This window comes from Amycolatopsis sp. NPDC048633, assembly GCF_040650695.1.
Lineage (GTDB): Bacteria > Actinomycetota > Actinomycetes > Mycobacteriales > Pseudonocardiaceae > Amycolatopsis.
In genome coordinates this window covers 55,803-112,898 of record NZ_JBEZHS010000023.1, presented here as the reverse complement: position 1 = coordinate 112,898, position 57,096 = coordinate 55,803, and the positions used below count along the sequence as shown (strand labels likewise).

General features: G+C 69.6%; 50 protein-coding genes (2 of these 50 running past the window's edge). 27 read left to right on the top strand and 23 right to left on the bottom strand.

The genetic code is table 11. The features are described from left to right. From AB0C38_RS32755 to AB0C38_RS32745, 3 genes are all read left to right on the top strand, one after another. Positions 1-704: the 3' portion of a sensor histidine kinase gene (locus AB0C38_RS32755; protein ID WP_360680997.1), read on the top strand. 361 nt of this gene lie to the left of the window's left edge; 704 of the gene's 1,065 nt are visible here — the last part of the coding sequence; its start codon lies beyond the left edge, outside the window; it ends in the stop codon at positions 702-704. Positions 705-711: 7 nt separating this feature from the next. Further along, a complete protein-coding gene (locus AB0C38_RS32750; protein WP_360680996.1) occupies positions 712-1,377 on the top strand; it encodes a response regulator transcription factor in 666 nt (221 codons plus the stop codon). A 113-nt stretch (positions 1,378-1,490) separates the two neighbouring features. Beyond that, positions 1,491-3,542 carry an MMPL family transporter gene (locus AB0C38_RS32745; protein WP_360680994.1) on the top strand — a complete coding sequence of 684 codons (2,052 nt, stop codon included), beginning with the start codon at positions 1,491-1,493 and terminating at the stop codon, positions 3,540-3,542. Here the strand turns inward: AB0C38_RS32745 and AB0C38_RS32740 are convergent. The 3 genes from AB0C38_RS32740 to AB0C38_RS32730 form a co-directional block, all read right to left on the bottom strand. Beyond that, complete coding sequence (locus AB0C38_RS32740; RefSeq protein ID WP_360680992.1) at positions 3,539-5,872, bottom strand: GH92 family glycosyl hydrolase; 2,334 nt, start codon at positions 5,870-5,872, stop codon at positions 3,539-3,541. The two genes, AB0C38_RS32745 and AB0C38_RS32740, sit on opposite strands and share 4 nt — an antisense overlap. A gap of 108 nt (positions 5,873-5,980) precedes the next feature. Further along, complete coding sequence (locus tag AB0C38_RS32735; RefSeq protein WP_360680990.1) at positions 5,981-8,152, bottom strand: 3-hydroxyacyl-CoA dehydrogenase NAD-binding domain-containing protein; 2,172 nt, start codon at positions 8,150-8,152, stop codon at positions 5,981-5,983. A gap of 8 nt (positions 8,153-8,160) precedes the next feature. Next, positions 8,161-9,372: an acetyl-CoA C-acetyltransferase gene (locus AB0C38_RS32730; protein ID WP_360680988.1), complete on the bottom strand. Its 1,212-nt coding sequence runs from the start codon at positions 9,370-9,372 to the stop codon at positions 8,161-8,163. A 159-nt stretch (positions 9,373-9,531) separates the two neighbouring features. Here AB0C38_RS32730 and AB0C38_RS32725 point away from each other — a divergent pair, with 159 nt between their 5' ends. From AB0C38_RS32725 to AB0C38_RS32715, 3 genes are all read left to right on the top strand, one after another. Then, positions 9,532-10,710: a TetR/AcrR family transcriptional regulator gene (locus AB0C38_RS32725; protein WP_360680987.1), complete on the top strand. Its 1,179-nt coding sequence runs from the start codon at positions 9,532-9,534 to the stop codon at positions 10,708-10,710. Between the two features lie 102 nt (positions 10,711-10,812). Further along, on the top strand, positions 10,813-11,004 hold the full coding sequence (locus tag AB0C38_RS32720; protein ID WP_360680985.1) for a hypothetical protein: 192 nt from the start codon (positions 10,813-10,815) through the stop codon (positions 11,002-11,004). 3 nt (positions 11,005-11,007) lie between these two features. Beyond that, a complete protein-coding gene (locus tag AB0C38_RS32715) occupies positions 11,008-12,813 on the top strand; it encodes an HEXXH motif domain-containing protein (RefSeq protein WP_360680983.1) in 1,806 nt (601 codons plus the stop codon). Positions 12,814-12,819: 6 nt separating this feature from the next. Here the strand turns inward: AB0C38_RS32715 and fxsT are convergent, their stop codons facing one another. From fxsT to AB0C38_RS32700, 3 genes are all read right to left on the bottom strand, one after another. After that, complete coding sequence (gene fxsT, locus AB0C38_RS32710; protein WP_360680981.1) at positions 12,820-16,848, bottom strand: FxSxx-COOH system tetratricopeptide repeat protein; 4,029 nt, start codon at positions 16,846-16,848, stop codon at positions 12,820-12,822. Between the two features lie 291 nt (positions 16,849-17,139). Then, complete coding sequence (locus AB0C38_RS32705) at positions 17,140-18,600, bottom strand: hypothetical protein (RefSeq protein WP_360680979.1); 1,461 nt, start codon at positions 18,598-18,600, stop codon at positions 17,140-17,142. A gap of 91 nt (positions 18,601-18,691) precedes the next feature. After that, on the bottom strand, positions 18,692-19,621 hold the full coding sequence (locus AB0C38_RS32700; RefSeq protein ID WP_360680977.1) for a hypothetical protein: 930 nt from the start codon (positions 19,619-19,621) through the stop codon (positions 18,692-18,694). 109 nt (positions 19,622-19,730) lie between these two features. On the opposite strand from AB0C38_RS32700, the gene AB0C38_RS32695 reads away from it, so the two are divergent. Further along, the gene (locus AB0C38_RS32695; protein WP_360680976.1) at positions 19,731-20,936 is read left to right on the top strand and encodes a low temperature requirement protein A; all 1,206 of its coding nucleotides are present in this window, start codon (positions 19,731-19,733) and stop codon (positions 20,934-20,936) included. Here the strand turns inward: AB0C38_RS32695 and AB0C38_RS32690 are convergent. Next, the gene (locus AB0C38_RS32690) at positions 20,931-21,755 is read right to left on the bottom strand and encodes a helix-turn-helix transcriptional regulator (RefSeq protein WP_360680974.1); all 825 of its coding nucleotides are present in this window, start codon (positions 21,753-21,755) and stop codon (positions 20,931-20,933) included. The genes AB0C38_RS32695 and AB0C38_RS32690 overlap by 6 nt on opposite strands. Positions 21,756-21,855: 100 nt before the next feature. On the opposite strand from AB0C38_RS32690, the gene AB0C38_RS32685 reads away from it, so the two are divergent. The 5 genes from AB0C38_RS32685 (at position 21,856) to AB0C38_RS32665 (ending at position 26,404) form a co-directional block, all read left to right on the top strand. Then, positions 21,856-22,653 (top strand): SDR family NAD(P)-dependent oxidoreductase, encoded by a 798-nt coding sequence (locus AB0C38_RS32685; RefSeq protein ID WP_360680972.1) that lies wholly within the window; start codon positions 21,856-21,858, stop codon positions 22,651-22,653. A 96-nt stretch (positions 22,654-22,749) separates the two neighbouring features. Beyond that, a complete protein-coding gene (locus AB0C38_RS32680) occupies positions 22,750-24,045 on the top strand; it encodes an acyl-CoA dehydrogenase family protein (protein WP_360681083.1) in 1,296 nt (431 codons plus the stop codon). A gap of 20 nt (positions 24,046-24,065) precedes the next feature. After that, positions 24,066-25,268 (top strand): acyl-CoA dehydrogenase family protein, encoded by a 1,203-nt coding sequence (locus AB0C38_RS32675; RefSeq protein WP_360680970.1) that lies wholly within the window; start codon positions 24,066-24,068, stop codon positions 25,266-25,268. A gap of 47 nt (positions 25,269-25,315) precedes the next feature. Next, complete coding sequence (locus AB0C38_RS32670) at positions 25,316-25,528, top strand: hypothetical protein (RefSeq protein ID WP_360680969.1); 213 nt, start codon at positions 25,316-25,318, stop codon at positions 25,526-25,528. Positions 25,529-25,531: 3 nt separating this feature from the next. Continuing rightward, on the top strand, positions 25,532-26,404 hold the full coding sequence (locus AB0C38_RS32665) for an N-acetylmuramoyl-L-alanine amidase (RefSeq protein ID WP_360680968.1): 873 nt from the start codon (positions 25,532-25,534) through the stop codon (positions 26,402-26,404). 3 nt (positions 26,405-26,407) lie between these two features. Here the strand turns inward: AB0C38_RS32665 and AB0C38_RS32660 are convergent, their stop codons facing one another. The 3 genes from AB0C38_RS32660 to AB0C38_RS32650 form a co-directional block, all read right to left on the bottom strand. Next, a complete protein-coding gene (locus tag AB0C38_RS32660; RefSeq protein WP_360680966.1) occupies positions 26,408-27,469 on the bottom strand; it encodes an alpha/beta fold hydrolase in 1,062 nt (353 codons plus the stop codon). A gap of 113 nt (positions 27,470-27,582) precedes the next feature. After that, complete coding sequence (locus AB0C38_RS32655; RefSeq protein ID WP_360680964.1) at positions 27,583-28,428, bottom strand: SDR family oxidoreductase; 846 nt, start codon at positions 28,426-28,428, stop codon at positions 27,583-27,585. A 59-nt stretch (positions 28,429-28,487) separates the two neighbouring features. Then, positions 28,488-29,000, bottom strand: coding sequence for a GNAT family N-acetyltransferase (locus tag AB0C38_RS32650; protein ID WP_360680963.1), 513 nt, complete (start codon positions 28,998-29,000; stop codon positions 28,488-28,490). A 147-nt stretch (positions 29,001-29,147) separates the two neighbouring features. Between AB0C38_RS32650 and AB0C38_RS32645 the strand changes: the two genes are divergently transcribed. Genes AB0C38_RS32645 through AB0C38_RS32635 form a run of 3 tightly spaced genes read left to right on the top strand, consistent with a single transcriptional unit; the run spans position 29,148 to position 31,405 of the window. Continuing rightward, positions 29,148-29,681, top strand: a complete 534-nt coding sequence (locus tag AB0C38_RS32645; RefSeq protein WP_360680961.1) for a YbaB/EbfC family nucleoid-associated protein — start codon at positions 29,148-29,150, stop codon at positions 29,679-29,681. Between the two features lie 15 nt (positions 29,682-29,696). Next, on the top strand, positions 29,697-30,032 hold the full coding sequence (locus AB0C38_RS32640; protein WP_360680959.1) for a hypothetical protein: 336 nt from the start codon (positions 29,697-29,699) through the stop codon (positions 30,030-30,032). Continuing rightward, entirely contained in the window at positions 30,029-31,405 is a 1,377-nt protein-coding gene (locus AB0C38_RS32635) for a hypothetical protein (RefSeq protein WP_360680958.1), read from the top strand. The genes AB0C38_RS32640 and AB0C38_RS32635 overlap by 4 nt, the downstream gene beginning before the upstream one ends. A gap of 54 nt (positions 31,406-31,459) precedes the next feature. On the opposite strand, the gene AB0C38_RS32630 is transcribed toward AB0C38_RS32635, so the two are convergent. The 4 genes from AB0C38_RS32630 to AB0C38_RS32615 all read right to left on the bottom strand — a co-directional run bounded on the left by AB0C38_RS32630 (position 31,460) and on the right by AB0C38_RS32615 (position 37,120). Then, positions 31,460-32,614 carry an acyl-CoA dehydrogenase family protein gene (locus AB0C38_RS32630; RefSeq protein WP_360680956.1) on the bottom strand — a complete coding sequence of 385 codons (1,155 nt, stop codon included), beginning with the start codon at positions 32,612-32,614 and terminating at the stop codon, positions 31,460-31,462. Beyond that, a complete protein-coding gene (locus tag AB0C38_RS32625; RefSeq protein WP_360680954.1) occupies positions 32,611-34,596 on the bottom strand; it encodes an acetyl-CoA carboxylase biotin carboxylase subunit in 1,986 nt (661 codons plus the stop codon). Before AB0C38_RS32625 ends, AB0C38_RS32630 begins: the two co-directional genes overlap by 4 nt. Positions 34,597-34,598: 2 nt before the next feature. Then, positions 34,599-36,212 (bottom strand): carboxyl transferase domain-containing protein, encoded by a 1,614-nt coding sequence (locus tag AB0C38_RS32620; RefSeq protein ID WP_360680952.1) that lies wholly within the window; start codon positions 36,210-36,212, stop codon positions 34,599-34,601. A gap of 137 nt (positions 36,213-36,349) precedes the next feature. After that, positions 36,350-37,120, bottom strand: a complete 771-nt coding sequence (locus AB0C38_RS32615) for an SGNH/GDSL hydrolase family protein (protein ID WP_360681082.1) — start codon at positions 37,118-37,120, stop codon at positions 36,350-36,352. Between the two features lie 319 nt (positions 37,121-37,439). Here AB0C38_RS32615 and AB0C38_RS32610 point away from each other — a divergent pair, with 319 nt between their 5' ends. Together AB0C38_RS32610 and AB0C38_RS32605 are read left to right on the top strand one after the other, a co-directional pair. Then, on the top strand, positions 37,440-38,030 hold the full coding sequence (locus AB0C38_RS32610) for a TetR/AcrR family transcriptional regulator (protein ID WP_360680951.1): 591 nt from the start codon (positions 37,440-37,442) through the stop codon (positions 38,028-38,030). 46 nt (positions 38,031-38,076) lie between these two features. After that, positions 38,077-38,577 carry a hypothetical protein gene (locus tag AB0C38_RS32605; protein ID WP_155541161.1) on the top strand — a complete coding sequence of 167 codons (501 nt, stop codon included), beginning with the start codon at positions 38,077-38,079 and terminating at the stop codon, positions 38,575-38,577. Positions 38,578-38,583: 6 nt separating this feature from the next. Here AB0C38_RS32605 and AB0C38_RS32600 read toward each other — a convergent pair whose 3' ends face one another. Further along, positions 38,584-39,213 carry a TetR/AcrR family transcriptional regulator gene (locus tag AB0C38_RS32600; protein ID WP_360680949.1) on the bottom strand — a complete coding sequence of 210 codons (630 nt, stop codon included), beginning with the start codon at positions 39,211-39,213 and terminating at the stop codon, positions 38,584-38,586. A gap of 81 nt (positions 39,214-39,294) precedes the next feature. On the opposite strand from AB0C38_RS32600, the gene AB0C38_RS32595 reads away from it, so the two are divergent. Further along, positions 39,295-40,173, top strand: coding sequence for a diiron oxygenase (locus tag AB0C38_RS32595; RefSeq protein ID WP_360680947.1), 879 nt, complete (start codon positions 39,295-39,297; stop codon positions 40,171-40,173). 13 nt (positions 40,174-40,186) lie between these two features. Further along, the gene (locus AB0C38_RS32590; protein WP_360680946.1) at positions 40,187-40,444 is read left to right on the top strand and encodes a hypothetical protein; all 258 of its coding nucleotides are present in this window, start codon (positions 40,187-40,189) and stop codon (positions 40,442-40,444) included. Here AB0C38_RS32590 and AB0C38_RS32585 read toward each other — a convergent pair. Both AB0C38_RS32585 and AB0C38_RS32580 read right to left on the bottom strand, forming a co-directional pair. Next, positions 40,395-41,513 carry a homoserine O-acetyltransferase gene (locus AB0C38_RS32585; RefSeq protein WP_360680945.1) on the bottom strand — a complete coding sequence of 373 codons (1,119 nt, stop codon included), beginning with the start codon at positions 41,511-41,513 and terminating at the stop codon, positions 40,395-40,397. The genes AB0C38_RS32590 and AB0C38_RS32585 overlap by 50 nt on opposite strands. After that, on the bottom strand, positions 41,510-42,820 hold the full coding sequence (locus tag AB0C38_RS32580; protein ID WP_360680943.1) for a bifunctional o-acetylhomoserine/o-acetylserine sulfhydrylase: 1,311 nt from the start codon (positions 42,818-42,820) through the stop codon (positions 41,510-41,512). The genes AB0C38_RS32585 and AB0C38_RS32580 overlap by 4 nt, the downstream gene beginning before the upstream one ends. 165 nt (positions 42,821-42,985) lie before the next feature. On the opposite strand from AB0C38_RS32580, the gene rdmE reads away from it, so the two are divergent. Next, positions 42,986-44,524 (top strand): aklavinone 12-hydroxylase RdmE, encoded by a 1,539-nt coding sequence (gene rdmE, locus AB0C38_RS32575; RefSeq protein WP_360680941.1) that lies wholly within the window; start codon positions 42,986-42,988, stop codon positions 44,522-44,524. On the opposite strand, the gene AB0C38_RS32570 is transcribed toward rdmE, so the two are convergent. After that, positions 44,521-44,907 (bottom strand): VOC family protein, encoded by a 387-nt coding sequence (locus AB0C38_RS32570; protein ID WP_360680939.1) that lies wholly within the window; start codon positions 44,905-44,907, stop codon positions 44,521-44,523. The two genes, rdmE and AB0C38_RS32570, sit on opposite strands and share 4 nt — an antisense overlap. Before the next feature lie 60 nt (positions 44,908-44,967). On the opposite strand from AB0C38_RS32570, the gene AB0C38_RS32565 reads away from it, so the two are divergent. Together AB0C38_RS32565 and AB0C38_RS32560 are read left to right on the top strand one after the other, a co-directional pair. Then, complete coding sequence (locus AB0C38_RS32565; protein WP_360680938.1) at positions 44,968-45,306, top strand: PadR family transcriptional regulator; 339 nt, start codon at positions 44,968-44,970, stop codon at positions 45,304-45,306. Then, the gene (locus AB0C38_RS32560; protein WP_360680936.1) at positions 45,303-45,740 is read left to right on the top strand and encodes a VOC family protein; all 438 of its coding nucleotides are present in this window, start codon (positions 45,303-45,305) and stop codon (positions 45,738-45,740) included. Before AB0C38_RS32565 ends, AB0C38_RS32560 begins: the two co-directional genes overlap by 4 nt. Here the strand turns inward: AB0C38_RS32560 and AB0C38_RS32555 are convergent. Continuing rightward, entirely contained in the window at positions 45,737-46,357 is a 621-nt protein-coding gene (locus tag AB0C38_RS32555; RefSeq protein ID WP_360680934.1) for a class I SAM-dependent methyltransferase, read from the bottom strand. The two genes, AB0C38_RS32560 and AB0C38_RS32555, sit on opposite strands and share 4 nt — an antisense overlap. A 50-nt stretch (positions 46,358-46,407) precedes the next feature. Here AB0C38_RS32555 and AB0C38_RS32550 point away from each other — a divergent pair, with 50 nt between their 5' ends. After that, the gene (locus tag AB0C38_RS32550; RefSeq protein ID WP_360680932.1) at positions 46,408-47,961 is read left to right on the top strand and encodes a helix-turn-helix domain-containing protein; all 1,554 of its coding nucleotides are present in this window, start codon (positions 46,408-46,410) and stop codon (positions 47,959-47,961) included. 354 nt (positions 47,962-48,315) lie between these two features. Here AB0C38_RS32550 and AB0C38_RS32545 read toward each other — a convergent pair whose 3' ends face one another. Then, on the bottom strand, positions 48,316-49,248 hold the full coding sequence (locus tag AB0C38_RS32545; RefSeq protein ID WP_360680930.1) for a zinc-binding dehydrogenase: 933 nt from the start codon (positions 49,246-49,248) through the stop codon (positions 48,316-48,318). 172 nt (positions 49,249-49,420) lie between these two features. On the opposite strand from AB0C38_RS32545, the gene ald reads away from it, so the two are divergent. Beyond that, positions 49,421-50,536 (top strand): alanine dehydrogenase, encoded by a 1,116-nt coding sequence (ald, locus tag AB0C38_RS32540; protein ID WP_360680928.1) that lies wholly within the window; start codon positions 49,421-49,423, stop codon positions 50,534-50,536. A gap of 2 nt (positions 50,537-50,538) precedes the next feature. Here the strand turns inward: ald and AB0C38_RS32535 are convergent, their stop codons facing one another. The 3 genes from AB0C38_RS32535 to AB0C38_RS32525 are packed head-to-tail and all read right to left on the bottom strand — an operon-like array spanning position 50,539 to position 53,725. Beyond that, on the bottom strand, positions 50,539-51,651 hold the full coding sequence (locus AB0C38_RS32535; protein ID WP_360680926.1) for an acyltransferase: 1,113 nt from the start codon (positions 51,649-51,651) through the stop codon (positions 50,539-50,541). Between the two features lie 45 nt (positions 51,652-51,696). Beyond that, on the bottom strand, positions 51,697-53,055 hold the full coding sequence (locus AB0C38_RS32530) for an ATP-binding protein (protein WP_360680924.1): 1,359 nt from the start codon (positions 53,053-53,055) through the stop codon (positions 51,697-51,699). Continuing rightward, a complete protein-coding gene (locus AB0C38_RS32525) occupies positions 53,048-53,725 on the bottom strand; it encodes a response regulator transcription factor (RefSeq protein WP_360680922.1) in 678 nt (225 codons plus the stop codon). The genes AB0C38_RS32530 and AB0C38_RS32525 overlap by 8 nt, the downstream gene beginning before the upstream one ends. A 463-nt stretch (positions 53,726-54,188) precedes the next feature. On the opposite strand from AB0C38_RS32525, the gene AB0C38_RS32520 reads away from it, so the two are divergent. The 3 genes from AB0C38_RS32520 to AB0C38_RS32510 form a co-directional block, all read left to right on the top strand. Continuing rightward, the gene (locus AB0C38_RS32520; RefSeq protein ID WP_360680920.1) at positions 54,189-55,208 is read left to right on the top strand and encodes an ABC transporter ATP-binding protein; all 1,020 of its coding nucleotides are present in this window, start codon (positions 54,189-54,191) and stop codon (positions 55,206-55,208) included. Beyond that, entirely contained in the window at positions 55,208-56,089 is an 882-nt protein-coding gene (locus AB0C38_RS32515; protein WP_360680918.1) for an ABC transporter permease subunit, read from the top strand. The genes AB0C38_RS32520 and AB0C38_RS32515 overlap by 1 nt, the downstream gene beginning before the upstream one ends. A 110-nt stretch (positions 56,090-56,199) precedes the next feature. Continuing rightward, positions 56,200-57,096: the 5' end (the start) of an ABC transporter ATP-binding protein gene (locus tag AB0C38_RS32510; RefSeq protein ID WP_360680916.1), read on the top strand. Its footprint extends 2,850 nt past the window's final position; 897 of the gene's 3,747 nt are visible here — the first part of the coding sequence; it begins with the start codon at positions 56,200-56,202; its stop codon lies off the right edge, out of view.

Genomic DNA, 57,096 nt, shown 5'->3' with positions numbered 1-57,096 from the left:
CCGGCCGGCACGTCGACAACTTCGCGTTCTTCCTGATGACCGGCTGGTTCGTCGCCCTGGTCGCCGGTGGCGCCGTCGCGCACTACCGCGCCGAGGCCGAGCGCACCAAGGAGGCCGAGGCCCGGGCGCGCGCCACCGACGAGCGCCTGCGCATCGCCCGCGAACTGCACGACGTCCTCGGCCACCACCTCGCGCTGATCAACGTCCAGGCCGGCGCCGCACTGCACCGCCGTGACCCCGCGCAAGCCGAAGAGGCCCTCGGCACCATCAAAGACGCCAGCAAGACCGCACTCCAGGAGTTGCGCGCGACGCTCGGCATGCTCCGCCAGGCCGAGCCGAGCCTTTCGCGGGTGGCGGAACTGGCCGAGTCGGTCGGTGCGTCCGGGCTGACCGTGCGCACCGAGATCGACGGCGTCGCCCGTGACCTGCCGCCGGACGTCGAGCACGCCGCGTTCCGCGTGGTGCAGGAGGCGCTGACGAACGTCGCCAAGCACGCCGCCGCGAAGACCGTCGTCGTCCGGCTCGCCTACGGCGCCGACGCGCTGTCCGTGCAGGTCGACGACGACGGCCGCGGCGGCGACGCCCCGCCGGGCACCGGGATCCGCGGCATGGCCGAACGCGCGCGGGCACTCGGCGGTGAACTGACCGCGGCGCCGCGCGAGGGCGGCGGCTACCGGGTGCGCGCCCGGCTGCCGGTGCGATGATGGGCCGATGATCCGGGTCCTGCTCGTCGACGACCAGCGGCTGGTCCGCGCCGGCTTCCGGTCCATTTTGGACGGCGAGGCCGACATCGACGTCGTCGCCGAAGCCGCCGACGGGCGTGAAGCGCTGCAGGCCGCGCACGACCACCACCCGGACGTCGTGCTGATGGACATCCGGATGCCGGTGCTCGACGGCCTCGCCGCGACCCGGCACCTGCTCGAAGACCCGGCGGTGCACAGCAAGGTCGTCATCCTCACGACGTTCGACCTCGACGAAGACGTCTACGGCGCACTACGCGCGGGCGCGAGCGGGTTCCTGGTCAAGGACACCGAACCCGAAGAGCTGATCCACGCCGTGCGCGTGGTCGCCCGCGGCGACGCGCTGCTGGCACCGTCGATCACCCGGCGGCTGATCTCGGAGTTCGCCGCGCGCGTCACGCGCCCGTCGCCGGCTCCGGCGCTGGACCGGCTCACCGACCGCGAGCGCGAGGTGCTTTCCCTGGTCGCGGCCGGACTGTCGAACGACGAGATCGCCCGCGAGCTCACGCTCAGCCCGGCGACGGCGAAGACGCACGTCAGCCGCATCATGACCAAGACCGGCACGCACGACCGCGCGCAGCTCGTCGTCCTCGCCTACGAGTCCGGCGCGGTGACGCCGAGGTGGCTCACCCCCTAGCCGTACTCCCGCGGGTGTAGGGGAAACGCCTTAAGGGACACCGCCGGGAGCACGTCAAGTGTCCTCCGGTGCGCGACGCGGAGTAGTGCTGTCGCGGCGAATCCTTGTCCCCCATGGACACCATCACTCGCCCCACCGGGGGAACGCTGGCCCGCGTGGCCGGCTGGGCGCAGCGCCACCGGTGGCTCGCCGTCGCACTCTGGGCGCTGGTTCTCATCGGCGTCACGTTCACCTCCCGCCTCACCGGCAGCGCGTTCCACGACGACAACTCGCTGCCCGGCACCGAGTCCCAGCAGGTCGTCGACCTCCTGAAGAACACCGCGCAGTCCGGCGCGAGCGCGCAGATCGTGTTCAAGGCCGACAACGGGCTCGCCACCCAGCGCGCCGCGGTCGAAAACACTCTGGGAAATGTCCGATTGCAACCGCACGTGCGGTCGGTGACCGGGCCGTTCGAGACGCTGTCGCCCGACGGCCGGATCGGCTACGCCACCGTCACCTTCGACGCCGCCTCGACCGACCTCCCCTACGACGACATCGTGAAGTTCGCCGACGCCGCGAAGCAGACCGGCGCCGTCGAAGTGGCTCTGGCCGGCGATCCCCTCGAGCGGATCTCGGAGGGCGGCGGTCCCGCGGAAGGCGTCGGGCTGCTCGCCGCGCTGGTGATCCTCGTGTTCCTGTTCCGCTCGCTGCTCGCGGCCGGGCTGCCGGTGATCACCGCGGTGTTCGCCGTCGGCAGCACGCTGGGCGTGATCACGGTGGTCTCGCACTACGTCGACATCGCGAGCTACACCTCACCGCTGATGATGCTGGTCGGGTTCGGTGTCGGCGTCGACTACGCGTTGCTGATCTTCTCCCGCTACCGCGCCGAGATCCTCGCCGGCCACGACCGTGACGCGGCCGCCCGGCGGGCGCTCGACACCGCCGGCCGCTCGGTGCTGTTCGCCGGGACGACGGTGATCATCGCGCTGCTCGGCCTGCTCGCGCTCGGGCTCGGCGGGCTGCAGGGCGTCGCGCTGGCCGTCGCACTCACCGTCCTCATGACGATGCTCGCGTCGGTGACACTGCTGCCCGCGTTGCTGTCGCTGTTCGGCAAGCGGCTCGAACGCGGCATCCGCAAGCACGCCGAAAAGCGCGAACACAGCCAGGCCTGGCGACGGCTCGCCGACGGCGTCCAGCGACGTCCGGTGGCTCCGCTCGCGATCGGCCTGATCGTGCTCATCGGCCTGTCCATCCCGGCCGCGGGCATGCGGCTCGGGTTCGCCGACGCGAGCACCGACCCGGCGGGCTCGACGACGCGGCAGGCGTACGACCTGCTGGCCGAGGGCTTCGGGCCGGGCTTCAGTGGCCCACTCGCGATCGTCACGGAAGACGGCGACCCCGTCGCCCTGCAGCAACGGCTCGCCGCGACGCCGGGAATCGCGCGAGTGCTGCCGCCGATGGGTCCGACCGTCCTCGTCTTCCCGACGACGTCACCCCAGGACGCGGCGACGGCTGAGCTGGTGACGCGGCTGCGCACCGACGTCCTGCCAACGCTGCCGGGCCACTACCTGGTCGGCGGTTCGGTCGCGGCCGCGACGGACTTCGCCGACGCCGTCGCCGACCGGCTGCCGCTGTTCGTGCTGGTCGTCGTCGGATTGTCGGCATTGCTGCTGATGGTCGTGTTCCGGTCGATCCTGATCCCGCTCAAGGCGGCGCTGCTGAACCTGCTGAGCATCGGCGCCTCGCTCGGCGTGATGACGCTGGTGTTCGGCGACGGCTGGTTCGGCGCGCAGCCCGGCCCGATCGAGGCGTTCGTCCCGGTGATGATCTTCGCGATCGTGTTCGGGCTGTCGATGGACTACGAGGTGTTCCTGGTGTCGCGCATGCACGAGGAGTGGCGGCGCACCGGCGACGCACGGCTCGCGGTGCGCGAAGGCCTGGCGTCGACCGGCGGCGTGATCACCGCGGCGGGCGCGATCATGGTGCTGGTGTTCGGCGCGTTCCTGCTCGACCCGTCGCGAATGCTCGCGCAGTTCGGTCTCGGCCTGGCGGTGGCGGTGCTGCTGGACGCGCTGGTGATCCGCTGCCTGCTCGTCCCGGCGATCATGCGCCTGCTCGGGGAACGCGCCTGGTGGCTGCCGAAGTGGCTGGACCGCCGGCTGCCGCACCTCGCGCTGGAGCCCTAACTCCCCCAGGTCGTCGGCGTCTCGGACAGGTGGAAGTCCAGACTTCCGCCGCGCAGGAACGAGGCGTCGACCTTCCAGTCGCGCTGCGGTTTGTTCCCGCGGCGGACGTCCTGGACGTACTTCCCGCTGCCCGACGTCGTGATCCGGATCGGCGCGCCGCCCGCCGGCCGGATCACGGCGCTCGGGAACAGCGGACTCGACAGCAGCAGCTCACCCGAGCCCGGCGTGCGCGGGTAGATGCCGAGCGCGGCGAAGACGTACCAAGCGGACATCGTGCCGAGGTCGTCGTTGCCGGGCAGCCCGGACGGTCCCGTCGCGTAGACGGAGTTCACCAGCTGCCTCACGGTCTCCTGCGTCTTCCACGGCTGGCCGAGCTCGTCGTACAGCCACGGCGCGTGGATGTCGGGCTCGTTGGTCGGGTCGTACTTGAGCGGGCCGCCGCCCTTCAGCAGCCAGTTCCCGCTCGCGTCGTGGAAGAAGCCGTCGAGCCGGGTGACGGCAGTCGCCTTGCCGCCCATCGCGCCGGCGAGGCCGGAGACGTCCTGCGGGACCATCCAGGTGTACGCGGCCGCACTGCCCTGGGCGAAGCCGCGGTCGCTCGCCGGGTCGAACGGCGTCACCCAGCTGCCGTCGACGTTGCGGGCCTGCGTATAGCCGGTCTCCTTATTGAATACATTTAGCCAGTAAGCCCCTCGAGCGCGCAGCTCCGCAGCTTCGCGAGTGCGACCGAGCTGTTCTGCGAAATGTCCGATTGCAGAGTCGGCGACCGCGTCTTCCAGCGTCTCGGCGGCGCCGCCCCAGCAGTGGCAGACGTCGTTGGGCGCGTAGTGCGACGTGAGGTACTGCGCGAGGTTGGGCCGCTGGCCGACGCATTGGCCGGGGCAGCCGCCGTCCTGCAGGCCTTCGGGCCGCGGGACCGTCGCCTGCTTGTACAGCGAGTCGAACGCGCCGCGGTAGTCGAAGTTGCGAACGCCCATGGCGTAGAAGGTCGCGATCGTCGCCGCCGACGGGTCGCCGGTCATGACGTGTGTCGCGCCGTTGACGTGGACCCAGCGGTCCCAGACGCCATCGTTCTGCTTCGCGTAGTTGTAGAGCGATTGCGCGAAGTTCCCGGCGACGCGGGGTTCGAGCAGCGCGAGCAGCTGGATCTGCGCGCGGTACTGGTCCCAGCCGGAGAAGTTGGAGTACTGCGCGTCCTGGCCGCGTTCGACGCGGTGGGGTTTCTGATCCATCCCCAGGTACTGGCCGTCGACGTCGCTGACGAGGTTGGGCTGCTGCAGGCTGTGGTAGAGCGCGGTGGTGAAGACGACGCGCTGGTTGGCGGTGCCGCCGGTGATGCCGATCCGGCTCAGCTCAGTGTTCCAGGCCTTCTTCGTCTTCTCGGCAATGCTGTCCACGGTGGGCTTGCCGGGCTGTTCGGCGCGGAGATTGCGTTCCGCACCTTCGAGGGAGACGTAGGAGATCGCGATCCGCATGGTGACCTTGCTGCCGGGCGCGAAGGTGACGTAGCCGCCGGAGCCGCGTCCGGCGCGGTCCTTGCCGGTCGCGTAGCCCTCGCCACCGGTCTGGTCGGTTCCGCCGGGCTGCAGCGTCGCGTCCTTCCACGTCCCGGTGCCGGCGACGGGCTGGTCGAACCGCGCGGTGAAGTACAGCCGGTAGTAGGACTTGCGGTTGTTGACGCCGCCGTTCGCGCGGCGGCCGCAGAACGCACCGGTGAGGACGGAGCCGGTGACCTTGCGGTTCGCCGCGTCGATGTGGGTCTCGGCGTCCTCGCTGCCGTTCAGTGAGTTAGAAGTGCGGAAGAGCAGGCTGGCGGGCTTGTCCGCGGGGTACTGCAGAGTGCCGATCGCGGTGCGTTCGGTGGTCGCGACATCGGTCGTCACGGCGTTGGCCAGGCCGAGACGGTACCGTCCCGGCGTTGCATTTTCGTCGGCGTGGCTGAAGTTGCTCGCGTAGACGGCGTCGGTGGTGTCGGCGGTCGGCGAGGAGGTGACGTCGCCGGCGAACGGCAGGATCGGCACGTCGCCGGCGGCGCCGGGGTTGCAACCCGCGCCGTTGACGTGGGTGAGGCTGAAGCCGCGGATCCGGGTGGCGTCGTACTGGTAACCGTTGGCGGCGCCGGTGCTGGTCTGGTCGCCGCGCGTGCTGGTGGGGCTCCAGGCGAGCATGCCGAACGGCGCGGTGGCACCGGGATAGGTGTTCCCGTCCCCGGCGGAGCCGATCAACGGATCGACGAAGTCGGCGGGGCTCAGCTCGGCCGCGTCCGACATCGTTGTCAGCGTCGAGGCGAGCAGGGCGGCGGCCAGTGCCACCGTGAGGGAACGGCGCATGGGCGGACATTAACCCGCGATCCGTGGCTTTTGGGAAAACGGCAGCGGACAAACAGGCGGACACGACGAAGGGCCGCCACCGAAGTGACGGCCCTCGACGTTCAGTCCTTATTCGTAGATCTCGCCCTTGGCGGCCTTCTCCACGAGCGAAGCCGGCGGCTCGAAGTGGTCGCCGTAGCGGGCGGCCAGCTCACGGGACCGGTCGACGAAGCCCTGCAGGCCACCCTCGTACTGGTTGATGTACTGAATGACACCGCCGGTCCACGCCGGGAAGCCGATGCCGAAGATCGAGCCGATGTTGGCGTCCGCCACCGACGTCAGCACGCCCTCGTCGAAGCACTTCACCGTCTCGAGCGCCTCGGCGAACAGCATCCGCTCCTTGAGGTCCTCGAACGGCACCTCCGTCGAGCCGGACTTGAACGCGTCGCGCAGGCCCGGCCACAGCCCGGTGCGCTTGCCGTCCTCGCCGTAGGAATAGAAGCCCGCGCCGGTCGAGCGGCCCTTGCGGTCGTACTCGTCCAGCATCCGGTCGATGACGGCCTCGGACGCGTGCGCCTTCCACGTGCCACCCGCGGCCTCGATCGCTTCGCGCGTCTCCTTGCGGATCTTGCGCGGCAGCGTCAGCGTCAGCTCGTCCATCAGCTGCAGCGGCGGCGCCGGGTAGCCGGCCTGCGAACCCGCCTGCTCGATCGACGCCGGCTCGACACCCTCGCCCAGCGCGGCGACGGCCTCGTTGATGAACGTGCCGATCACGCGTGAGGTGAAGAAACCGCGGCTGTCGTTGACGACGATCGGGGTCTTCTTGATCTGCAGCGTGTAGTCGAAGACCTTCGCCAGCGTCGCCGGCGACGTCTTCTCGCCGCAGATGATTTCGACCAGCGGCATCTTGTCGACCGGCGAGAAGAAGTGGATCCCGATGAAGTCCTCGGTCCGCTGCACGCCCTCGGCGAGCGTGGTGATCGGCAGCGTCGAGGTGTTGGAGCCCAGCACCGCGTCCGCGTTGACGACGCTTTCGATCTCGCCGAACACCTTGTGCTTCAGCTCGACGCTCTCGAACACAGCCTCGATGACGAAGTCGACGCCCGCGAAGTCGGCCGGGTCGGCGGTCGGCTTGATCTTCGCCAGCAGCGCGTCCGACTTCTCCTGCGTGGTCTTGCCGCGCGAAAGGGCCTTCTGCTCGATCTTGGCCGCGTAGCCCTTGCCCTTCTCGGCCGCCTCCTGCGAGACGTCCTTGAGGACGACGTCGATGCCGGCCTTCGCCGACACGTACGCGATCGCCGCGCCCATCATCCCGGCGCCGAGCACGCCGACCTTCTTGGCCGTGTACTTCTCGAAGCCGTCCGGCCGCGAACCACCGGAGTTGATGGTCTGCAGGTCGAAGAAGAACGCCTTCGTCATGTTCTTCGAGACCTGGCCGGTGGCGAGGCTGATGAAGTAGCGCGTCTCGATCAGGAGCGCGGTGTCGACGTCGACCTGCGCGCCTTCGATCGCGGCGGCCAGGATCGCCCGCGGCGCCGGCATGTTCGCGCCCTTGATCTGCTTGCGCAGGTTCGCCGGGAACGCCGGCAGGTTGGCCGCGAAGCTCGGGTTCGACGGCGTGCCGCCCGGGATCTTGTAACCCTTGACGTCCCAGGGCTGGACGCCGCCCTCGGGGTTGGCCTTGATCCACGCCTTCGCGGCCGGGACCAGCTCCTCGACGGTGTCGACGAGCTCGTGCACGAGGCCGAGCTCGAGCGCCTTGGCCGGGCGGTGCCGCTGACCTTGCAGCAGGACGTTCAGCAGCGCGCTCTGGATACCCAGCAATCGGACAGTGCGCACAACACCACCGCCGCCGGGCAGCAGGCCCAGCGTCACCTCGGGCAGGCCGATCTGGCTGCCCTTGGCGTCGGCCGCGATGCGGTGGTGCGTCGCCAGCGCGATCTCCAGGCCACCGCCGAGCGCGGCGCCGTTGATCGCCGCGACGACCGGCTTGCCGAGCTGCTCGATCCGCCGCATCTGGCCCTTCATCAGGCCGGACGACTCGGTGAACTCGACCGCGTTCTCGGGCTTCGCCTGGATGAGGTCGTTCAGGTCGCCGCCCGCGAAGAAGGTCTTCTTGGCGGACGTGATGACGACGCCGGTGATGGAGTCCTTCTCGGCCTCCAGGCGGTCCACGGTCACGCCGAGCGACTCGCGGAAGTCGGCGTTCATGGTGTTCGCCGACTGCTTCGGGTCGTCGAGGGTCAGGGTGACGATGCCGTCGGCGTCCTGCTCCCAGCGGATGGTCTTGCTCTCGGCCATTTCAGTCCTCACACCCGCTCGATGATGGTGGCAACGCCCATGCCGCCGCCGATGCACAGGGTCACCAGGGCGCGGCGCGCCTGGCGGCGTTCGAGCTCGTCGACCACGGTGCCGACCAGCATCGCGCCGGTGGCGCCGAGCGGGTGGCCCATGGCGATCGCGCCGCCGTTGACGTTGACCTTGTCCTCGTCGAGGTGCAGGTCCTTGATCCACTTGAGCACGACGGACGCGAACGCCTCGTTGAGCTCCCACAGGTCGATGTCCTCGGGCTTGAGGCCCGCGGTCTTCAGGACCTTCTCGGTGGCCGGGGTCGGGCCGGTGAGCATGATCGTCGGCTCGGAGCCGATCGACGCGGTCGCCACGATCCGGGCGCGCGGCGTCAGCCCGAAGGTCTTGCCGATCTGCTCGGAACCGACGAGCACCAGCGCGGCGCCGTCGACGATGCCGGAGGAGTTGCCGCCGGTGTGGACGTGGTTGATGCGCTCGACCGAGTGGTACTTCTGCAGCGCGACGGCGTCGAAGCCGCCCAGCTCGCCGATGCCCGCGAAGGCCGGCTTGAGCTTGCCGAGGCCCTCGACAGTGGAGCCGGGGCGGCGGTGCTCGTCGTGGTCCAGCACGGTCACGCCGTTGATGTCCTTGACCGGGACGACGGACTTGGCGAAGTAGCCGCCGGACCAGGCCGCCTCGGCACGGTCCTGCGAGCGCACGGCCCAAGCGTCGACGTCCTCGCGGGAGAAGCCCTCCATGGTCGCGATCAGGTCGGCACCGGTGCCCTGCGGGACGATGTAGTTGTCGTACGCGGTGGCCGGGTCCATGAACAGCGCGCCGCCGTCGGAGCCCATCGGCACGCGCGACATCGACTCGACGCCGCCGGCGATGATCAGGTTGTCCCAGCCGGAGCGGACCTTCTGCGCGGCGGTGTTGGTGGCTTCCAGGCCGGAGGCGCAGAAGCGGTTGAGCTGCACGCCCGCGACGGTCTCGGGCAGGCCGGCGTTCAGCGCGGCGGTGCGCGCGATGACCGCGCCCTGCTCGCCGACCGGGGAGACGACGCCGAGCACGACGTCGTCGATCACGGCGGGGTCGAGGTTCGGGTGGCGGACCTTGAGCTCTTCGATCAGGCCGACCACCAGGTCGACCGGCTTGGTGCCGTGGAGGGCACCGCCCTTGTTCTTGCCGCGAGGCGTGCGGATCGCCTCGTAGATGTAGGCCTCGCTACTCACAGAAAACTCCTCGCGAGCGGATGGGAACGTCGTCGTGCCTAGCCGTGTCACCGTCGATGATACCGACCAGTAGGGCTAATGGCCATTAACATATCGTCGGATAACCCCATGGTGTCAATGGGTTGCAGGTGTGCCGTTAGCCGCTATCGTCGACTCACCATGACCGACTCAGTACGCACCGCACGCCCCCGCGACCGCAAGGCCCAGCTGGCCGCGGTGGCGGCGGAGCTGTTCCGCGCGCGCGGCTTCCCCGGAGTCGGCATCAAGGACATAGCGGACGCGGCGGGCGTCACGGGCCCGGCGTTGTACCGCCACTTCGCGGATAAGCAGGCGATCCTGGCGTACGTCGTCCTGAGCGGCTTCGAGGACCTGGAGGCGGCGACGGCGGAGGCGCTGTCCGACTCGGTTCCGCCGTCTGACCAGCTTGAATCCCTCCTCGGCCGCCTCGCGACCCAGGCCGTCGAACGCCGCGAAATCGCCGCGCTGTGGCGCTGGGAAGGGCGCCATCTCCCGAAGGAGGACCAGCGGGAGATCGCCCGCCGCTCGACGCTGGCGCTGACGGCGTGGTCGAAGGCCCTCCAGGTCCGGCGCCCGGATCTGCCCGGCGAGGACGCCGAGCTGCTCTGCTGGGCGGCGCTGTCGGTGTTCGGCAGCGTGTCGGTGCACCACACGTCGGTGGCCCGCCGCCGGTTCGCCGCACTGTTGGTCGAACTGGCCCTCGATGTGCTGAACGCCACACTCCCCTCGCCCACTTCGCCACCTTCGTCAGCGGCGGTAAGCCTCGGCACGCCATCCCGCCGCGAGCAGGTCCTGGCGGCGGCAACGGGGCTGTTCGCCCAGCGCGGCTTCCACGACGTGAGCATGGAGGACATCGGAGCGGCGACGGGCATCGCGGGCCCGAGCGTCTACCGCCACTTCCCGAGCAAGGCCGCGCTGATGGTCGCGATCGGTCACCGAGCAGCGGACAGGCTGGCCCTGGCGGCCGAGCGGGCCCTGCAGGCACCGGACGAGCAGTCGGCGCTTTGCCGCCTGGCCGAGTCGTACGTGCACACGATCTTGCGTACACCGGAGCTGCTGGTGTCGTTCTCGGCAGACCGCGTGACCATGCCCGACCGGGACAAGGCAGATTTGCTGCGGGTGCAGCGGGACTACGTCGCGCAGTGGGTGACGCTGCTTTTGACGGTGCGGCCGGAGTTGCCGACGCGGGAAGCGAAAATCACGGTCCACGCCGCCCTGACGATCGCGAACGACCTGGCCCGAACCCGCCGGCTGGCTGCGCGACCGAACTTCGAAGCCGAGCTGACCACGTTGCTGCACACCGTGCTCGGGGTCGCCTGAACAGCCTAACGCTTGCGTCCCTGTCGCAACCGCCCTGAATGCGGGACAATGCAAGCGGGCCAACGGGGTCCGTCGTCCTCCCCAAGAAAGAGAGGATTCCTGATGCAGGCACCGCGCTCCGGCAGGGAAGCGGGAATCGAATCCGAACTTCTCGACCTCGGCGAGGTGTCACTGACGCGACTGCGTACCCTCGACAGCAGCGAAATACGGCAGGCAATACGACATGCGGTCGAACGAGTTTCGTACATTTCGGTGACTGCGAGCAGCAGCGGCGGCGCGAAACGGGTCGACTGAGCTATGCCGCCGGAACCGGACGATACCGCCTCGTCTCTTGGCCAGCATCGCCTGTCGTGGCCTGATTTCGACGCGCTCGCCCGCGGCAAGGGCGGGCCGGATGCGATTCGACGGCTTCGCGCCGCTGAGCGGAGCAGACGTCTGTTGCTCATGCGCGCACTGGTCGACGAGACCACGAAATCCGCCGACATGTTCTACCCTTTGCCCTCTCCCGAACTAGCATGGGAATTGCTTGCTCGCGCTCAGCAGGCAGCCCCGTCCTCCGTGGAAAGCATTCTCGCTCATCCCTACACCGGCAGCTGGCTCGGCTATACCACTCGACTGTACCGTCAAGGTGTCTCCGGGGTCTGCCCGTTGTGGGTTCATATCGGGCACGTCCACTGCCTCGCCGCAGCAGCAGCGATACGAGCGGGTATCACGTTCGAAATCGAAGTGCCCGTCTGGCAGGGAAACGTAATCCTGCCTACGCTTGGCTTGGCACGGCTGAATGCGGCCCAGCCCGCCTCAGTTGCTACAGTACGTGGCCAGGAAGGCATCGCCGAGGTCGGTCAGGAAGAGTCGTGGGTTCACGTGCTCGGTGCCGACCCCCGCTGGCAGCCACTGCGTAAAGCTGTGCTGTGGACGAAAGACCGGCGGCTCTCTCTACGGCTCGACGATGTCGACCCTTATCGAGGACTGTACGAGCCACGACGACCAAGCAGGTTGACCGCATTCGAGATCGAGTCGTGGCGGACCGTGCTGGACAGAGCATGGCAATTGCTCGTCACGCACCTCCCGGCAGTCGCGGAGGCCCTGCCCGAGGGGCTCGAATCCATAGTACCGGCGCCTGCGGTGCCGTTCCGTCTGCCGAGTGCATCGACCGGAGAAGCGTTCGGCAGCGCCGTCATCGCTTACTCGGAAGACCCCGCCGCGTTGGCCGCAGCCTTGGTGCACGAGTTTCAGCACATCCGGCTCGGAGGGCTGCTGCACCTCACCCGCCTCCATGAAGACGACGACAGAGAACGGTTCTATGCCCCATGGCGGGATGATCCACGTCCTCTAGGTGGAGTGGTCCACGGCATCTACGCCTTCTTCGGTGTGACCGCGTTCTGGCGGGCTCTCAGTTTCGCCGAACCGGAAGACCTGCCCGCAGCCTTCGAATTCGCGTTGTGGCGGGTTCAGACCTGGCGCACACTGCAAGCGATCCAGAACGACAACGCACTCACGTCGTCCGGCCGCCGGCTACTGGCCGGCATCGCGGAAGAACTCGCCCCCTGGCAAGACGAGCCGATCCTTCCTGAATCGCTGTTGTGGGCCAACCGCGCCATCGCCGACCACCACATCGGCTGGCGGATCCGCCACCTGCGCCCGGATCCGGGCACGGTGGCCGGTCTCGCCCACGCGTGGCGTACCGGGACCCCCTGGCCAGGCCGGGTTCCCCAGCACCGGAAACCGACCCCCATACCCGATGGCAACTGGCCCGATGCGCGGACAGACCTGATCCGCCTGCGCTTACGCGACGACAGCGCCTCCACACTGCCTTCCAAAGGCCCGTCGGTCCCCGGAGCGACCTCGGCGGACATCGCCTTTGTCGCCGGCAGAATCGGAGACGCGATCACGGGCTATCGCAGAGAACTGACTGCGGACCCGGACAGTCCATCCGCTCTTGCCGGACTCGCGCTGGCTCTGTCGACGTGGTCTACCGGTCCAGTTCCTCGCGCTCTGGTACGACACCCAGAACTAGTCCGAGCGGTGCATCGTCTGCTCCGCCACGACGCTGATGCCTCACCGGAGGCTGTAGCGGGCTGGATCGGGCAGCTCACCTTCTGACCATTGTCACAGCGGCATCGGGTCGATGTCACAGTCAGCCCTTGTACCGCGGGCGGCTGATTGAGTGCCGGGGTGTGATTCGCCCAGCTTCAGGCGATACCCAGCCATAACGGCCACTGCCAGCTCGTCGGCGGCCTCGAGCTGCCCGAGCGCACGCAAGTCCAACGAGTGGTTCAGGCGCACCGCCAACGTCGTCGGGTGCTCCGCACCCAGCACCCGAATGGCTCGCTCGACCAGTTCGGCGTCGAGGGCCGCCGCTTCATTGACTTCCCCGAGCGCGAACAAGTCACTGGCGAGATCGATGCCACAAACGATCGTATGGGGATGATCCTCGCCGAGAAGGCCGCGCAACAGTTCGAGCGACCGTTCATCAAGCGTTCGCGCGGCCGTGGGGTCACCACTGAGACGCAACGTCACTCCGAGGTCGACCGCCGCGGACAACGTGTGCGGATGATGTTCACCCAGAATCTCCCGGTAGAGTTCGAATACCTGCTCGCCCAACCGCCGGGCCTCGTAGAACTCCCGTGCGTGACGCAGATCGATCGAATAACCCAACGCGCAAGCCAATGCGTTCGGGTGCTTGTCCCCGTACCGGATCCGGAAGAGCCGGTAGGCCTCTTGGGAGAGCTCGCGGGCACGTGCGTGCTCGCCGTCCTTTCGGCAAGCGACCGATTGGTGGTATTGACGACGCAGCGTGCCGACGCTGTCCTCGCCGTAGAAAGACTGAGCCTGCTTGGTGATGTGCTCCTGCTCCATGCGGGCCCACGGATAGTCGCCGAGCTCGCGTCGGGCGATCACCATCAGTACCTGGGTCGAGATCGTCGCGTCATTGTCGTAGCCGAGGACCTGGACACGCTGCGCGTAGGTTTGCTCGGCCAGCTTCCGCGCCGTCTCGTAGTCCCCGGTCAGGAGGAGCGACACGACACAGTCGTGCGCAGCGCTCAGGGTGATCGGCTCCTCGGGACCGAAAAGGCCCGTAGCCTTTGTCAGGACCTCTTCGTTGAGTCGGCGTGCCTCAGTGAAGTCGCCACGCGCCTTCAGGATGAGCGCGTACGTGACCTGTGCGTTGAGAGTCTCCTCCCGCTTGGCACCGACAGCATCCATGTAAGCGTTCAGCGTCTGTTCGATGGTTTTGGCGGCATCCGCGTAGCGACCGACCACCCACTGGTAAAAAGCCAGTCGCTCCGACGCGCCGAGCTCCTGAAGGAGCTGATCTTCCGACATCTCCTCGCCGTGTTCCTTGCGGACACGGCGATCTTCCTTCCACGCGTTGACCGCATGCTCGGCGAGCGCCAGTGCTCCCTGATGGTCGCCCCAGTGATAGAGGAACCTGAGCAGGTTCACGACGAGCTGACGCACCCACAGGTCGTCGCACGCGACGAGCTCCGCGTCATAGATGTGCGGCGCGATCTCTTGGTATCGCGGCCAGTGTCGTGGAGATGTGGGGTCGTTCGGATCCAGATTTGCCAGCAACAGGTGCGCTCCGTGGCGCATCTCCTGGCGGTGCTGCTCATCCATTCGACTGCGCAGCACCAGTTGGACGAGCCGATGGAGGAGCAAGGTGTCGGCGCGGTGGTCAATCTTGGCGAGCCCGTAACGGTTGATGTCGCGAACCGCTCGCCCCAACCTGATCGGATCGCGGAGAGCGGCGTCCAGCTCCGGAGCCACTGAAACTCCACGCACGCCGGAAAAGAGGCTGCGCGCGATCGGCTCAGGCGCGAAGAAAGCGCAAACCTGCAAGAGCTGGTGCGCGGCTGGGCTGCGCTCCTTCAGCTCGTCGAACGACACATTCCATGCCGCCGCGACCGAGAGCTCATAGTCGCGCGGAGCCGAGGTGTCGAGCAGCTCGGCGACCTTGCTGTCGAACAGCCTCAGGTAATCACGGGCCGACATCCCGGTCTCCGCGAGCCACGCCGCGGCCTGCTCGATTGCCAACGGAAGATCGCCCAGCTTGTTCGAGATCTGGTCGGCGTCGTCTTCGTCGAGCTCCGGTCCACGGAGACCGAGCAACTGCTTGCTCTCGGCACGTTCGAAGACCGCTACCTCCAGAGGGCTCGCGATGCCGGCCCAGCTCGGGTTGCGCGACGTCACCAGAATGTGCCCACTCCCGCCGCGAGGGAAGAAAGGCCGAACCATGTCCGGTTCCTCCGCGGAGTCGAAGACCAGCAGCCAGCGTTTGTGTGGCCTACCCTTCCGGAGCAGCTCGAGCACCGCAGGAACGGCGGTGATCGCCTCCTCAGAATTGCGCAACCTAAGGCGCTGCGCCAGCTCCGTCAGTGATTTTCGGATCTGAGTGGGATGCGTTGCCTGAATCCACCAGACCATGTCATAGTCTTGGAGGTGGCGATAAATATATTCGACCGCCATCTGCGTTTTTCCAATCCCACCCATTCCGTGCAACGCAGCGGGTAGGACTGCCGTGGTGCCTGCACCCAATTGCAGAGCCATTTGGTCGAGCAGGCTACCCCGTCCGGTGAAATTCGAATTTTGCGGCGGGACCAGCCCCCAAATGGGTGGTACATCGCCATCGGACCTCGGTGGGCGCTCCTGGAACTCGTCGACGTCCGCCACCGCCTTTATGGCCTCCGGACCGAACTCGTCGCGCGCAGACCGGACCTCCGGCGGCGCGGACAGAGTTGGGTCATGGGCACGTTCTGCGGCGGTGGCCATATCACTCACCGGCTCGATCCTAGGGGGACGGCCGGTGAAGGGTGTTGCCTGGGTCACTCCAGAGGAGCTGTCCAGCTGAGCTGCGAGTTTAGCAGCCCTCGAGCTATACGGTCCGGACATTGCCCGCAGCACCACCTGCTGCAAACGCACCCTGTCCGAACCGACGACAGCCGCATCCGGATCAGCCACATCTTCGGGACTCAAGACGGCTTGCCGCAGCCACGCCAGCCCCGGATCTTTGCTTCCGCCATGCCGGTACGCCACGTCGACGGCCGCCGCGGTCTCCGAACGACGTGCGCCGGCGAGGAGCTGCTCCCGAACGAGGCCGGGGAACTCCCAAGTGGCATCATGCCAGGTCGCACCGTCGGGCGATGATTCCAAAAGGCCGCTCGCAAACACTTCGACAATGTGCAGCAACCCCGACCCGGGTACCAGCTTGCTTTGCAGGCGTCGCGCCACCTCGACGCTCACGGGAACGGCGGCGAGCAGTGTTGCCAGCCGGTATGCAGGCCGCGATGCCACGCTCCGAAAGGTACTCACCCGTTCGCGCGCGGCCGGAACCACCTGATCGAGCCAATTCTCCACAGACGAAGGTGCCGCTCCGTCACGAGCCAAAAACACCTTTGCCGGCAGATTCCGCCCACCATACGCGATCAGGGATGACCACCACCTCAGCCACCGCGAGGAAATCCCGAGTACGGGAATCGGTACCGCACGCTCGGCAAATTCCGCGTACTTCGACGGATCCACCCAGTCGTCCGTCAACTTGAATTGATAGCGGCAATTGGTCTGCAGTGGCTCTTCCGCAGTCACCTCGGCCTGATGCAGTTCAGCCCCGGCGCGATCCCACATCCGCTCAGGCAACAAATGCAGGATCGCGACTGGAGCGGCTCTCGCCCACTCGGCGAGGAGTGGTGAGATCGAGCCATTGCGCCACGATTCACCGAGTCCGTCTGTCACCACGAGGACCAACACCCGACGAGCAAGTTTACCGGTCAACTCCTGCGGCCGAGACGTCCGCACTTGGGGACCCTCCCGGCGAAGAACGAACCTGTCGAGCGGACCATTCTCGGTCGGCCCCGTCGGCGCCGCATCCAGCCGCCAATGCTGAACCGCACCAAATACACGCGACGAGGTAGCCACTGACATGAACTTCGCGACCGTCGACCGCCACAAGTCCATCGACGGACCACCGTCTACGACCACAACACAGTCGAGCCGTGGTTCTCCAGATCCTGCACCGTCCATCGTTTCCGAGACGCGTGGACCACCGTCGACTCGGAACGCCAGCAGATTCAGCGCATGGTCGAACTCCTGCAGTGTCAGGTCGTCGACGTCCGGCTTGCCACCGGTACCCTCCGCCATCTCACTGGACCGTCTGGTCTAGCCATTCATCCCGGATCATCCCGCCGTACTCACGACGAAACGTGACAAGGTCTGAAGCCGGCAAGGAACAGCGACCAACCTCAACTGGCCCTACGGTGCAGGAGATGACAACTGCCTGCGCGTTGCCGCCGGCAACCACACCCGAGGACCACAACGGTCCGCGGAACCACGGAGGCACCACTCGTTTCGGGGCAGACCGGAAGATTTCGTCGAGACCCAGCCGTTCGAGCGGTCTGACAGGTGTGCTGCCCTCGGTCATCGCCGGACCCCCTACGCCGGGTACCTTGGCGGGTTGACCAGGAAGACGAGTCTGCTCGGGTCGTCCCACAACACCACCAGATCACGGAGAACATCCAGATCGAACGGCACCTGCTGCTTGCGGAAAACTGCCTGTCGTGACACCTGAGTTCGCATCGGCAACTCCCCCAAGCGGTCATTGTCGACAAGCCACGATACCACCTCACGCAAGACATCCGGGCTCGCATTCGGGTGCCAGGCAAGCACCGGGAGCCCCATACTTATGGCCGCGGCGAGCTGATCTTGACCGGAGACAGCGGTGACCGGCGGTGATTCGGTGAGCACCATCATCACCCATCGCTTGTTACTCAGGATCGATTCCAGCTTGAATTGCTCATCAGTGTCCTTGTCGTGGCAAAAGTACACACGCTCGAGGACAGGTTCTGCAAGGAGTTCCGACCAGCGCTGCCGCCACCGGCGGTGCCAGCGCGGGTGGAGCATGCGCTCCAGGGAACGGATCACAATCGGGTAGGACAGATTCAGCGGCTGCGGCGCACCGGAGGAGATTTCCGCCGACCACGCGTGCACAGGTGCATTCACCAGCGTCCGGGGCAGCACGAACTCAAGGGCCACATCGACCGCTCGTCCCGACCAGGACTCTTCGGCCGAAGCTACGAGTAGGTCGACATGGCTCTCCAGATCTTCGGCTTTGACGAAGACAGTTTCTCCGCACGGAGGCGGCCACTCGCCCGGCTCTTCCTGCCGGTACCCGCACACCCCGAAAAGATCGCGTTCGATAGGGTCTGGCCGGATCACGATCATCAGGTGCAACTCTTCGCGATCCGGCCGTGGCTCGCTCGCCTCGATTCGCAGCTTTCGCAAAGCTGAGTCGAGCTGAAGTCTCCGCGCCTGGGCGGACGCCCATTCCCTGAGCCTCACCCGCACAGCCTCAGGGCAACCAGCTGCGACGTGCTCGAGGAAGATCAATGCGGGCGGCAGCTCCCCAGGCGCGCTGTTAAGATCGGTCAAGTAGCAGAAGGCGGTCCAGGCATCTTCGAACCGGGGTGGCTCTTGGTAGAAGTACCTGCATGCCCGCTGAACCAGTGACGGAAGACGGGTTGGCACCAGACCGACCAGCCAACCTTCCAGCCGAGCCCATTCCGCTTCCGGGAACAGGTCGTGCACCGGCAACTCGGACACAAGCCGACGCACCTTGCGACATTCCGGGCTTCCAGGGCGCATCAGCTCGAGGACCGAGACCAGCGCCCCCATTCCTTCGTCGATCCGGCTGCAGAGGCCGACGATTTCGATCAGCTGGTCGCGTGCGGTCAACTGGTCCGAAACCGTGAGCGGCTGCCGGAGCGCCTGCCTGAGCTCGCTCACCATCAACGTGCGAACCGAGCGATCGTCGGCGAAACCCGCTTCGACGAGCACGTCCACCAGTTCCTTATGCGCACCAATTGCCAATTCAGGTTGCCCCAGTCCCGCCGACACCTGGTGGTTCACCTCACTTCGCCGTACGTGCCGGAAAGTCGAGTTTACCGAGCTTGCCAGCCTTGAAAGATGTCAAAAGCAAGACAAAGAATCAGATCACTTGATCGTCTGGTCGGTCTTTGATGACCTCTGCCAGTGCGGTGACCTGCGGTGATTCCGGTTCGATCATCTTGATCGCGTCCAGCAGATCGTAGAGGCCGTCGGTGAAGCGCTGGCAGGTGCGGGCCAATGCGATCACGTGCAGGCGGTCTTCGGCGTGATAGGGCACCACGTTGGCAATCTCCCGGCGGGGGAACATTTCCAGCAGCAGCCGACGACCGTCGATGCTCCGGACGCACGGCACGGCGAGCAGAGCCTCGACCAACACCGAGAATGCTTCTCTGTTCGCCGGCACCGTGGTCACGCGAACAGGGAAGCCGTTGGTGACCGCGCCGAGCAGGCGGAGCCAGGCCCACGCCGGGGCCTCCCCGACCTTGACCTTGACCGGGATCCGGCGGTAGGACCGCGGATCGGCCGCCGGGTCGTGGATGACCACGTCGTTGTGGAGGAGGTCTGATGTGATCAGTGCCAAGTCGGCCTTCGCGTCCTTCTGCGCGACCTTGGCCTCCGGTGCCTCGAGGATGCGGAACGTGAAGCTCACGGCCTGGCTGATCGAGCCGTGGCTGCCCTGGGCCACTTCGCCCGCGTGCAGTGCCATGCGGAGCTGCACCTGGGCCTCCGCCGCGTGCACGTGGTTGTAGCGGCGCAGCTCGTCGCGCATGCGTTCGGGGAGCTGGGCGACCAGGTCCGCCTTCGCGATCTCCGGGGGCAGCAGGATCATTGCGCCGTCGCCGGTGTTCTCCACGAAGCAGACGTCCCATGGGATGCCGGTTTCCGCGAACGACGTGCGCAGGACCCGCCACAGCCCCTCGTGCACCTCGCGCAGGTGTGCCATGGTGCGGCTCGGGTTGTTGTAGCCGGCGATGTCGACGGCCATGATCGTCCGGTGCAGCGCGGCAGCATACGAAACCACGACACCCACCTCCCCGTCCCGCACTCATTGTCCCAGACGTATGCACGCTCGGCCATGTTCGCGCAGGGCGTTACGGGAAAACCGGACCTCCTTGTCCTTGTTTCGTCCATAATTCGGCGTGCCCACGAGACGCCTGCACCTGGTGAGCGCGGATGAGGACCACCGCGTCTCCACCATCGAGCTCTTCTTCGACCTGGTCTTCGTCTACGCCATCACCCAGACCACCCAGCTGATGGCCGACCACCTGAGCCCCATCGGGGTCGGGCAGGGGCTGGCCATGCTCGCCGTCCTGTGGTGGTGCTGGTGCTCCTATGCCTGGCTCGGGACCACCATCCACGTCGACCACGGGATCGCGCGGCTGGCGATGTTCGGGGCCATGGCCGTGATGTTCCTCGTCTCCCTCACCATCCCCGAGGCCTTCGTCGACTTCTCCGGCGGGCTGTACGCGCCCGTGTTGTTCGTCGTCTGCTACGCGCTCGTGCGGCTGTTGCACCTCGTCGCCTACCTCGGCGCCGCGAAGCACGATCCGGCACTCAAACGTGTCCTGCTCAAGATGTTCGTCGGGCTGCTGCCGTCCGTTGTCCTCCTCGGCATCAGCACCGCGCTGAGCGGGCCGTGGCAGCTGGGCCTGTGGGTCGTGGCGCTGCTGGCCGACTACCTCAACGTCTACCTCAGCGGGCCCGAGGGCTGGCGGCTGAACTCGCCCGCGCACTTCGCCGAGCGGTTCGGGCTGATCGTGATCATCGCGCTCGGGGAGTCGATCGTCGCGATCGGCATCGGGATCGGGTCGCTGCCGATGTCGTGGCTGGTCGTGGGCGCCGCCGTGTGCGGGCTGGCGCTGGCCGCCGGGATGTGGTGGACCTACTTCGACGTCGTCGCGCGCGTCTCCGAGCACCGGCTGACGCAGGCCACCGGCACCGAACGCACGAAGCTCGCCACCGACTCCTACACCTTCCTTCACCTGCCGCTGATCGCCGGCATCGTGCTCGTCGCCCTCGGCCTGAAGAAGTCCTTCCTCTACATCGCCGACACCGAGCACCACACGCCCGGCGAAGCACTGCACGGCGTGCCGATCTGGGCGCTGACCGGCGGCCTCGCGCTCTACCTGGTCGCGCTGAGCGCCCTGCGCAAGCGCAACCTCGGCAGCTGGAACGTCCAGCGGCTGGCCGCCGGGATCCTGCTGCTCGCGGCGACGCCGCTGCTGGAGCACGTGCCCGCCGCCGTGTTGCTGCTGGTCGTCGCCGGGCTCGTGCTCGGGCTCATCGGTTTCGAACGCCTCCGGTTCGCCGAGTGGCGGCGGCAGGTGCACACCGAGCACTCATAACAGCTCGGGGCCGACGACCGACAGCAACTGCAGCTTCTCGGCGTCCTCGGTGCCGGGCGTGGCGGTGAAGACCAGCAGCACCTGGGCGAAGTCGTCGGTGTGCAGCAGCTGGCAGTCGAGCGCGATCTCGCCGAAGCCCGGGTGCACGATCGTCTTGCGGCGCTCGAACGGCACCGAGACTTCGTGCGCCTCCCACAGCTTCGCGAACTCCGCGCTCTTCGCCGCCAGCAGCCGCGCCAGCTCCGCGGCCCGCGAGTCGCTGCCCGACGAAGCCCGCAGGGTCGCCACCAAGAACCGGGCGTGACGCGCGCGGTCCGCCGGCGGGTAGAGCAGCTGCTCCGCCGGGTCGGTGAACCACCGGTAGGCAGCGCTGCGGGCGGGCCCGGTGTGGCCGGTCTCGTCCCCGAGCAGCGCCTGGGCCGGCCGGTTCTGCACCAGCGTCTCGCCGAGGTTCGACATCACCTGCGCGGGCGTGTCGTGCAGCCGGTCCAGCACGCGCATCAGCGCCGGGCTGACGTGGTCCGCGCGCGACACCCGGGACGGCGCCGTGTGCCCGGCCAGCCGGAACAGGTGGTCGCGCTCGTCCAGGGTGAGCCGCAGGCCGCGGGCGATCGCGGCCAGCATCTGCTCCGACGGCCGCGGCCCGCGCTGCTGCTCCAGCCGCGTGTAGTAGTCGGTGGACATGCCCGAGAGCGTCGCGACCTCCTCGCGACGCAGCCCGGACGTGCGGCGACGCTGCCCGGGCGGCAGCCCGACGTCCTCCGGGCGCAGGGCTTCGCGGCGGCGGCGCAGGAAGTCGGCGAGTTCGGCACGGTCCACGTCGTCGATTATCGGCGCTCTCCCGGCCGGTGCCAGGGATCACCGATCCCCCGATCGACGCGCTCTGCCACGACGCCCGCGGCGCCGTGACGCTGAAGCCATGACCACTTACCTCATCACCGGCGCCGGCGGCGGCCTCGGCGCCATCACCGCCCGCGAGCTCGCCGCCCGGGGTGACCGCGTCGTCCTCGCCGTGCGCGATCCCGCCCGCGTCACTCCGCCGCCGGGCGACACCGAGGTCCGGCGCCTCGACCTCGCCGACCTGGCCTCGGTGCGCGAGTTCGCCGCCGGCTGGACCGGCGACCTCGACGTCCTGGTCAACAACGCCGGCGTCATGGCCGTGCCGTACGCGAAGACCGCCGACGGCTTCGAGACGCACATGGCCGTCAACCACTTCGGGCCGTTCCTGCTGACGAACCTGCTTCGGCCGCACCTCACAGGACGGGTCGTTACCGTCTCGTCCGGTCTGTCGCGGATGGGACGGCTCCGTCTCGACGACCTGAACTGGGAGCGACACCGCTACTCGGAGATGGGCGCGTACGCGCAGTCGAAGCTGGCGAACCTGCTGTTCACGCAGGAGCTGCAGCGGCAGCTGACCGAGTCCGGGAGCAGCGTCCGCGCGGTCGCCGCCCACCCCGGCGTCGCGCGCACCGGGATCGACCGCAACTACGGCGGCGTGCAGTCCCTGGCCCTGCGGGCGCTCTACCCGGTCATCGCGCAGAAGAAAGCCGAGTACGGCGCGCTGCCCATCCTGTTCGCCGCGACCGAGGACGTCCCTCCGAACGCCTACGTCGGCCCGGGCGGACGGTCCGGCGAGCGGCCGAAGCTCGAACGGCGGCGGGACGACGCCGACGCCCGGGAACTGTGGACGATCTCGGCCCGGCTCACTCGTAAGTGAGCCCACACTGGCGCCGAGTCGCGTCCCGCGTTAACCTACTCACGAGTAGGTAACGGACGGAGGGCCACAATGGCTGCGCCAAGGAAACGGGACGCGATGGGCTGGGGCCTGTCCGCGCTGACCCGGCTGGCCGGGAGCAAAGTCGTGGATCGGGCCGGGCTGCGCAAGCCCATCGAAGGCCTGGTCACCGCGGGGACGCGCAACGGCTTCCGCGTCGCCGGCGCGGCGACCCGGTCGTTCAAGTCGGCGCAGAAGCTGGGCAAGCCCGCCCGGCTCGCACCGGCCGGCGACACCGGGCTGTTCGACCTCACGCCGAGCGAGGACCAACAGCTCATCGTCGAGACCGTGACGGAGTTCGCCGCCGAGCAGCTGCGCCCGGCCGCCGCGGACGCCGACGCCAAGCTCGAGGCGCCCGAAGGGCTGCTGACCCGGGCGGCCGAGCTGGGCATCAGCCTGGTCGGCATCCCCGAGGAGCTCGGCGGTGTCGGTGCCGAACGCTCGGTCGTCACCAACGCGCTCGTCGCGGAAGCGCTTGCGCACGGGGACCTCGGCCTGGCCGTGGCCGTGCTCGCGCCGTCCGCGGTGAGCACCGCGCTGGTCGGCTGGGGCGACGAGCAGCAGCAGGCCGACTACCTGCCGGCGTTCGTCGGCGAGAACGTGCCCGCCGCCGCGCTGGCGCTTCAGGAGCAGAGGGCGCTCTACGACCCGTTCAAGCCCGCGACGAAGGCGCGTCGCACGCCGAAGGGCTACCAGCTCGACGGCGTGAAGTCGCTGGTCCCGCGCGCGGCGCAGGCCGAGCTGTTCATCGTGTCGGCCGACCTCGAAGGCCGCGGCCCGGCGCTGTTCCTCGTCGAGTCGTCGAACGCCGGGGTGACCATCGAGTCCGAGCCGGCCATGGGCCTGCGCGGCGCGGCGACCGGCAAGCTGCACCTTTCGAGCGTCGCGCTACCGGCGGGCGCGCTCCTCGGCGGCGGCAAGCTCGACGTCTTCACCGACCTCGTCCGACTCTCGCGGCTGGGCTGGGCGGCGCTGGCCGCCGGCACCGCGAAGGCCGTCCTCGACTACGTCGTTCCCTACGTCAACGAGCGGACGGCGTTCGGCGAGCCGATCAGCCACCGGCAGGCGGTGGCGTTCTCCGTCGCGGACATCGCGATCGAGCTGGAGGGCCTGCGGCTGGTCACGCTGCGGGCGGCGGCGCGGGCCGAGCAGGGCAAGCCGTACGCGCGGGAAGTCGCGCTGGCCCGGAAGCTGGCCGTGGACAAGGGCATGCAGATCGGCAGCGCGGGTGTGCAGCTGCTGGGCGGGCACGGCTTCGTGAAGGAGCACCCCGTCGAGCGCTGGTACCGGGACCTGCGCGCCATCGGCGTCATGGAAGGCGCCGTCCTTCTCTAGGTTTCGGAAAGGCGTTAACGATGATTAACCTGGAAGCTCCCAAGAAGGCCGGCGCCCTGATCAACCAGGCGTACCAGGCCGCGGCCGAGGTGTTCCGGCCGATCTCGCGCAAGTACGACCGCGCGGAGCACACGTACCCGGCCGAGCTGGACATGTTCGCGGCGCTGCTGGACGGGCTCAACTCGTCCGGCGAGGGCGGCGCGGGCGCGGCGGGCGTGCGGCGCTCCGGTCCCGACAAGGAGAAGGGCAACCGCAACGGCGCCAACCTGAACGTCGTCCTCGGCACGATCGAGATGTGCTGGGGTGACGTCGGCCTGCTGCTGTCGATGCCGCGCCAGGGCCTCGGCAACGCGGCGATCGGCTCGGTCGCGACGGACGAGCAGCTGGAACGGTTCTCCGGCATGTGGGCGGCGATGGCGATCACCGAGGCCGGTTTCGGCTCGGACTCCGCGGCGGTCAGCACGACCGCCCGGCTCGACGGCGACCACTACGTCCTCAACGGCGAGAAGATCTTCGTGACGTCGGGCGAGCGCGCCGACGCGGTGGTGGTCTGGGCGACGCTGGACAAGTCCAAGGGCCGCGCGGCGATCAAGTCGTTCGTGGTGGAGAAGGGCACGCCGGGCTTCGAGGTGGTGCGCGTCGAGCACAAGCTCGGCATCCGCGCGTCGGACACGGCGGTGCTGCGGTTCGAGAACTGCCGCGTCCCGGCGGAGAACCTGCTGGGCACGCCTGAAATCGACACAGCCAAGGGCTTCGCGGGCGTCATGCAGACGTTCGACAACACGCGGCCCCTGGTGGCAGCGATGGCGATCGGCGTCGCGCGGGCGGCTTTGGAGGAGACTCGGCGGATCTTGTCCGAGGCCGGCGTTTCCATTGATTACGACCGCCCGGCGAACGCCCAGCACGCGGCCGCGGCGGAGTTCCTGCGCCTGGAGGCCGACTACGAATCGGCGTACCTGCTGACGCTGGAATCGGCGTGGATGGCGGACAACCGCAAGCCGAACTCCCTGCAGGCGTCGATGGCCAAAGCCAAGGCGGGGCGGTCGGTGGTGGAGATCGCGCTGAAGTGCGTCGAGCTGACCGGGGCTTACGGTGAGGAGTCTTTGCTCGAAAAGTGGGCCCGGGACGCCAAAATCCTGGATATTTTCGAGGGGACTCAGCAGATTCAGCAGCTCATCGTGGCTCGGCGAGTGCTCGGGAAGACGTCCGCTCAGCTGAAGTGAGCGCCCGGCGGTCGGCCTCCGGTACCCTCGCGGTCCGGAGGCCGACTGTGACCGAACCCATCGAGACCCGCGTGTACGAGCCTGGGGATACCACTCCGATCAAATCGCCGGAGGAGTGGGACGCCGAAGGCTGGGACGCCGACCGGCAACTACCGAAAACCCTCGACGAAGCCCGCGAAGCCCTCGCCACGCGGATCGCGGCGCATGACTCGTCCGACACCGAAGCCGACGCCGGCGCCTACGACGCGTTGGAGGGCTGACCCGTGTACGTTCCCTGGCTCGTCGATGCCGCCCGCAGCACCGGCTATCCCGTTGTCGAAGTGCCCGGTTGGCAGACCCGCGGCCACGGCGGCATGCGCGTTGTCGAAGGCGTTGTCGGGCACCACACCGCCACCGCCGATTCCGCGCCCGGCGACTATCCCTCGCTCGACATCGTCACCCATGGCCGCCCCGATCTCGCCGGGCCGCTGTGCAACCTCGGGCTCGGCCGCAGCGGCACCGTCTACGTCGTTGCCGCCGGCTGTGCTCACCACGCCGGTGCGTCGCGTTGGCTCGGGTTTCTCGACGTCAACGACGAGTTCCTCGGCATCGAAGCGGAGTCCGCGGGCGCCGGCGGCTGGACGGACGCGCAGCTCGACGCCTACCCCAAGCTCGTCGCCGCGTTGCTGCGGTACATGTCGCGCGGTGTCGAGCGCTATGCCGGGCACAAGGACGTCTGCATTCCCGTCGGCCGCAAGATCGACCCGGTCGGCATCGACACCGGCTGGCTGCGCGAGCGTGCCGCCAACCCCACCGGCGCCGGGGCGTACAACGCGGGAGTCGAGCTCCTGGAACGGATCACCGTCACACCGCCGGACGCCGGCGAGCACATCGTCCGCGTCTTCCTGGCCGGCAGCGCCGGCGGGGCGATCGTGGTCCGGCCCCGGCTGGGCGGCGACGGCTTCGCGCGGCCGATGTGGGTGTCGAACATCTACGCGTGGGGTTCGGATCACGCGGGCGTCGGCCACAACCCCGGGCAGATCCCGGGCCACGACCCGAAGCTGACGTCGCACCGGCGCTACGACCTGCCCGGCGCGGTGTGGGCGGACGTCCGCTACAGCGCGGCCGAGCCGTTCGAGATCGACCTGGTCGGCTGAGGCCTAGTCGGCTGAGGCCTGGTCGTCGAGGAACTCGTCCAGGTAGCGCCACGTCGTGCCGCGCGCCTTGCGGCCAGTCAGCACGCCCAGGTGCCCGCCCGGAGCCGTCTTGAAGCGGACCTCCGGGGCCTTGTCCAGCAGCTCCACCACCCGCTCCACCGACGGCCGCGGCGCGATCGTGTCGTTCTCGCCCGCCACCACCAGCGTCGGGACCCGGACCGACGACAGCGAGATGATGCGCCCGTTGAGGTCGACCTTGCCCTCCGCCAGGTCGTTCGTGCGGAACAACCGGTGGTACAGCTGGCCGAACGTGCGGCCCGGGTAGGCGTACATGTTGCCCATGAAGTGGTCGACCGCCTCGATCTGCGCGAGGTAGTCGCGGTCGTCGAGGTGCGAAAGGATCGCGATCGGTTTCGTGATCTCCTTGCTGATGCCCGTCGCGCGGAAGACCCGGCTGACCAAATAGGACGGTGCGCCGCCGAACGCGCGGTAGATCGGCGTCAGGAGGTGGCCGTTCGTCAGGTCCACCAGCGGGCGGAACGGCGCCACGATGGGGATCGCCGTGAAGTCCACCGGGGAGCCGATCGCGGTGATCGACGCGATCGGGAGGTCCGACTGGTCCGCGTTCACCAGCAGCGAGAAGATCCCGCCCAGCGACCACGACACCAGGTGCACCGGCTGCCCGCCGGCGTCCGCACTCACCTTGCGGATCGCCCGCGGGAGGACCTCGTCGATCCAGTGCTCGATGCCCAGGCGCCGGTCCGAGAAGGCGACCATGCCGTAGTCGACGAGGTACGCGTTGCGACCGCCCTCGACCAGGTGCTCGATGAGGCTGCAGCCGCGGCGCAGGTCGAAGCAGATCGCCGGCGCGGCCAGCGGCGGCACCAGCAGGATCGGCGGCCCGGACACCGGGCGGCTGCTGTGCGTCATCCGGTACACCGAGCGGTTGGGGCCCTGGTCGATCAGCACCCGCGGCATCGGGCGCAGGTCGGCGACACCGCCGTGCAGCACCTTGCCGACCACGTTCGACGCCGCGGCGGCCAGCCGTGCGGGCGGTGAAACCATTTCCTCGAGCCTCCTGCGACGTCCCCCGGGCACTTCCCGGCAATCTTGCCGGGTCAGGCCGGTGGACTCAACACCGGCCACGTCCAAATCGGACAGACGCTAGGCCGTCCGAGCTACTCCGTGCCCGCCCCGGGTGCGCTCTCGGCGGCGCGCGCCTCGTAGTCCGCGCGGGCCGGGGAATGGGCCGCTGAAGCCAAAAGCTGGTCGGCTTTGAGCACGCGGGCGAGCGCCTCACCGGCCCGGCGCGGCAGCAGCCGGGTGAGCTTGCCCATAGTTCCCACGGATCGGGGCACGAAGACCTCGAACCGCGGCTTGCGCAGGGTGGCCACGATGGCGTCGGCCACGTCTTCCGGGCGCGACGACTTGAACAGCTTCGCCTCGCCGAGGCCGCTCGCGAGCTCCGTCCGGACGATCGCCGGCATCACGCACGAAACGTGCACCCCGGACCCGTGCAGCTCCAGGTGCACCGCCTCGGACAGCCCGACGACGGCGTGCTTGGTCGCGCAGTACGTCGCCGCGCCGGGGAAGCCGGCCTTGCCCGCGAACGACGCGACGTTCACGATGTGCCCGGACCGCCGCGGCCGCATCCGCTTCACCGCTTCACGGGTGCCGTGGATGACGGCGTGCAGGTTGATCTCGAGCTGACGCCGGGTCGTCGCGTCGCTCTCTTCTTCGAGGAGAGCCAGCGGCATGATCCCGGCGTTGTTGATCAGCACGTCGATCCGGCCGTGGCGGCGCTCGACCTCGTCGAGGAACTCGGTGAAGCCGCGGATGTCGGTGACGTCCAGCGGCAGCGCCTCGGCGTCCAGCTCCCCGGCCGTCTTCTCGGCCCGGACCTGGTCGAGGTCGCCGATCACCACCCGCGCGCCCAGCCGGGACAGCGCCGACGCGGTCGCCGCGCCGATCCCCTGCCCGCCGCCGGTGATGACGACGACCTTGCCCGCGAGCTCCTCGGCCATGGCGACTCCTTCGTCTGTTGGCAACGCGTCAACAGTGTCACCCCTGGCCCGCGATCGCGCTACCCCACGCGTTGCTCGAAGACCTGCCCGACCCACTCCTCGACGTGGAACTGCACCGTCGGCTTGAAGCCCTGGCTCTCGTAATACCGCTGCAGGTCGCCGTCGCCGCCGGCCCAGCAGTCGACGCGCACGAGGTCGATGCCGCGTCGCCGCGCCTCGTCGAGCGCGTATTCGATGAGCCGCCCGCCGACGCGCTGCCCGGTGAACCGCCGCGACGTGATCAGCAATCGGACGTACAGTTCACGCTCGTTAACCGGCGGCACGTGCGGGTCGTGCTCCTCGGAGACGATCAGCGCGCCGGCCGGCTCGCCGTCGACCATCGCGATGCGCAGGCCCGGGTCCGCGGCCATCCCCTTGACGCGCTCGACGCGCTTCGGGACGCGGCTCCACGGCTCGGTCCCCCACTGCTTCGAGCTGCCCCGCGCGACGAGCCATTCGACGGCTTCGTCGAAGAAGCCCAGCAGCGTGTCAGCATCCCCAGAATCACCCGATCGGATGACGGTGTTGTCCATGCCCTTGTTTACCGCACTGGCAGTACCCGCGGGCCGACTTCGGCGATCCACGTCGCGTTCAGGCGGCGGCTCGGTTCGTGTCATCGGAGCTTCAAAGTGCGCTGTTTGACTTCTCTCGTTCACCACCGCACTCGCGACGAGGCCAAATTGACACAGTCAGGTCCCCCCGGCGGCAGCGGCGATCCGTTGGCCGCGTTCACCGCCGACCTCGAGGAAATCCGGGCAAAAGCCGCAGCAGCGCAGGAAAAACTCCGGTCCGCCGTCGGCACCGCGCAGTCGCCGGACGGGGCGGTCTCGGTGACCGTCGGCCCGAGCGGGGTCCTGCAGGACCTCCGGTTCGGCCACCGCGCGTACGAACGTCCCCCGCAAGCGCTGTCCGGCCTGGTGATGCAGCTGGTCGGTCGCGCGCAGCAGAAGGTCTCGGCCCAGGTCGCCGACGCGTTCGGCGGCATGGTGGGCGAGAGCTCGGCCGCCCGCGAACTGCTGGACGAGTTCCTGCCGGCCCCCGAACCGGACGTGGGAACGCCCGCGGACAAGAGCGACGTATTCCTGCCGGAGCAGGAGGCCGAAGACCGCCCGCGGCCGCCGCACCGCCCGCCGCCGCCACCGCAGCAAGGTCCGCCCCGTCGTCGTCCCCGGCCCGCGCCGGCGGAGGACGAAGGCGAGAGCAACCCCTGGTAGCACGGAGGAGAACCGGTGGTTTCCGGAGAAGGTTTCTCGGTCGACCCGGCCGAGCTGCAGAAGTTCAGCCAGTTCCTGTCCGGCACCACGCAACCGGCGGTGCAGGACGCCGCGAACCGGATGCAGGCCGCCAACGGGTTCGACAACGCCGCGTTCGGCATCCTGCTAGCGCAGGTGCTGGCCGTGCCCTCGCGGATCACGATGGCGGTGATCACCGGGGAGATCAGCAAGCTCGTCGGTGACATCGGGAAGTCCGCCGACGACGTGAAGAAGGCCGCCGACACGTACGCGACCCACGACTCGAACACGGCCCAGGGTTTGAGCACTTTCGAAACGGAGCTGGGCAAGTGACCGTTCCCATCACGGCAGCGAACTCCACGACCGGAGCCGGCGTCTTCGACAGCTGGAAGCAGGTCGGCGACTCGATCGGCAAGGTCCAGACCGAACACGGCGGCGACCTCGCGGCCGTCAGCGTCGAGCTCGGCATCAACGTCATCAGCGCCGTGCTCGACACCGTCGCGTTCGCAATGGACCCCCTCGCGAAGCTGATCGCGGCGGGCCTGGGCTGGCTGATCGAGCACGTCTCGTTCCTGAAGTGGCCGCTCGACCAGGTCGCGGGCAACCCGGCCGAGGTCACGAAGGTCGCCAACGAGCTGCACAAGATCGGCGAATCGCTGCGTACCACCGGCACTTCGCTGGACGAGACGCTCAAGTCGACGATCACCCAGTGGCAGGGCAAGGGCTACGACAGCTTCCTCAAGTCGATCAACGACCGGAAGGGCTGGATCGACGCCAACGCCAAGGCGGCTGACGTCGCCGGCTACATGGTCGAGACCACCGGGGCCCTGATCGGCGCGGTCCGTTCGTTGCTGCGCGACATCATCACGACGATCCTCGGCGACATCATCTCCACGATGCTGATCGCGCTCGCACTCGCCATCCCCACGTTCGGCGCGTCGATCGCCGTCGGGGTGACCAAGTGCGTCGCGACCGTCTCAGTACAGGTCGCGGCGATGATGGCGAAGCTCGCCAAGGTCGTCGCCTACGCCGGGCGCACGCTGGCCCGGCTCACCGGGCTGTCGAAGCTGGTCAAGGGGAAGCCAGGCTCCTCCGGCGCGGGTCACGAGCTGAGCAACCTGCCGCCGCACGGTGGCGGGGTGCCGAACTTCTCGCGGCCGCTGCCGAAGCCGCCGGGGACGGCCGTCACCCACGACGGCCCTGGCGGCGGTGCGACGCCCAGCACCCGGCCCCCGGGCGACGGCACGACCCCGAACTTCTCCCGGCCGCTGCCGCCACCGGGAACCGCGGTCTCGCACGACGGCCCTGGCGGCGGCGCCACGCCGAGCACCCGGCCGCCGGGTGACGGGACCACGCCGAACTTCTCGCGGCCGCTGCCGCCGCCCGCGGCCCCGCCCAAGCCGGCGCCGCCGAAGTCGCACCTGAGCGACCACGACGTCTCGACGATCAAGAAGCACGAGGACTGGCTGAAGACGAAGTTCGGGGACAGCTACAAGAAGATGAAGTTCGTCGACGACTGGCTGAAGGCCAAGGCGCCGGACTACTACCCGATGCTGAAGGCGCTCTCCGACGCCAAGAGTTCGAAGAACTTCGTGGGCTGGGCGGGCAAGGACATCGTGCAGGTCGACCGCGGTCTCACCGACATCCAGATGCAGGCCGAAGCCGCCTGGGCCGAGGAAGACAAGCAGCAACAGCAGCAGCACTAGCCGAAAGGGGCACCTTCAGGGACAGATAAGCCCTGAAGGTGCCCTTCACGGCTTTCAGGCGACCCCGAGGTGGCGCGAGATCAGCATCTTCTGGACCTCGCTCGTCCCCTCGCCGATCTCCAGGATCTTCGCGTCGCGGTAGAAGCGGCTCACCGGGTACTCGTTCATGAACCCGTACCCGCCGAAGATCTGGGTCGCGTCGCGCGCGTTGTCCATGGCCGCGTTCGAGGCCACCAGCTTCGCGATCGACGCCTCCTTCTTGAACGGCTCGCCGCGCAGCATCTTCGACGCCGCCTGGTAGTACGCCAGGCGGGCCGTGTGCGTGCGGACCTCCATGTCGGCGATCTTGAACTGGATCGCCTGGTACTCGCCGATCCGCTTGCCGAACGCGACCCGGTCCTTCACGTACTGCAGGCACTCGTCGACGCAGCCCTGCGCCAGACCCACTGACAGAGCAGCGATCGCGACGCGGCCTTCGTCCAAGATGGACAGGAACTGGGCGTACCCGCGACCGCGAACGCCGACCAGGTTCTCCGCCGGCACGCGGACGTCCGAAAAGGACAGCTCGTGCGTGTCCGAGCAGTTCCAGCCGACCTTGGAATACTTCGGCGCCACCTCGAAGCCTGGCGTGCCCGATGGGATGAGGATCGCCGAGATCTCCTTGCGGCCGTTCTCCATCACGTCCGTCACGGCGGTGACCGTGACCAGGCGCGTGATGTCCGTGCCCGAGTTCGTGATGAACGCCTTGCTGCCGTTGACGACCCAGGAGTCACCGTCCAAAGTGGCGCGCGTGCGGGTCGCGCCCGCGTCCGAGCCGCCGCCCGGCTCGGTCAGGCCGAAGCCACCCAGCGCCGTTCCCTCGCACAGAGTGGGGAGCCACTTCTCCTTCTGCTCCTGCGTCCCGAAGCGGTAGATCGGCATCGCGCCGAGCGAAACCCCGGCCTCCAGGGTGATCGCCACCGACGAGTCGACCCGCGCGAGCTCTTCCAGCGCCAGGCACAGCGCGAAGTAGTCGCCGCCCATACCGCCGAACTCCTCGGGGAACGGCAGGCCGAACAGGCCCATCTCCCCCATCTTCGCGACGATCTCGTACGGGAACTCCTCCTTCTCGTACAGCTCGCCGATGACCGGCGCGACCTCGGCGTGCGCGAAGTCCTCGACGGTCTTGCGGAGGGCCTCGTACTCCTCGTCCAGGCGGAAGTCGATCACTGCTGCTCCTCTTGGGGCGTCACTACGGCAAGGGTTTCGTCGAGCGCGACCTGTTGGCCGGCCCGGACGGGGAGTTCGCTGACGACACCGTCGATCGGCGCGGTGACCGTGTGCTCCATCTTCATCGCTTCGACCACCAGCAACGGCGTCCCGGCGCGCACGACGTCGCCGGCCGCCACCTTCACCACGAGCACCGTGCCCGGCATCGGGCTGGTGACCGGGCCGGCCCCGGCGGCCTCGCCGCGGGACGATAGGACGAATTCCTGCTCCCCGAAGGGAAAGCTGAGGCCGTCACGGGCGAGCCAGACCGTCCGATCCGGACCGCAGGCCTGCCGGTAGCGGTGGAAACCGCCGGCGTGCCGGACTTCGAGCAGTTCGCCATCGCGCCGGGCCGAGACCTCGACCGGCTCGGCGTCGTCGACGAAGACCGTCGCGGCCGAAGGCGTGCCCTGCACGCGGACGACGGCCTTGGCCTGACCCGACTTCAGCCGGAACGTCACCCCGCCGGACCCGCCCATCCGCCAGCCGTCCGGCACATCCCAAGGATCCACTGTGGACCCCGATGGCTGCAGCTCAAGCAGCCGGTCCAGAGCGGCCGCGACGAAGAACTCGGCGGGCACGTCCGAGGAGACCAATGTGGACAGCCGACGGTCGACCAGCTCGGTGTCGAGACGGCCGGCGCGGACGTCGTCATCGGCCAGCAGCCCGCGCAGGAACGCAGTGTTGGTGCCGACGCCCAGCACCGCCGTGTCGGCCAGCGCCAGGTCGAGCCGGTGCAGCGCCGCCGCGCGGTCCGGGCCCCAGGCGATCACCTTGGCCAGCATCGGGTCGTAGTTCGAGCCGATCACCGCGCCGCGCGCCATCCACGAGTCTACGCGGACGCCGTCTCCGGCCGGTTCGTGCACCGCCAGCACCGTCCCGCCCGTCGGGATGAACCCGCGCGCCGGGTCTTCGGCGTACACCCGGGCCTCGACGGCGTGTCCGTTCAGGACGACGTCTTGCTGTGCAAGGGAAAGAATCTCACCCGCCGCCACCCGGACCTGCCACTCGACGAGGTCGAGGCCGGTCACCAGCTCGGTGACCGGGTGCTCGACCTGCAGCCGGGTGTTCATCTCCATGAAGAAGAACTCGTCCGGGTCGTGCGCCGACAGGATGAACTCGACGGTGCCCGCGCCGACGTACCCGACCGAGCGCGCGGCCTCGACCGCCGCCGAGCCCATCTTTTCGCGCGTGGCCTCGTCCAGCAGCACCGACGGCGCTTCCTCGATGATCTTCTGGTGCCGCCGCTGCAGGCTGCACTCACGCTCGCCGAGGTGGATGACGTTCCCGTGCGTGTCGGCCAGCACCTGGATCTCGATGTGCCGCGGCGTCGTGACGAACCGCTCCATCAGGAGGGTGTCGTCGCCGAAGGACCCCTTGGCCTCACGCCGCGCCGACTCGATGGCGGCGTCCAGTTCGGACTCTTCGTGGACCAGCCGCATGCCCTTGCCGCCACCACCGGCGGACGGCTTGAGCAGCAACGGGTAGCCGACGCGCGCCGCGGCAGCCGCGAATCCGCCTTCGGGGATGTCCACATCGGACGCGCCGGGGACCACGGGGACCCCGGCCTTCGACACCGTCGCCTTGGCGCGGATCTTGTCGCCCATGGCGTCGATCGCCGCGACCGGCGGGCCGATGAACACCAGCCCGGCCGCCTCGCAGGCCCGCGCGAACTCCGCGTTCTCCGCCAGGAAGCCGTAACCCGGGTGCACGGCCTGCGCACCCGAAGACACGGCAGCGTCGACGATAGCCGGGATCGAGAGGTAGCTCTTCGAAGCTTCCGCCGGGCCGATCCGGACGGCGGTGTGCGCCTCCCGGACGTGCCGCGCGTCGGCGTCGGCGTCGCTGTACACCGCGACCGCGCGGATGCCGAGCGCCCGCAGCGTGCGGATGACCCGGACCGCGATCTCGCCGCGGTTCGCGACCAACACTGAGTCGAACATCATCACATCCGGAAGACGCCGTAGTTGACATCGGACAGAGGAGCGTTGGCCGCGGTCGAGAGCGCGAGGCCGAGCACCGTGCGGGTGTCCGCCGGGTCGATCACACCGTCGTCCCACAGCCGCGCCGTCGAGTAGTACGGGCTGCCCTGCGCCTCGTACTGCTCGCGGATCGGATCCTTGAACGCCTCTTCGTCCTCGGTGGACCATTCGCCGCCGCGTCCCTCGATCGAGTCACGGCGGACCGTCGACAGCACGGACGCCGCCTGCTCGCCGCCCATCACCGAGATCCGCGCGTTCGGCCACATCCAGAGGAACCGCGGCGAGTACGCCCGGCCGCACATCGAGTAGTTGCCGGCGCCGAACGAGCCGCCGATAACGACCGTTAACTTCGGCACCCGCGCGCAGGCCACGGCGGTGACCATCTTCGCGCCGTGCTTGGCGATACCGCCCGCCTCGTACGCCTTGCCGACCATGAAGCCGGTGATGTTCTGCAGGAACAAGAGGGGGATCGAGCGCTTGTCGCACAGCTCGATGAAGTGCGCGCCCTTCATCGCGGACTCGGCGAACAGCACGCCGTTGTTCGCGACGATGCCGACCGGGTGGCCGTGGATCCGGGCGAACCCGGTGACCAAGGTGGTCCCGTACTCCTTCTTGAACTCGCCGAACCGGCTGCCGTCGACGATCCGCGCGATCACCTCGCGCACGTCGTAGGGCGTGCGCGGGTCGGTCGGCACGACGCCGTACAGCTCGGCGGGGTCGACGGCGGGCGCCTCGGTCGGCAGCACGTCCCACGGGCGCGGCGTGCGAGGGCCGAGCGTCGAGACGATCGAGCGGACGATCCGCAGCGCGTGCGCGTCGTCGTCGGCCAGGTGGTCGGTGACGCCGGACTGGCGCGAGTGGACGTCGCCGCCTCCCAGCTCCTCCGCTGTGACGACCTCGCCGGTCGCGGCCTTCACCAGCGGCGGGCCGCCGAGGAAGATCGTGCCCTGGTTCCGGACGATGACGGCTTCGTCGCTCATCGCCGGGACGTACGCGCCGCCGGCGGTGCACGAGCCGAGCACCGCGGCGATCTGCGGGATGCCGCGCGCGGACATCGTCGCCTGGTTGTAGAAGATCCGGCCGAAGTGTTCACGATCCGGGAAGACCTCGTCCTGCCTGGGCAGGAACGCGCCGCCGGAGTCCACCAGGTAGACGCACGGCAGGTTGTTGTGCAGCGCGACCTCCTGGGCGCGCAGGTGCTTCTTCACCGTCATCGGGTAGTACGTGCCGCCCTTGACGGTGGCGTCGTTGGCGACGACCACGCACTCGCGGCCGGAGACGCGCCCGATCCCGGTGATGATCCCGGCGGACGGCGCCTCGTCGTCATAGAGTCCGTTCGCGGCCAGCGGCGAGAGCTCCAGGAACGGCGAACCCGGGTCGAGCAGCGTGTCGACGCGGTCGCGCGGGAGCAGCTTGCCGCGTTCGACGTGCCGGGTGCGCGACTTTTCGGGCCCGCCGAGGCGGGCGCTCGACAGACGTTTGCGGAGGTCCTCGACCAGCTCCGCGTGCGACGTCGCATTGCGGGTGTAGGCCTCGCTGTCCGGGGCAGCCGTAGTCCCCAGTGCCGGCGTGTCCATGAGCTCCCTCGAAGTTAGCGGTCGTTAACCTCCAGCTCGATGTTAGCGACCGCTAACGTGAGTGTCCAGTCGCCTGAATGCCGTGAAGGCCACCCCGGACGCACCGGGATGGCCTTCACGACCGGAGGGGACCGGGTTCAGCCGATAGCGCCCCGCAGCGGGGCGTAGTAGCCGCCCGACTGCCCGGCCACGGTCGGGTGATAGGACTCGATCACCGGCCAGGTCAGGCTGTGCAGGTAGTCATCGGACGACGAGCAGATGTTGTGCCCGACGAACGACGACCGGACGTCGACGAACGTCGCGCCCGCCGACGCCGCGCGGGACTGGATGACCGACGCCAGCGTGTCGGCGCCGGAGTTGATCGCCGAGCGCTTGGTGTCGCTCAGCCCGACCCAGCAGGAGCCGGGCACGGTGTAGAAGCGCGGGTAAGACAGGACGACGAGGCGAGCCCCGGGCGCCTTGGCCTTGATCGCGTTGTAGGTGTTGGTCAGCAACGCGGGCAGGGTGTTGTTGACGTAGGTCTTCGCGGTGTTGACGCGGGCAGTGCAGGTCGCGTCACTGCCGAGGGTGCAGGTCTGGATCACGTCGCTGAAGCCGGCGTCGTTGCCGCCTACGGTGACCGTGACCAGGGTCGCATTGGAGGGGATGGAGCCGGCCTGGCTGATGACGTCCCCGGTTTTGGCACCGGAGCAGGCCAGGAAGGTGAACGACGTGCCGCTGTGGGCGTTGGTCCACAGCTGCGGGTAGGAGTTGGAGCTGCGGTAGCAGTTCCCTGAACTGCCGTAGCTACCGGCTCCGACTCCCGAGGAGTAGGAGTCGCCGAGCGCGGCGTAGACGGTCCCGGCGGCGTGGGCGAGGCCCGTGACACCGAGAGTGGACAGGACGACGGCGCCGAGAGCCGTGCTCAACCTCAGCAGAAAACGTCGCGACAGACGGATCGGAACCCCCATGGGCCACTCCTTTGTGACAGAACCGACCCCAAAAGCACAGCATGTAAATGCCCCACGAGGAACCCCTAGTTACCGGTAGGTAACCCACTCGGCCCACGCCGGAAGACGGGAACAGTGTTAGCGCTCGCTAACGTCCGGTCGCGGCGCGCGGCTCGCTCCCGCTTCAGCGCGGAAAAGGCTCGGCGTCGGCGCGTCCAGCCGGGCGTCGGCCCCTTCCAGGCGAGTCCGACATCACTTGGTGTTAGCGCTCGCTAACCTGCCGCTCTAATATGGCCGAATGCCGGCCAACCCCACACCTCTCGTGAACGGCGAGAAGGCGAACCGCCGCGAACAGATTCTGTCCGCGGCCGCCGAGCTGTTCGCCCACCACGGGTTCCACGGCGTCGGGATCGACGACATCGGCGCCGCCGTCGGCATCTCCGGGCCCGCGCTCTACCGGCACTTCCGCAGCAAGGACGCGATCCTCGGCGAGATGCTGAACTCGATCAGCCGTTACCTGCTCGACGGCGGCACGGTGTGGGCGAACCGGCCCGGCTCGCCGGACGACACGCTGACCGGGCTCGTGGCGTTCCACGTCGGCTTCGCGCTCGCGCACCCGTCCTTGATCACCGTTCAGGAGCGCAACCTCGCGAACCTCACCGACGCCGACCGCAAGCAGGTGCGCGCGCTGCAGCGGCAGTACGTCGAGGTGTGGGTCCGCGCGATCCGCGAAGCCATGCCGGACCTGGAAGAACGGCAGGCGCGGTCGGCGGCACACGCCGTGTTCGGATTGATCAACTCGACGCCGTACAACCGCCATCTCGGTGACTCGGAACTCGCCGAACTGCTCTCCCGGCTCGCGCTGGGTGCGCTCCGCGCGGCTGGATGACCGACCCGGATCAAGGTATCCCCACTATCGCCGTCGCTGGTGTTTGATGGGGCACGTGGATGCGGACTGGAACGAGCAGGAGCTCGTCGAGAAGGCTCAACGCGCGCTGACGGCGTTGAGCCTCGGTGACGACGCCGAAGCCCTCGTCGAGGTCGCGCCGACGGCCGCCGAACCGCAGGCCCGCGCGGACGAGACGAAGGCGTTGATGCTGCTGCTGTTCGGCGAGTGCAGCGCGATGGTCTCCACCCTCGGCGACGGCGGCAGCGCGCCGGTGAAGGTCCAGGTCTTCGACGAAGACGGCGAAGAGGTCTCGATCGACCAGGCCGACCCGCCGGTGCGGACCGCGGTCCGCACACTGCTGGCGGAGGTCCACGGCAACACCGAGGCGGCGCAGGAGCAGGTCGAGATCGCCCTGGCCAACGCGGCGCCCGACGAGGTGGACAGCCTCGTGCTGCAGGCGTTGCGGTGGACGATCCGGCTGTCGGTCGAATGCCTGGACCGCGACCTGCCGGTGGCGCCCTGGATCTCGGAAGCCGTCTCGGACTAGACCGGGCTAGGCCGGCCGCAGCGACCGGACGATCGGGGCCAGGTACAGCTCGGCTACCCGGCGGCGCTCGACGTCGTCGTCCACCGGGAGCACCGTCTCCTGGGTCAGCACCAGCGACACGACGATCCGGATCAGCAGCTCCGCCATCCCGTCGACGTCCTCGGCGGGCAGGCTGAGCCGGCCCGCCGCGATCTCCGCGTGGAAGTGCGCCGCGATCCGGGTGCGCGCCGCCGCGAACAGGCCGCCCGCCTGGACCGTCAGCTGCGGGAGGATCAGCTCCGGCTCCGTGCGCAGCAGACGGTTGAGCAGCCGGTGCCCCCGCAGGTACCCCAGGGAGAAGCTCAACCCCTCGATGAGCTTCTCCTCCGGGGTCGCCTGCGCCTCGACGACGGCGTCGACCTTCGTCAGGAACCGCTTCATCTCCCGCAGGACCAGCGCGTTGAGCAGCTGGTCCTTCTTCGGGAAGTAGCGGTAGATCGTCACCCGCGAGAGGCCGACGCGGCGCGCGACGTCGTCGACGGTGAACCGGCGCAGCCCGAAGTCCTCGGCCTGGGTCAGCGCCGCGCCCATGATCCGCTCCGCGGTCTCGTCGCCGGGAAGTTCGGCTTCGAGCGCGTGCTTCAGGAGGTCGCGCATGGCCACAACCCTAGGCCGCTTTACAACTTGACGGAAAATGTTTCATGCGTTCTAGTGTTACACGACGCAGGGAGGCGCGGAATGGGTGATCGCGAAGCGACGGCCGAGCGGCTGCTCAAGTCGAGCGCCCGGCTCTCCTACGACCCGGACGTCGACGTCCACTGGGCCGCGCCGCTGAACGAAGACCAGTTCTTCATCCCCGAAAAGCTGGTCTCCCTGTACGGCACGCCGGTGTGGGACACGCTGAGCCGTGAGCAGCGGATCGAGCTGTCGCGGCAGGAGCTCGTGAACACCGTCAGCGTCGGGATCTGGTTCGAGATCATCCTCATGCAGATGCTGCTGCGCGCGTCCTACCGCCAGGACCCGACGACCCGGCACGTGCACTACGCGCTGACCGAGGTCGCCGACGAATGCCGGCACTCCACGATGTTCGCGCGGCTGATCGAGCGCGTCGACGGCCGCCCCTACCGCAACAACCGCTGGCTCCAGCTGAGCGCACAAGCCCTCCCGGCGATCCTGCACGGGCCGGCGATGTGGGTGGCGACGCTGATCGGCGAGGAGATCTTCGACGCGCTGCAGCGCGAGCACCTCGACGACGAGTCGGTGCAGCCGGTGGTGCGCGCGGTGATGCGGATCCACGTCACGGAGGAAGCGCGGCACGTCCGCTACGCCCGCGACGACCTCGTCCGGGAGCTCGCGCGAGCACCCTGGTGGCGCAAGGAGTTCGCGCGGATCGTGGTCGCCGCCGGCGCGCTGCTGATGTCGCGGCTGCTGTCCCGGCCGCGCCAGTACCTGCGCGCGGGGATCGACCCCGGGGTCGCGGTCGAGGCGGCGCGGACCAGCGCGCACCGGCGGGAGACCCTCTCCTTCGGGGCCCGGAAGCTCGTCCGCTTCCTGCGGGAGAACGACCTGATCGGCGGCCCGAGCGCGGTGCTGTGGCGCCGCGCCGGAATGCTCTGACGGAGGGGAAGACATGACGATCAAGGACCTGCTCGCCGCCGGCACCGGCCGGCTCGCCGACCGGATCACCACGGTGGGCGACGAAGCGGGCGACCGCGCGGACGACGTCGCCTGGCGGGTGGCGAAGCTGTCCGATCGCGCGGCCGAACGGCTCGGGGACTACGCCGCCGGCGCGTCACGCCGCGTCGCGAACCGCTTGGTACGCCTGGGAGAGCGCGTGACTAACCCAGAAGCGCCTTCACCAGCGCCGCGATCTGGTCCGTCTCGATGAGGAACGAGTCGTGGCCGTACGGCGAGGAAACCACCGACGGCTCCGACGTCCCGGGGATCCCGGACGCGATCTCCGCCGACTGGTACAGCGGGTAGAGCCGGTCGCTGTCCACCCCGCCGATCACCGCCCGGGCGGTGACCCGGCCCAGCGCCGCGGCGACGCCGCCGCGGTCACGGCCGACGTCGTGGGTGTTCATCGACTCCGTCAGCACCACGTAGCTGTTCGCGTCGAACCGGCCCGCCAGCTTGTCGGCATGATGGTCCAAATAGGACTCGACGGCGAACCGCCCGCCCCGCAACGGGTCCTCGGCACCCTGGTACGAGCGGCCGAACCGCTGGGCCAGCTCCGGCTCGCTGCGGTAGGTGACGTGCGCGATCCGCCGGGCGATGCCGAGACCCCGGAAAGGCCCCTCCGGAGCCGAGTAGTAGTCACCGCCGTGGAAGAACGGGTCGCTGCGGATCGCGTGCAGCTGCGGCGCCGCCCAGGCGATCTGCTCGGCCGACGCCCGCGCGGTCGAGGCCAGCACCAGCACCGACGCCACTCGCGAGGGCAGCGTCACCGCCCACTCCAGCGCGCGCATCCCGCCCATGGACCCGCCGACGACGGCCGCCCAGCGCGAAATGCCCAGGTGGTCGGCCAGGACCGCCTCCGAAGCCACCTGGTCCCGCACCGTCACGACCGGGAACCGGCTGCCCCACGGCTGCCCGTCGGGCGAAGGCGACGACGGCCCGGTCGATCCCTGGCAGCCGCCCAGCACGTTCGGGACCACGACGAAGAGCTCGCTGGTGTCCAAGGCCTTCCCGGGCCCGATCAGCCCGTCCCACCAGCCCGCGCTGGGGTGTCCCGGCACCAGCGGGCCGGACGCGTGGCTGTCGCCGGTCAGCGCGTGCTCGACGAGGACCGCGTTGGACGCGTCGGAGTTCAGCGTCCCCCAGGTTTCGTACGCGAGAGTAAAAGCGGGCAGCACGCCACCGGCCTCGAGCGCGAGCGCGCCGGGGCCGGTGACGAACTTCCGGCGGCCCGGCGGATCACCGATCCGCCAGGCGCCGGTGACGGGCCCAGCCGTCACAGTTCCGCCTTGGCCGCCCGGAATCCGGCCTCCAGGTCGGCCTTGAGGTCCTCGATCCCTTCCAGCCCGACGGCGATCCGGACCAGGCCCGGCGTCACACCGCTGGCGAGCTGCTCCTGCGGCGCGAGCTGGCTGTGGGTGGTGGACGCCGGGTGCACGATCAGGCTGCGGACGTCGCCGAGGTTCACCAGCTGGCTGTGCAGCTCGGTGCCGTCGACGAACTTCCGGCCCGCCTCCACGCCGCCGCGCAGGTCGAACGACAGGACCGCGCCCGCGCCGCGCGGCAGGTACTTCTGCCCGGCCTCGTAGTAGGGGCTCGACGGCAGGCCGGCGTAGTACACCTTCTCGACCTCGTCGCGCTGCTCCAGCCACTCGGCGAGCGCCTGGGCGTTCTGCACGTGCCGCTCGATGCGCAGCGACAGCGTCTCGATCCCCTGCAGGATCAGGAAGCTGTTCAGCGGCGCGATCGCCGCGCCGGTGTCGCGCAGGATCTGGACGCGCGCCTTCGCCGCGTACGCGCCGGGGCCGAGGGCCTCCCAGTACTTCAGGCCGTTGTAGCTCGGGTCGGGCTCGTTGAAGCCCGGGAACTTGGCCGGGTCCTTGCCGTAGTCGAACGTGCCGCCGTCGACCAGGACGCCGGCGATCGTCGTGCCGTGGCCGCCGAGGTACTTGGTGGCGGAGTGGATCACGACGTCGGCGCCGTGCTCGATCGGGCGCACCAGGTACGGCGTAGGGATCGTGTTGTCGACGAGGAGCGGGACGCCGGCTTCGTGCGCGGTGTCGGCGACGCCGCGGATGTCGAGGACGTTGCTGCCCGGGTTGGCCAGCGTCTCGGCGAAGAAGAACTTCGTGTTCGGCCGGACGGCGGCGCGCCACTGCTCGAGGTCGTCCTGGTCGTCGATGAACGTGACCTCGATGCCGAGCTTCGGCAGCGTGTAGTGGAAGAGGTTGTAGGTGCCGCCGTAGAGCGACTGGCTGGACACGAAGTGGTCGCCCGCGCCCGCGAGGTTCAGGATCGCCGCCGTGGTCGCGGCCGAGCCGGACGCGAACGCCAGCGCCGCGACGCCCCCTTCGAGCGACGCGACGCGCTGCTCCAGCACGTCCTGCGTCGGGTTCATGATCCGCGTGTAGATGTTGCCGGGCTCGGCGAGGCTGAACAGGTCGGCGCCGTGCTGGCTGTCGCGGAAGACGTACGACGTCGTCTGGTAGATGGGCGTCGCCCGCGCGCCCGTGGCCGGATCCGGCGCGGCGCCCGCGTGGATCTGCCTGGTCTCGAAGGACCAGGCCGAGGTGTCGTCCGCGCTCATCGGTTTCTCCTTGCGGCTCAAGGGGGATCGCTGAAGCTCGAAGCTACTTGGGCCGAACGGAGTACCCAACCGTTCCCACGTCCTGGGAGCGTACGCCCCTTGCCTCAGAGATATCTCTGTGACTAAGATATTTACACAGGGAGATTCACGGACTGGGAGGAAGTCATGACGGAGCGGGTACAGGTGCTGGTCGTGGGGGCCGGACTGGGCGGACTGTCGGCGTCGCTGTTCCTGGCGCGGGAAGGAGTGGACGTCCTGACGGTCGAGCGGCACGCCGGAACGTCGGTCCACTCGCGGGCCGCCGGGCAGAACTGGCGCACGATGGAGCTGTTCCACTGGGCAGGAATCGACCGCGAGGTGCTGGAGGTCAGCCCGCGGGCGTCGCAGGGGCTGCGGATCACCGTCGCGACCAGCCTGGCGGGCCGCGTCCTGCACCGGCTCGCGGAGGACGGCAGCGAGTTCGACGTCTCGGCCGCGACGACGATGCCCGCCGGGATGGCCGGCCAGGACGTCGTCGAGCCGATCCTGCTGGCGCACGCCGAGAAGGCCGGCGCGCGGGTCAGGTTCCGGACCGAGCTCGTCGAGCTGACGCAGGACGACGACGGCGTCACCGCGACGCTGCGGCACCGGGACTCGGGCGAAGAGACGGTCGTGCGCGCGGACTACGTCGTCGCCGCCGACGGCGGGCGCAGCGGCATCCGGCAGCGGCTGGGCATCGGGACCACCGGCATGGACGCGCTGAGCCACTGCCTCGGCGTCGTATTCGACGCCGACCTCGGCGATCGCGTCCAGCCCGGCGTGACCGACCTGTTCTACCTCCAGCACGGCGACTTCACCGCCGGGCTGGTCAACACCGACGTGCCGAACCGGTACGTCTTCGCGCCGGACTACTTCCCGGCTCGCGGGGAGACCCCGGCGGACTTCCCGCACGAACGGCTGGTCTCGATGATCCGCGCCGCCACCGACCTGCCGGACCTCGAGCCGGAGATCGTCTGGACGGGCTCGTGGGAGATCGCCGCGCGGCTGGCCGACAGCTTCCGCTCCGGGCGGGTCTTCCTGGTCGGCGACGCGGCGAAGGTGACGCCGCCGACCGGCGGCCAGGGCGGCAACACGGCGGTCGGCGACGGCGCGGACATCGCGTGGAAGCTCGCCGCCGTGCTGCGCGGCGACGCGGGTCCGGCGCTGCTCGACACCTACGAAGCCGAGCGTAAGCCGATCGCGCGGATGATCATCGACACGTCGCTGCACAACATGAAGCAGCGCATGCACCCCGACCTCGACGTCTCGGGGCTCACCGAAGCGGAGGACATGCTGAACGCGATCCTCGGGTTCCGCTACCGCTCGACGGCCGTCCTTTCGGAGGAGCCGGACGACGGCTCGCGGGTCGAAGACATCCACGCGCCGACCGGGCGGCCCGGCTTCCGGGCGCCCGGCCTGGCGTCCACTGTGGACCTGCTGGGGCAGTCGTGGGTACTGCTCTGCACCGGCGACGGGTGGGAACACGCCGCGGCCGACGTCGCGGCGGAAACCGGCATCCGCCTCGAGTGCCACGTGCTCGCGGACATCGCCGCGCGGTACGGCCTGGCGGCGGGCGGCGCTTCGCTCGTGCGCCCGGACGGCGTAGTCGCGTGGCGTTCCCGGGGACCGGTCGAGGACCCAGCCGGTGAGCTGCGGCGGGTCCTGACCACGGTCCTTTCGCGCTAGTCGCGCTGCTGCAGCGCGAAGCGGTTCCCTTCGGAGTCGACGAACATCGACCACCAGCCCCACGGCTGCTTCTCCGGCTTCGAGGGGAACTCCACGCCCTTCGCCGACAGCTCCTCGTACGTTTTCTCGACATCGTCGGCGCGGAAGAAGAAGTTCGACGTCGGCAGCTGGTCGTTCTCGCCGAAGCGGCGGCGGTCCTCGGGCGACTCGCTGAGCACGAGGATCGTCCCGTTCGGAGCGGTCACCTCGACCCAGCGGTGCCCCTGGTCGTCGTAGGGCACGTCGGTCGTCACCGCGAAGCCGACCGTGCCGGACCAGAACTCCTTGGCGCGCGCCTGGTCCTCGACCCCGACGACGACCTTGCTGACCCCTTGGATGGGCATGACCCCGCCTCTCTCTATATCCACCATGGATATAACCAGGCCGGAGTGTAGGGTGCTCCCATGTCCGATGGCAACCCGCTCACCCCCGCGGCTTTCCAGGTGCTCCTGGCGCTGGCCGCCGGGCCGGGCGGACGCGCGCACGGCTACGGGATCATGGGGTTCGTCGCCGAGGTCACGGGCGGCGAAGTCCAGCTCGGACCAGGGACGCTCTACCGGACGCTGACCCGGCTGGCCGCCGACGGGCTGGCCGAGGAGCTCCCGGGCGAGGACTCCCGCCGCCGCTACTACCGCATCACGCCGGCCGGCCGCGCGGCCGCGTCACGCGAAGCGTCACTGCTGCGCCGGCTGGTCGCGGCGGCCGGCGACGCGGGCCTGCTGGCCCGCCCGGAGTCGGCGTGAGCCGCCCGGTCGGCCTGGTGCCGCACCTGTTCGTGAAGGACGTCGAGACGGCGCTTTCCTTCTACGGCCGGGCGTTCGGCGCGGTGGAGCTGTTCCGCACGGTCCTGCCGGACGGCACGGTGCTGTTCGTGGAGCTGGCGGTCGGCGACGCGCGGCTGCTGGTCAGCCAGGAGATCGCGGCCCTGGACGCGCTGGCGCCGTCGACGATCGGCGGGACCCCGCTGCTGCTGACGCTGGAGACCCCCGACCCGGACGACCTCGCGCGGCGGGCGGTCTTCGCGGGGGCGACGGTGGAGGCCCCGGTGACGGAGATGTTCTTCGGCGAGCGGTACGGGAGGGTGGTCGACCCGGACGGCCACCGCTGGGCGTTGACCACGAAGCGCGAGCAGTACACCCCGGAGGACATCGACGCCCGCAAGCCCCACGAGGTCTAGCGGCGCGCGAGGACCCAGTGGAAGGTGGCCGGGCCTTCGGGTTCGCGCATGGTCACCGGCTCGTCGACGACGAGCGTGAAGCCGGCCGCTTCGAGCAGCCGCCGGTTCTCCGCCGCGTTGTGAGAGCTGAAGAACATCGGCGTGCCGAGCCAGTCGTCCTCGACGCCGTTCGCCTCGCTGCAGCCCAGCGCGGCCAGGAACCAGCCGCCGGGCCGGAGCCACCCGGCGATGCTCGTGAAGAGGTCGCCCTGGTCTTCGCGCGGGACGTGCAGCACCGAGTAGAACGCGGTGACGGCGTCGAAGCACTCGTCCGGGAACGACACCTCCGCCATGTCGCCCTTCTGGAACCGCGCGCCTGGGACGTTGCGCCGCGCGAGGTCGAGCTGCGCCGAGGAGAGGTCGACACCGACGACGTCGTAGCGCTCGGCAAGCAGCTTCGTGCAGGGCACGCCCGCGCCGCAGCCGAGGTCGAGCACGTCGGCGCCGTCGGCGAGCCGGTCGGTCAGCTCGGCCAGGAAGCGCAGCCGGGGATCGTCCGCGATCCGCGCGCTCCACTCGAGGTAGCGCTCCGCCGAGCTGTCGTAGCCGGATTCGACGATCCGCCGCGCGTCGCTCACCCTGCCGACCCTACCGAGCCGCCCAGGGGTTTCTCGGCCAGAATGACCTCGTGGTCTCGGTGCGCAGCGTGGTCGACCGGGTGGGTCCGACGCTGCTCCACGCGCTCCAGGTGCCCGACGACTCGCCCGCCGTCGCCGATGTCGTGATCGCCGAGCCCGGTGGGGCGCTCACCCTCGCCGCCGGGGATCTCGTGCTCGGCGTCGCCACCACCGGGCCCGAAGACGCCGCCCAGCTGGTGAAACGGAGTGCCGAACAGGGCGCCGCCGCCGTACTGCTCAAGCCGCCGCTGGCCGCGAAACCCGCCGTCAAGCGCGCCGCGAAAGCCAGTGGGATCGCGCTCGTCCAGGTGCACGCCGCGACGTCGTGGGCCCAGCTCGTGTGGCTGCTGCGGACCGTGCTCGACGCCCTCGCCGACGAGTCCGAGGACCTCGACCCCGGCTCCGGCGACCTCTTCCGGCTGGCCGACGCCGTCGCGTCCGTCGTCGACGCGCCGGTGACCATCGAGGACACCAACTCCCGCGTGCTCGCCTACTCCGCGCGCCAGGACCTCACCGACCCCGCGCGGGTCGCCACGATCATGGGCCGCCGCATCCCCGACGACGTGCTCGCGCGGTTCCGGTCGCGCGGCGTGTTCCGCGAGCTGTCCCGCGGCCGGCAGACGATCTTCGTCCCCGCCCAGCGCGACGGCACGCTGCCGCGGCTGATCGTGCCGATCCGGATGGGCGGCGAGCTGCTCGGGTCGATGTGGGCGGTGGTCGCCGGGCCGGTGTCCGACGAGCGCGCGGCCGCGTTCGCCGACGCCGCCCCCGTCGTCGCGCTGCACCTGCTGCGCCGCCGCGCGCACACCGACGCGCAGCGCCGCGCGTCGGCCGAGCTGCTGCGCGGCGTGCTCGAAGGCCGGGCGAACCCGCGCAAGGCGATGGCCGAGCTGGACCTGTCCGACGAGCCGCACCGCGTGGTCGCCATCGAGGTCACCGGCGGCGACGGCCGCGACGCCGAAGGGCTGCGGCTCGCCCTGCTCGAACGGCTTTCCCAGGGCATCGGCCGCCGTCCGGTCGCGACCGAGCTGGCCGGCCTGCTCTACGCCGTGGTCCCCGACCGGCCGGGTCCCGGCGGCTGGGAGGAGCTGCGCGAGGCACTGGCGACGACGTCCTCTCGACGCGGCGGCGCTCCCCGGGCCGCCGCGGGCGCGCCCGGCGAGATCGCTGACCTCTCGGCGTCGCGGCTGCAGGCGGACGAAGCCCTCGGCCTGCTGCGCGCCGAGCTCCTCGACGAGCGCGTGATCACCTTCGACGAAGCCTGGACGGCGTTGACACTGCACCGCGGCGCGACGGCGGCGGCCGGGGCGAAGGTCGCGGAGCTCGGCCCGCTGGGCGCCCTGCGCACGCACGACGAGACGGGCAAGGCCGGCTACGTCGAGACGCTGTACGAGTGGTTGCGCCACCCCGGCGACCCCCGCGCGGCGGCGCGCGAGCTGCGGATCCACCCGAACACCTTGCGCTACCGGATGCGCAAGCTCCTCGAGCTGGTGCCGCTGGATCTCGACGACCCCGATGTCCGGCTGGCGCTGATCACCCAGCTGGTCGCGCTGCGCTGGAGTTGAGGTCCTTCGCGGCCGGCCTGGTTTCTCGTTCTCTTTCGGCGCTTTGTGGCACTCGGCAGAGCTGCCGTGCCCTCGGCGGAGCTGCCGTGTCCTCGGCGGAGCTGCCGTGCCCTCGGCGGACTGCGTTGTCCACAGCCCTCGACGGTTGTGGACGGATTCGGCCCCGGCCCCCGCGCATCGGCCGAACCGTCGGCAGCCGGCGATAGACTGAGCGGGGCTCGTCCCCCAGGGATGGGTGGGGTGCGGTGATCCGGCTCCGGCGGCCTGCAAACCCCGGTGAGTACTCCCCGCTCCGAGCGGCGCTCCACGCAGCCCGTGCGGTGGACGGCCGCTCAGGAGCCCCGTCGAATCCGCTCATGCGACCAGCAGCGTCTTTCCCACCGTGGTGCGGGATTCGATCGCCGCGTGGGCGTCCGCGGCCTTCTCCAGCGGGAACCGCTGCCCGATCACCGGCACCAGCCTTCCCGCCGCGGCCTCCGCCAGTGCCGACTCGGTGAACCCCCGCAGCTCCTCCGGCCCGCCGATCCCCCGGACCAGCGAGACACCCCGCGCCGCGGCGTCCTCTTCGGACACTTCCGCCCACGAGCCGCCCGCCAAGCCGTACACCGCCATCCGACCACCCGGGCGCAGCAGCCCGAACGCCGCCGTGCCGATCGCCCCTCCCACGCCGTCGAAGACCACGTCGACCTCACCGACCGCAGGAGCCCAGTCGGAAGGCAAGTAGTCGACGACGTCGTCGGCGCCGACGACCTGAGCCACCTTCGCCGGCCCGCCCGCCGCGCCGACCACCGAAGCGCCCGCCGCCTTCGCCAGCTGCACCAGCAGGCCGCCGACGCCACCCGCCGCCGCCTCGACCAGGACACGATCGCCGGGCCGCACCCTGGTGGCATGGACCAAGCCCGTCGCGGTCCGGCCGTCCGCGAGCAGCGCCACCGCCGCGTCGAGCGCCAGCGCGTCCGGTACCGGGAACAACGCCGCCGCGTCCACCGCGACGCGCTGGGCGTACCCGCCGGAGCCGCCGGTCGACGTCACCACCCGCTGCCCGGCGAGCCCCGGGTCCACGCCCGGGCCGACCGTGCTGATCACGCCGCCGACGCCGTTGCCGGGGACGACCGGCAACACCGGACGGAACGGTCCCGTCCCGGCCCGCGCCTGGGTCTCGACGAACGTGATGTTCGCGAACGCCACCTCCACCAGCACCTGACCGGGCCCGGGGACCGGGTCCGGCGCGTCCCCCGGCTCCAGTACTTCCGGCCCGCCGAACTCCCGCAACCACACAGCTCTCATCGCTTCACGCTGCAACCTCCAGTGAGGTCGAAGTCAACACACTTGTCCGCTGAGAACTACGATTGCCCGGAAAAACTGTCCGTTCAGCACGATGACACCGCCGTCCGGGTGGTTCACCGTGAGTGGCACCACCGCCCCGATTCCGGACGCAGACCGACCCAGGAGGCCGACCGTGCGTATCGCCGTTCCCCGTGAAATCAAGAAGCACGAGTACCGGGTCGCGCTGACCCCGGCCGGGGTGCACGAGCTGGTGGGCCGCGGGCACGACGTCTTCGTCGAGACGGGCGCCGGGGTCGGTTCGTCCATCACCGACGAGGAGTACGTCGCCGCCGGCGCGAAGATCCTCGCCACCGCCGACGAGACGTGGGCGCAGGGCGAGCTGGTCCTCAAGGTCAAGGAGCCGATCGCCGAGGAGTACCCCCGGCTGCGCGCCGACCAGGTGCTGTTCACCTACCTGCACATCGCCGCCGACCGGCCGCTGACCGACGCGCTACTGGCCGCCGGCACCACCGCGATCGCCTACGAGACCGTCCAGACCGCCGGTGGCGCGCTGCCGCTGCTCGCCCCGATGTCCGAGGTCGCGGGCCGGCTGGCCCCGCAGGTCGGCGCGTTCTCCCTGATGAAGCCGAGCGGCGGCCGCGGCGTCCTGCCGGGCGGCATCCCCGGCGTGCACCCGGCGCGCGTCGTCGTGATCGGCGGCGGCGTGGCGGGCCTGAACGCCGCCCGCGTCGCGCTGGGCCTCGGCTCGGACGTCGAGATCCTGGACACCAACGTCGACCGCCTCCGCCAGATCGACAACGACTTCGGCGGCCGCATCCGCACGGTGACGTCGAACCGCCTGTCGGTCGAGGAGTCCGTGCTGCAGGCCGACATGGTCATCGGCGCGGTGCTGGTCCCGGGCGCGAAGGCGCCGAAGCTGGTCTCGAACGAGCTCGTCTCGCGAATGAAGGCCGGCAGCGTGCTCGTCGACATCGCGATCGACCAGGGCGGCTGCTTCGCCGACTCGCGCCCGACCACGCACGACGACCCGACCTACACCGTGCACGAGTCCGTCTTCTACTGCGTCGCGAACATGCCGGGCGCGGTGCCCCGGACGTCGACCTACGGCCTCACGAACGTCACGCTGCCGTACGCGGTCCAGCTGGCCGAGCACGGCTGGAAGGCCGCGCTGCAGGCCGACGCCGCGCTGGCGAAGGGCCTCAACACGCACGCGGGGGCCCTGACGAACGGCCCGGTCGCGGTCGCTCACGACCTGCCCCACACGGCGCTGGCGACCGTCCTCGCCTGACCTCATCGCACCCGGGCGGGCCTTTGTCGTTCTTCGGCAGGGGCCCGCTCCCCTTTCGCCACCAGCCGACGGCCGAACGCGATCGCCGGCAGCTCGACCCACCGGCGCAGGCCGCACGCGAAGAGCAGTGCGACGGCGGACGTCGCGACGGCCTTGGCGAGGCCCGACGGCAGCAGGAGGCCGGTCACGCCCGCGGCGCCGGTCTGCGCCAGGTAGAGCGCGTAGGACCGGTCACCGATGTAGGTGAGCGGACGGCTCGCGAGCAGCCTCCGCACCGGACCTTGCGCAATCGCCGCCACGAGCAGCAGCGCCGCGCCCACCGCGTAGATCGGGACGACGAACTGCCAGTACCCGCCGAGCGCCTGCCCCAGCGGCTTGACCGACAGCTGCAGCACGCAGAACCCGAGCGCGACCAGCACCGCCGCGGCCGGGCTGGTCAGCGGCCGCAGCACCGCGAACCCGCGCGGGTGGTGCAGCGCCAGCGCGAGCAGGCAGCCGACGACCAGCGAGCCGTAGTGCACGGCCAGGCTGGCCCACTGGTGCGACGGCGCCAGCGGCAGGACGCCGAGCACGACGCCTGCCGCGCCCGCGCCGATCAGCAGGCGCAGCGCGGTCTTGCCGGTGCGGGCGAACGACGTCAGCACGAGCAGCGCGGGCCAGACGAGGTAGAACTTCTCCTCCACGCCCAGCGACCACGACGTCGGGTACGGCGTGTTGTAGTCGACGACTTCGTTGAAGAAGGTCAGATAGAACGGCATCGCGTCCGAGAGCCTGCTGCTCTGGTAGGCGCCGGCGAGCGTCACCGCCAGCGCCGTCAGGCCGAGCAGCAGGAAGTACACCGGCATGATCCGGAAGACGCGGCGGACGTAGAAGCCGCGCAGCGAGATCCGGCCGGTGCGCTCCTCTTCGCGCAGCGCCAGCGTGGTGATGAGGAAGCCGGACAGCACGAAGAACAGCTGGACGGCGATCCAGCCCTGCAGCCGGTCGACGACCGGGCCGCCGTAGTGGAAGAACACGACGGCCAGCGCGGCGAGCGCGCGCACGCCGGTCAGGCCCGGGAACCACGACGACGACCGGTATTCGGCGTGCTCGAGGGGCCGCCAAGAGATGATCATGGCCGCAGCGTCGGTCCCGGACGCTGAACGCAGCCTGAAGCGAGCTTAAGACGTCTTCAGCTCCGGAAGCCGGACGACGAACCGGCTCGCGCCTTCGACCGCGGCGGTGCCGCCGTGCGCGCGGGCGATGTCGGCGACGATCGCCAGGCCCAGCCCGGATCCGCCGTCGTCACTGGCGCGGGCGTCGTCGAGGCGGACGAAGCGGTCGAAGACGCGCTCGCGGTCCGCCTCGGGGATGCCGGGCCCGTCGTCGGTGACCGACAGCACAGCCCATCCGTCCACAGCGGACACCTCGACGGCGACCCGGGACGCCGCGTGCCGCTGGGCGTTGTCGACGAGGTTGCGGGCGAGCCGTTCCAGCCGCGACCGGTGGCCGTGCACCACCGGCGTCCCGGTCACCTCGACGTCGACGCCCGTCCGGCCCGCGACGACGGCGTCCGCCACCTCGGACAGGGCCACGGGTTCGAGCCGGTCCGGTCCGGCGTGGTCGAGCTTGCCGAGCAGCACGAGGTCGGCGACGAGGTCCTGCAGTCGGGTGACGTCGAGCAGCGCGTTCTCGCAGGCGTGCCGCCAGTCGAGCCGGTCGGGGTGGGCCAGCAGCACTTCGAGCTGCGTCCGCAGGGAGGCGAGCGGGGTGCGCAGCTCGTGCGACGCGTCGGAGGTGAACCGGCTCTGCCGGGTGACAGCCTCGTCGAGCCGCGCGAGCATGGTGTTCATCGTCCCGGCGAGGCGCGCGATCTCGTCACCGGTGCGCGGGGCCGGGACCCGGCGGCCCAGGTCGTGCGCGCCGATCTCGGCGACCTCGCCGCGGATGGCCTCGACCGGGCGCAGCGAGCGGCGGACGGCGAGCCACGCGATCACGCCGATCAGGAGCGCGACGGCAGGGACACCGAAGGTGAGGACGGTGCGGACAGAGTCGACGGCGGCCTGGCCTTCGGGATCGATCCGCACCCCGGCGTAGACGTCGTACTTGCTGTCGCCGCTGACCTCGTGGATGACGTGCAGGGTCAGGTGTTCGTCGAGGCCGGCCAGCTCGGGGGCGCAGCCGACGGACGCGGGGTCGGCCCGGTCGATCACGTACGGCGGGAGCGTGACTTCGGCGTCGTACGCGGCCAGCGTGGCTCCGCGCAGGGCCGGGCAGGACGCCACCCGGTTCCCCGACCGGTCGGTGACCTCGAAGATCGAGTCGCGCACGAGCAGCGCCAGGTCGGTGGGCCGGGCACCGGTGTTCAGCAGCTGGACGAGCGCTTGGGCGCGGGCGTAGGCGATCTGCGTGGCCGCGTTTTCGAGGCGGCCCTGTGCTTGGAGCACGAACCAGACCGACATGGCCCCGAGCGCCGCGGCCGAGGCGGCGAAGGCCGTCACCGCGACGCGGAAGCGCGTGGAGCGCAGGAAGCTACGCACCCGCCGGCACCACGTGGTAGCCGGCGCCGCGGACCGTCCGGATGGTCTCGGCGCCGAAGGGCACGTCGATCTTGCGCCGCAGCGCGCTGACGTGGACCTCGACCAGGTTGGCGGTCGCGGAGGCGGCGAAGTCCCAGAGGTTGTCGAGCAGCTCGGCCTTGGTGACGACCTGCCCGGGCCGTTGCATGAGGTAGGCGAGGAGGGCGAACTCCTTGCCGGTGAGGGTGATGTCGGCGGTCCCGCGGCGGCACGTCCGGCCGGCCTGGTCGAGCTCGAGATCACCCAGTTTGAGGACCCCCGGCCGGGTGGCGCCGCCACGCCGGATGAGGGCGCGCAGCCGGGAGAGCAGGACACCGTAGGAGAAGGGCTTGGGCAGGAAGTCGTCGGCGCCGGTGTCGAGGGCCTCGATCTCGTCGTCCTCGCCGTCCTTGGCGGTGAGCATGAGAATGGGAGTCGAGTCGCCCTGGTCGCGCAGCCGCCGGCAGACGCGATAGCCGTTCAGGCCGGGCAGCATGATGTCGAGGATGATGGCGGAGTAGGGGTGCTCGGTGGCGAGCCAGAGCGCGTCCCGCCCGTTGTGGGCGACATCGACGGCATAGCCCTCGGCCCCGAGCCCGGCCCGCAGCGCTTCGGCGAGCCGCCGTTCATCTTCCACGAGCAAGATCCGCACCGCGCCACGATGCCACAGGAACCTGCCCCCACCCACTCAGCCGGCACGCGCCCGACCGGACAACGCTGGGAGCTGGGCCAGAGGCACCGTGGGGGTCCGGGGGCTCGGCCCCCGGGAGACGAGGCTGAAGTGAAGGGCGAAGCCCGGAACGTAAGCGGCGACCCGCTCAACCAACCTGGGGGTCATTGGGAGCGGGCCGCCACGTTCTAGCTTAGAGGTCTCGGCCGGACTTTGCTGCACCGGGTCGGCAAGTCGAACGAATTCTTTACCAAGTTGATCTGACCCTCCGGTAAGTCCGGACGCGAAACCTCTGGTCAGCGCCGTGCAACGGGCACGCCCGGCGACCGCGGCCGGTAGCGGAACGTGACGAACGTCGCTTCTGGCGGGTTCGGCCGTTCCGTGCGCGCGGGCGGCGCGGGTAGGGCAGGATGACGCCGCATCAGCGGGAACGTTAGGGGACGGTATGCACGACGGCAGTGGCCGGATTGCGGTGCAGAACCTGAGCAAGCAGTTCGGCGCGGTGAACGCGGTGCAGAACCTCAGCTTCACGGTCGAACCGGGTTCGGTGACGGGCTTCCTGGGCCCGAACGGCGCGGGCAAGACGACGACGTTGCGGATGCTGCTCGGGTTGGTGACGCCGACCGCGGGTACGGCGACGATCAACGGGCGGCCGCACTCGCAGCTCGGGAACCCGGCGCGGGTGGTGGGCTCGGTGCTGGAGAACGAGGGCTTCCACCCGAGCCGCACGGCGCGCAACCACCTCCGTGTGTACGCGGCGGCCATCGGGGTGCCGGACCGGCGCGCGGACGAGGTGCTCGGCCTGGTCGGGCTGGGCAGTGCCGCGGACCGGAAGGCCGGCGGGTTCTCCCTCGGCATGCGGCAGCGGCTGGCGCTGGCGACGGCGTTGCTGGGTGACCCGCAGGTGCTGGTGCTGGACGAGCCGACGAACGGCCTCGACCCGGAAGGCATCCTGTGGCTGCGGAACTTCCTGCGCTCGTACGCGCGGGAGCAGCGGCGGACGGTCCTGGTGTCGAGCCACCTGCTCAACGAGGTCGAGCAGCTGATCGACCAGGTCGTGATCATCAGCCAGGGCGTCACGCGCTACTTCGGCCCGCTCGAGCAGCTGCGCAAGAGCCAGCAGTCGCGGGTGCTCGTGCAGCCGGCGGATCCGTCCGCGCTCGTGAAGGCGTTGCAGGACAACGGCATCACCGGGGTTTCGCCGACGCCGGACGGCCGGGTCGCGGTCGCCGGGTCGAGCGTCCAGCAGATCGGTGACATCGCCGCGAAGGCCGGGATCGCCGTCTACGGGATGCAGGAGGACCACGCCGACCTGGAGCGGATGTTCTTCCAGCTGACGCAGGGTCAGTTCGCCGGCGGGCCGGGTTACCCGCCGCAGCAGCCGCAGTACCAGGGCCCGCCGCCGCCGGGGTATCCGCCGTCGGGCCCGCAACAGCAGCAGTACTGGGGAGGACCGCAGCAGTGATGGGCAACCTGATCAAGGCGGAGTTCCGCAAGACGCTCTCGCTGAACACGTGGTGGGTGCTGCTGATCCCGCTGGCGCTGGTGGCGTTCTGGCTGACGTTCGTCTGGGGCAAGATCACCAACGACTTCGCGGACTTCATCGGCTCGAGCGACGCGCGCGAGGTCGCGGGCGCGGTCGGCCTGGACGCGAGCAAGCTGCCGGTCGGGCTGCTGGCGTTCGCGCACGGCGTGAACATCGCGCAGCTCGTCCCCGGCCTGTTCGGGGTCTTCGCGCTCGCCGGCGAGTACCGCAGCAAGACGATCACGACGACGTTCCTGACCGCGCCGAACCGGATCGCGGCGCTGACCGCGAAGATGCTCACGTACGTGGCGTGGGGCGCGATCTACGGCCTGGTCAGCTTCGGCGTCTCGGCGATCGCGGTGATGTCGTCGGTCGACTCCGGCCGGTGGCCCAGCGCGGGCCAGTGGCTGGCCGCGCTCGGCGGGACGATCCTGGCCGCGGTGCTGGTGACGCTGTTCGGCATCGGGTTCGGCGCGGTGCTGCGCAACGTGCCGCTGGCGGTCGTGCTGTTCCTGGTGTGGTTCCTGATCGTGGAGAACGTCCTGGTGATCGCGCTCTGGGGCCCGGCCGACATCCTGGGCGGGATCCTGCCGAACGGCACCGCCAACGGGATCGTGGGCGGGATCGCGGCGGACGCGTTCGGGATCAACTCACTCAACCTCCCGGGCGGGGTCGACCACTGGTCGCAGCTGGGCCTGCAGCTCGCGGCGGGCGCACCGGGCGTGATCTCGTGGTGGGCTTCGGCGCTGATCTTCTTCGCGTGGACGATGGTGTTCTTCGGCCTCGGCTGGGCGGGCAACCAGAAGCGCGACATCACGTAGTTCCTGCGTTCCGTTGAAGGCCGGGTTGAGAGACTTAACTAAGTCCCTCAACCCGGCCTTCGCGGCTTTCGGGGAAATATTTTGTCGGTGGCGGCGCTTAGTGTGACAACGTGACCATCGCTCCTCCCCGCACCCGTCAAGAGCTCCCACCCGCTGAGACCGTCGGCTGGGTCCGCCGGCTGTCCGCCGCGGCCTGGGAGCACCGCGCCACGGTCGTGCTGTCGCTGGTCGCCGCCGTCTTCAGCGTCGGTGTGCAGGCCGCGAGCCCGCTGCTGGTGCGCACGGCGGTGGACGACGCGGTGGCGGGGCAGACTGGTGCGCTGCCCGGGATCGCCGTGTTCCTGGTGGCGTTGCAGCTGGTCGCGTTCGCCACGGCGTTCCTGCGCCGGTACTTCGGCGGCAAGCTCGCCCTCGACGTCCAGCACGACCTGCGCCAGCGCGTCTTCAACGCGGTCTCGCGCCTCGACGGCGGCAAGCAGGACGCGCTGCGCACCGGCCAGGTCGTCTCGCGGGCCATCTCCGACCTGCAGCTGGTGACCGGGATCCTGATGCAGGTCCCGCTTTCGTTCGGCTCGGTGATCTTCGCGCTGCTGTCGTTCGCGGCGATGCTGTGGATGTCGCCGGTGCTGACGCTGATCGCGCTGGTCGTCACGCCCGCGGTCGGCATCGTCATCGCCCGCAGCCGCAAGCGCCTGTTCCCGGCGACGTGGTCGGCGCAGCAGCGCGCGGCGGACGTCGCGCAGCAGGTCGAGGAGACTGTCACCGGCGTCCGCGTCGTGAAGGGCTTCGGCCAGGAGACGCGGGAGGTCTCGAAGCTCGAAGGGACCGCGCGCAAGCTGTTCGGGGAGCGGCTTCGCGCGGCGAAGCTGTCCGCGGTGCCGACAGCGACCACTGCGGCCCTGCCCGCCGCGGGCCAGGTCGCCGTGCTCGGCATCGGCGGTGTCCTCGCGCTGAACGGCTCGATCACCCTCGGCACCTTCCTCGCCTTCGCGACCTACCTCGCGACG

Excerpts from the sequence above, each read along its gene's own strand:
- AB0C38_RS32600 (WP_360680949.1), bottom strand. The coding sequence starts at position 39,213 with ATGCGCGACCTCCTGAAGCACGCGCTCGAAGCCGAACTTCCCGGCGAC.
- AB0C38_RS32655 (WP_360680964.1), bottom strand. The coding sequence starts at position 28,428 with ATGGCCGAGGAGCTCGCGGGCAAGGTCGTCGTCATCACCGGCGGCGGG.
- AB0C38_RS32685 (WP_360680972.1), top strand. The coding sequence starts at position 21,856 with ATGACCACTTACCTCATCACCGGCGCCGGCGGCGGCCTCGGCGCCATC.
- AB0C38_RS32605 (WP_155541161.1), top strand. The coding sequence starts at position 38,077 with ATGGGGCACGTGGATGCGGACTGGAACGAGCAGGAGCTCGTCGAGAAG.
- AB0C38_RS32675 (WP_360680970.1), top strand. The coding sequence starts at position 24,066 with ATGATTAACCTGGAAGCTCCCAAGAAGGCCGGCGCCCTGATCAACCAG.
- AB0C38_RS32735 (WP_360680990.1), bottom strand. The coding sequence starts at position 8,152 with ATGGCCGAGAGCAAGACCATCCGCTGGGAGCAGGACGCCGACGGCATC.
- AB0C38_RS32545 (WP_360680930.1), bottom strand. The coding sequence starts at position 49,248 with ATGAGAGCTGTGTGGTTGCGGGAGTTCGGCGGGCCGGAAGTACTGGAG.
- AB0C38_RS32750 (WP_360680996.1), top strand. The coding sequence starts at position 712 with ATGATCCGGGTCCTGCTCGTCGACGACCAGCGGCTGGTCCGCGCCGGC.
- AB0C38_RS32620 (WP_360680952.1), bottom strand. The coding sequence starts at position 36,212 with ATGGACACGCCGGCACTGGGGACTACGGCTGCCCCGGACAGCGAGGCC.
- AB0C38_RS32650 (WP_360680963.1), bottom strand. The coding sequence starts at position 29,000 with ATGGACAACACCGTCATCCGATCGGGTGATTCTGGGGATGCTGACACG.
- AB0C38_RS32680 (WP_360681083.1), top strand. The coding sequence starts at position 22,750 with ATGGGCTGGGGCCTGTCCGCGCTGACCCGGCTGGCCGGGAGCAAAGTC.
- AB0C38_RS32720 (WP_360680985.1), top strand. The coding sequence starts at position 10,813 with ATGCAGGCACCGCGCTCCGGCAGGGAAGCGGGAATCGAATCCGAACTT.
- AB0C38_RS32725 (WP_360680987.1), top strand. The coding sequence starts at position 9,532 with ATGACCGACTCAGTACGCACCGCACGCCCCCGCGACCGCAAGGCCCAG.
- AB0C38_RS32590 (WP_360680946.1), top strand. The coding sequence starts at position 40,187 with ATGACGATCAAGGACCTGCTCGCCGCCGGCACCGGCCGGCTCGCCGAC.
- AB0C38_RS32740 (WP_360680992.1), bottom strand. The coding sequence starts at position 5,872 with ATGCGCCGTTCCCTCACGGTGGCACTGGCCGCCGCCCTGCTCGCCTCG.
- AB0C38_RS32535 (WP_360680926.1), bottom strand. The coding sequence starts at position 51,651 with ATGATCATCTCTTGGCGGCCCCTCGAGCACGCCGAATACCGGTCGTCG.
- AB0C38_RS32515 (WP_360680918.1), top strand. The coding sequence starts at position 55,208 with ATGGGCAACCTGATCAAGGCGGAGTTCCGCAAGACGCTCTCGCTGAAC.
- AB0C38_RS32580 (WP_360680943.1), bottom strand. The coding sequence starts at position 42,820 with ATGAGCGCGGACGACACCTCGGCCTGGTCCTTCGAGACCAGGCAGATC.
- AB0C38_RS32715 (WP_360680983.1), top strand. The coding sequence starts at position 11,008 with ATGCCGCCGGAACCGGACGATACCGCCTCGTCTCTTGGCCAGCATCGC.
- AB0C38_RS32570 (WP_360680939.1), bottom strand. The coding sequence starts at position 44,907 with ATGCCCATCCAAGGGGTCAGCAAGGTCGTCGTCGGGGTCGAGGACCAG.
- fxsT (WP_360680981.1), bottom strand. The coding sequence starts at position 16,848 with ATGGCGGAGGGTACCGGTGGCAAGCCGGACGTCGACGACCTGACACTG.
- AB0C38_RS32660 (WP_360680966.1), bottom strand. The coding sequence starts at position 27,469 with ATGGTTTCACCGCCCGCACGGCTGGCCGCCGCGGCGTCGAACGTGGTC.
- AB0C38_RS32595 (WP_360680947.1), top strand. The coding sequence starts at position 39,295 with ATGGGTGATCGCGAAGCGACGGCCGAGCGGCTGCTCAAGTCGAGCGCC.
- rdmE (WP_360680941.1), top strand. The coding sequence starts at position 42,986 with ATGACGGAGCGGGTACAGGTGCTGGTCGTGGGGGCCGGACTGGGCGGA.
- AB0C38_RS32610 (WP_360680951.1), top strand. The coding sequence starts at position 37,440 with ATGCCGGCCAACCCCACACCTCTCGTGAACGGCGAGAAGGCGAACCGC.
- AB0C38_RS32745 (WP_360680994.1), top strand. The coding sequence starts at position 1,491 with ATGGACACCATCACTCGCCCCACCGGGGGAACGCTGGCCCGCGTGGCC.
- AB0C38_RS32565 (WP_360680938.1), top strand. The coding sequence starts at position 44,968 with ATGTCCGATGGCAACCCGCTCACCCCCGCGGCTTTCCAGGTGCTCCTG.
- AB0C38_RS32625 (WP_360680954.1), bottom strand. The coding sequence starts at position 34,596 with ATGTTCGACTCAGTGTTGGTCGCGAACCGCGGCGAGATCGCGGTCCGG.
- AB0C38_RS32520 (WP_360680920.1), top strand. The coding sequence starts at position 54,189 with ATGCACGACGGCAGTGGCCGGATTGCGGTGCAGAACCTGAGCAAGCAG.